Below are 41,309 nucleotides of genomic sequence, written 5' to 3'. Positions count from 1 at the left end.
CCCCGCACGGCGACCCCACGCCCCCCCCGCACACGGCCCCGCCCCCCCTCCACCCCCCCGGCGCCAACGTCACCCTCAAGAATCCGTGTAGACCCGCCGGCCGGCGTCGCGCCGCCCGCCACTCCCATCACGTCTAGGGGAGGCTCATAGCGCGAAGAGTGCGAAAACCTCTTTCCTGAGGGCCGCAAACCGGCCTTCAGGAAACGGGTTTTCTCCCGTTTCTGGCCCACCGCCAATTGGTGGTGGGTGAAAAGACAAGAAGCCGCCGACAGGCGGCGGGCAACAAGACAGGGCCGCCAAGGTGGCCCGAGATGCAAGGCGAGCCGCGGCGAGGCTCGTCCCGAGAATTGAGCTAAGGAGCGACGATGGCCCAGACCCAGACTTTCAATGGCCGCAGACGCGTACGCAAGTTTTTCGGAAAGATCCCGGAAGTTGCGGAGATGCCGAACCTGATCGAGGTTCAGAAGGCATCCTATGACCAGTTCCTGATGGTGGAGGAGCCCAAGGGCGGGCGTCCTGACGAGGGGCTGCAGGCAGTTTTCAAGTCGGTCTTCCCGATTTCCGATTTTTCCGGCTCCTCGATGCTGGAATTCGTGAAGTACGAGTTCGAGGGACCGAAATTCGACGTTGACGAATGCCGTCAGCGCGACCTGACCTACGCGGCGCCGCTCAAGGTGACGCTGCGCCTCATCGTGTTCGATATCGACGAGGATACCGGCGCGAAGTCGATCAAGGACATCAAGGAGCAGGACGTTTACATGGGCGACATGCCGCTCATGACCTTGAACGGCACCTTCATCGTCAACGGCACCGAGCGCGTCATCGTCTCGCAGATGCACCGTTCGCCGGGCGTCTTCTTCGACCATGACAAGGGCAAGTCGCACTCGTCCGGCAAGCTTCTGTTTGCCGCGCGCGTTATTCCCTATCGCGGCTCATGGCTCGACATCGAGTTCGATAGCAAGGACGTCGTGCACGCCCGTATCGACCGCCGCCGCAAGATTCCGGTCACGTCGCTGCTGATGGCGCTCGGCATGGACGGCGAAGAGATCCTGTCGACCTTCTACAACAAGATCACCTACAAGCGCGCCGGCGACCATTGGCGTATCCCGTTCAACGTCGAGCGTTTCCGCGGCCTCAAGGCCGTTGGTGACCTGGTTGACGCCGACACCGGCGAGGTCGTCGTCGAGGCCGGCAAGAAGATCACTGCCCGCCAGGCCAGGGCGCTTGGCGAAAAGGGTCTCAAGGCGATCAAGGCGACCGACGAGGATCTGCTCGGCAACTATCTCGCCGAGGATATCGTCAACTATGCGACCGGTGAGATATTCCTCGAAGCCGGCGACGAGATCGACGAAAAGACGCTGAAAGTGCTGCTCGGCACCGGCGAGGACGAGATCAAGGTTCTCGACATCGACCATGTCAACGTCGGCGCCTATATCCGCAACACGCTCAACGTCGACAAGAACGAGAGCCGCCAGGACGCACTGTTCGACATCTATCGTGTCATGCGCCCGGGCGAGCCGCCGACGCTCGAGACCGCCGAAGCCATGTTCAACTCGCTGTTCTTCGACAGCGAGCGCTACGACTTGTCGGCCGTCGGCCGCGTCAAGATGAACATGCGCCTCGAGCTCAAGGCCGAGGACACCGTGCGCGTGCTGCGCAAAGAGGACATCCTGGCCGTGGTCAAGACGCTGGTCGAACTGCGCGACGGCAAGGGCGAGATCGACGACATCGACAATCTCGGCAATCGCCGCGTGCGCTCGGTCGGCGAGCTGATGGAGAACCAGTACCGCGTCGGGCTGCTGCGCATGGAGCGCGCGATCAAGGAACGCATGTCCTCGATCGAGATCGACACGGTGATGCCGCAGGACCTGATCAACGCCAAGCCGGCGGCTGCCGCCGTGCGCGAGTTCTTCGGTTCCTCGCAGCTGTCGCAGTTCATGGATCAGACCAACCCGCTGTCGGAGATCACCCACAAGCGCCGTCTTTCGGCGCTTGGACCGGGCGGTCTGACCCGCGAGCGTGCCGGTTTCGAAGTGCGCGACGTGCATCCGACGCATTACGGTCGCATCTGCCCGATCGAGACGCCGGAAGGCCCGAATATCGGCCTGATCAACTCGCTGGCGACCTTCGCGCGGGTCAACAAATACGGCTTCATCGAGAGCCCGTACCGCAAGATCGTCAATGGCAAGCTGACCAATGAGGTCGTTTACCTGTCGGCTATGGAAGAGGCCAAGCACCACGTCGCGCAGGCCAATGCCGAGCTCGACAAGAATGGTCATTTCGTCGACGAATTCGTCATTTGCCGCAACGCCGGCGAAGTGATGATGGCGCCGCGCGAAAACGTCGATCTGATGGACGTATCGCCGAAGCAGATGGTGTCGGTGGCCGCGGCCCTGATCCCGTTCCTCGAGAACGACGACGCCAACCGTGCGCTGATGGGCTCGAATATGCAGCGTCAGGCCGTGCCGCTGGTGCGCGCCGAAGCGCCGTTCGTCGGCACTGGCATGGAGCCGATCGTCGCCCGTGACTCGGGCGCCGCCATCGGCGCCCGCCGCGGCGGCATCGTCGACCAGGTGGACGCGACGCGTATCGTCATCCGCGCCACGGAAGATCTCGATCCCGGCAAGTCCGGCGTCGATATCTACCGGCTGATGAAGTTCCAGCGTTCGAACCAGAACACCTGCATCAACCAGCGTCCGCTGGTGCGCATGGGCGACCGGGTCAACAAGGGCGACATCATTGCCGACGGCCCGTCGACCGAGCTCGGCGATCTGGCCCTCGGCCGGAACGTGCTGGTCGCGTTCATGCCGTGGAACGGCTACAACTACGAGGATTCCATCCTTCTGTCCGAGCGCATCGTCGCCGACGACGTCTTCACCTCGATCCACATCGAGGAGTTCGAAGTCATGGCCCGCGACACCAAGCTCGGGCCGGAGGAGATCACGCGCGATATCCCGAACGTCTCGGAAGAAGCGCTGAAGAACCTCGATGAGGCCGGCATCGTCTACATCGGTGCGGAAGTGCAGCCGGGCGACATCCTGGTCGGCAAGATCACGCCGAAGGGCGAAAGCCCGATGACGCCGGAAGAAAAGCTGCTGCGCGCCATCTTCGGTGAAAAGGCCTCGGACGTGCGCGACACCTCGATGCGCATGCCTCCGGGAACCTTCGGGACCGTCGTCGAAGTGCGTGTCTTCAACCGCCACGGCGTCGAGAAGGACGAGCGCGCCATGGCGATCGAGCGCGAGGAGATCGAACGCCTCGCCAAGGACCGCGACGACGAGCAGGCGATCCTCGACCGCAACGTCTATTCGCGCCTTTCCGACGTTCTTGTCGGCAAGGAAGCGATTGCCGGGCCGAAGGGCTTCAAGAAGGGCTCGAAGCTGTCGAAGGACACGCTGGACGAGTATCCGCGTTCGCAGTGGTGGCAGTTTGCCGTGGAGAACGAAAAGCTCCAGAGCGAGCTGGAAGCCCTGCGTGGCCAGTACGACGATTCCAAGAAGGCGCTCGAGCAGCGCTTCATGGACAAGGTCGAGAAGGTGCAGCGCGGCGACGAAATGCCTCCGGGCGTCATGAAGATGGTCAAGGTCTTCGTGGCCGTGAAGCGCAAGATGCAGCCCGGCGACAAGATGGCCGGCCGGCACGGCAACAAGGGTGTCGTGTCGCGGATCGTTCCGGTCGAGGACATGCCTTTCCTCGAGGACGGCAGGCATGCCGATATCGTGCTCAACCCGCTGGGTGTGCCGTCGCGCATGAATGTCGGCCAGATCCTGGAAACGCATCTGGGCTGGGCTTGCGCCGGAATGGGCAAGAAGATTGGCGATCTGATCGACGCGTACAAGACTGCGGGCGACATCAAGCCGCTGCGCAAGACGCTCGAGAGCTTCATGCCGGCCAACGACCGCAACGAGCCGATCCGCGAATATGACGACGAGAGCATCATTCGCCTCAGCGAGCAGATGCGCCGCGGCGTCTCCATCGCGACACCGGTGTTCGACGGCGCGCACGAGGCCGACATTAACATCATGCTGGAGCAGGCGGGCCTGCACACCAGCGGTCAGTCGCAGCTCTATGACGGACGCACCGGCGAGCCGTTCGATCGCAAAGTGACGATGGGCTATATATATATGCTCAAGCTTCACCACCTTGTGGACGACAAGATCCACGCGCGTTCGATCGGGCCGTACTCGCTCGTTACCCAGCAGCCGCTGGGCGGCAAGGCGCAGTTCGGTGGCCAGCGCTTCGGCGAGATGGAGGTCTGGGCGCTCGAAGCATACGGCGCCGCCTACACGCTGCAGGAGATGCTGACGGTGAAGTCGGACGACGTCGCCGGCCGCACCAAGGTCTACGAGGCGATCGTCAGAGGCGACGACACCTTCGAAGCCGGCATCCCCGAGAGCTTCAACGTTCTCGTCAAGGAAATGCGGTCTCTCGGCCTCAATGTCGAGCTGGAGAACACCAAACTCGACGACAACCCGATCCGGCTGCCCGACGCGGCCGAATAAGCAAGACGCTCGGTCGCGGGAGAGGGCTCTCGCGACCGGGGCGCACCCAAATTCTTCGGCCGATGGCCGATCAAGTCGGCGGGCGTTTGGCCCGCGCTAGATGCAAGGGGTTTCGAGGACCCCGAAAAGGAGAACGGCATGAACCAAGAGGTCATGAATCTCTTCAATCCCCAGGCGCCCGCGCAGGTGTTCGATTCCATCAGGATCTCGCTTGCCAGCCCTGAGAAGATTCTGTCCTGGTCGTTCGGCGAGATCAAGAAGCCGGAGACCATCAACTACCGCACCTTCAAGCCGGAGCGTGACGGTCTGTTCTGCGCGCGCATTTTTGGTCCGATCAAGGACTATGAGTGCCTGTGCGGCAAGTACAAGCGCATGAAGTACAAGGGCGTCATCTGCGAGAAGTGCGGCGTCGAAGTCACGCTGTCGCGCGTCCGCCGCGAGCGCATGGGCCATATCGAACTGGCGGCACCGGTCGCCCATATCTGGTTCCTGAAGTCGCTGCCGTCGCGCATCGGCACGCTGCTCGACATGACGCTGAAGGACATTGAGCGGGTCCTCTACTTCGAGAACTACATCGTCACCGAACCCGGCCTCACCGCGCTGAAGGAGCACCAGCTGCTCAGCGAGGAAGAGTACATGATGGCCGTCGACGAGTATGGCGAGGACTCGTTCACCGCCATGATCGGCGCCGAGGCGATCCACGACCTTCTGGCCGGCATGGACCTCGAGAAGATCGCCGGCGATCTGCGTTCGGAACTGGCTTCGACCACCTCCGAGCTCAACCAGAAGAAGTACCTGAAGCGGCTCAAGGTCGTCGAGAACTTCATGGAATCCGGCAACCGTCCGGAATGGATGATCATGAAGGTGGTTCCGGTGATTCCGCCGGACCTGCGTCCGCTTGTCCCGCTGGACGGCGGCCGTTTCGCCACCTCCGACCTGAACGACCTTTATCGCCGCGTCATCAACCGCAACAACCGCTTGAAGCGGCTGATCGAGCTGCGCGCGCCCGGCATCATCGTGCGCAATGAAAAGCGCATGCTGCAGGAAGCCGTCGATGCACTGTTCGACAACGGCCGTCGCGGCCGCGTCATCACCGGCGCCAACAAGCGTCCGCTGAAGTCGCTGTCCGACATGCTGAAGGGCAAGCAGGGCCGGTTCCGCCAGAACCTGCTCGGCAAGCGCGTCGACTATTCCGGCCGCTCGGTCATCGTCACCGGTCCGGAGCTCAAGCTGCACCAGTGCGGCCTGCCGAAGAAGATGGCGCTCGAACTTTTCAAGCCCTTCATCTACGCCCGTCTCGACGCCAAGGGTTACTCCTCGACCGTCAAGCAAGCGAAGAAGTTGGTCGAGAAGGAGCGTCCGGAGGTCTGGGATATCCTCGACGAGGTCATCCGCGAGCATCCGGTGCTGTTGAACCGCGCGCCGACGCTGCACCGCCTCGGCATCCAGGCGTTCGAGCCGATCCTGATCGAAGGCAAGGCGATCCAGCTTCACCCGCTGGTCTGCACGGCCTTCAATGCCGACTTCGACGGCGACCAGATGGCGGTCCACGTGCCGCTGTCGCTGGAAGCGCAGCTCGAAGCCCGCGTGCTGATGATGTCGACCAACAACATCCTGCACCCGGCTTCCGGTGCGCCGATCATCGTGCCGTCGCAGGACATGGTTCTCGGTCTCTACTATCTCTCGATCGTCAACCAGAACGAGCCGGGCGAGGGCATGGTGTTTGCCGACATGGGCGAGCTCCAGCACGCGCTCGAGACCAAGGCGGTGACGCTGCATGCCAAGATCAAGGGGCGCTTCCGTACGGTCGACGCCGACGGCAAGGTCGTGTCGAAGATCTACGACACTACGCCTGGCCGCATGATCATCGGCGAACTTCTGCCGAAGAACCACAATGTGCCGTACGAGACCGCCAACCAGGAGATGACCAAGAAGAACATCTCCAAGATGATCGACACCGTCTACCGCCATTGCGGTCAGAAGGAGACGGTCATTTTCTGCGATCGCATCATGGCTCTCGGCTTCAGCCACGCCTGCCGTGCCGGCATTTCGTTCGGCAAGGACGACATGCTGATTCCGGACGCCAAGATCAAGCTGGTGTCCGACACCGAGGCTTTGGCCAAGGAGTACGAGCAGCAGTACAATGACGGCCTGATCACCCAGGGCGAGAAGTACAACAAGGTCGTCGACGCCTGGGCCAAGTGCTCGGAAAAGGTCGCCGACGAAATGATGGCCCGCATCAAGGCTGTCGAGTTCGAGGACAACGGCCGTCAGAAGCCGATGAACTCGATCTACATGATGTCGCACTCCGGTGCGCGCGGTTCGCCCACCCAGATGCGCCAGCTCGCCGGCATGCGCGGTCTGATGGCCAAGCCTAGCGGTGAAATCATCGAGACGCCGATCATCTCGAACTTCAAGGAAGGCCTCACCGTGCTCGAGTACTTCAACTCGACCCACGGCGCCCGCAAGGGTCTGGCCGACACCGCCTTGAAGACGGCGAACTCGGGTTATCTGACGCGTCGTCTCGTCGACGTGGCACAGGACTGCATCGTCAACTCGCTCGACTGCGGCACCGACAAGGGCCTCACCATGCAGCCGATCGTCGATGCCGGTCAGGTCGTCGCCTCGGTTGGCCAGCGCGTTCTCGGCCGCACCTCGCTCGACGACATCACCCACCCGGTCACCGGCGAGGTTCTGGTCAAGGCCGGAACGCTGATGGACGAGCGTGACGTGGAACTGATCGAAAAGGCCGGCGTGCAATCGGTCCGCATCCGTTCGGCGCTGACCTGCGAGGTCAGGGTCGGCGTCTGCGCGGTCTGCTACGGACGCGATCTGGCCCGCGGCACGCCCGTCAACCAGGGCGAGGCTGTCGGCGTCATCGCGGCGCAGTCGATCGGCGAGCCGGGCACCCAGCTCACCATGCGCACCTTCCACATGGGCGGCACGGCGCAGGTGGTGGATTCCTCGTTCCTTGAAGCCTCGTACGAGGGCAAGGTCGAGATCCGCAACCGCAACGTGGTGCGCAACTCCGACGGCCAGCTGATGGTCATGGGCCGCAATATGGCGGTGCTGATCCTCGACGAGGCCGGCAAGGAACGCGCCACGCACCGCGTCACCTACGGTTCGCGCATCTTCGTCGACGATGGCGACAAGGTGAAGCGCGGCCAGCGTATCGCCGAGTGGGATCCTTATACCCGCCCGGTCCTCACCGAAATCGAGGGCAAGGTCGCGTTCGAGGATCTGGTCGACGGCATTTCCGTTCAGGAAACCGCCGACGAATCGACCGGCATCACCAAGCGCGAGGTCATCGACTGGCGTTCGACGCCACGCGGCAACGACCTCAAGCCGGCGATCGCCGTCCTGGATGCCAAGGGTAAGGTCGGCAAGCTGTCGAAGGGTGGCGACGCCCGCTTCCTGCTCTCGGTCGAGGCCATTCTTTCGGTCGAGCCGGGCGCACAGGTTCGCCCCGGCGACGTGCTGGCGCGTATTCCGATGGAAAGCGCCAAGACCAAGGACATCACCGGCGGTCTGCCGCGTGTTGCCGAGCTGTTCGAGGCACGCCGTCCGAAGGATCACGCCATCATCGCCGAGATCGATGGCACGATCCGCTTCGGCCGCGACTACAAGAACAAGCGCCGTATCATCATCGAACCGCATGACTCGACGCTTGAGCCGGTCGAATACCTGATCCCGAAGGGCAAGCCGTTCCATCTCCAGGACGGCGACGTCATCGAGAAGGGCGACTACATCCTCGACGGCAATCCGGCGCCGCACGACATCCTGGCGATCAAGGGCGTGGAGGCGCTTGCCTCCTACCTCGTCAACGAAATCCAGGAGGTCTACCGACTGCAGGGCGTGTCGATCAACGACAAGCACATCGAGGTGATCGTTCGCCAGATGCTGCAGAAGGTCGAGATCACCACGCAGGGCGATTCGACCTACATTCCGGGCGACCACGTCGACGTGATCGAACTGGAAGAGGTCAACGAGCGCCTGGTCGAGGAAGGCAAGAAGCCGGCAGAAGGCCAGCCGGTGTTGCTCGGCATCACCAAGGCCTCGCTGCAGACGCCGTCCTTCATCTCGGCCGCCTCCTTCCAGGAGACGACGAGGGTGCTGACCGAAGCTGCGGTTGCCGGCAAGACCGACATGCTGCAGGGGCTGAAGGAAAACGTCATCGTCGGCCGGCTGATCCCGGCCGGCACCGGCGGCACGATGAGCCAGATCCGGCGCATCGCCACCTCGCGCGACGAACTGATCATCGACGAGCGCCGCAAGGCGTCCGGCGTCGAGGTCGCCGAGCCGATGCTGACCGACATGGCTTCCGCCGCGCAGTAAGCGCACAAGAAAGAGAAGATAGAAAAGGGGCCAAGTGGCCCCTTTTCGCATTTTGGTTCTCTAATCGGATCGGAGAAGAAAACGATGAGCATGAAGACCTGGGCTTCTGTCGACGACTACATTGTCGAGGCTTTTTTCGATGCGGATCCCGCCCTCGATGCCGTTCTGGCGGCCAACCATGACCACGGCCTGCCGGCGATCGATGTTTCGCCGGCACAAGGCAAGCTGCTGTCACTTCTTGCGCGAATGCAGGGAGCCAAGAAGGTACTCGAAATCGGCACGTTGGGCGGCTACTCGACAATCTGGATGGCGCGAGCGTTGCCCGTGGACGGCAAGGTCGTGACACTCGAGCTTGACCCGCACCACGCCAGTGTCGCGCGGTCGAACTTTGAACGCGCAGGGGTGTCGGACCGGTAGAACTGCGGGTCGGACCGGCGCTTCAATCGCTTGCGGCGTTAGGCGCCGAGAATGCCGGGTCGTTCGACTTCATCTTCATCGACGCCGACAAGCCGAACAACCCGCACTATCTGTCGTGGGCCATGCGTCTTTCGAGGCCGGGGACCGTCATCGTCTGCGACAATGTCATCCGTGACGGCGCGGTGGTGAATGAAGATGGTCGTGACGCCAATGTCGAAGGGGCACGCGCGGCGTTCTCGTTCATCGGCAGCCACAAGCGTCTGGAAGGCACCGCGATCCAGATTGTTGGCGCCAAAGGCTATGACGGCTTTGCTATAGCGATCGTCAATTGAACTTGCGCGGTGAGTGGCCGGACATGCGATCCGGCCGACGCCCGCTGATCAATCGAAAAAAGCTTGCACCACATTGCGCTTGCCCAGCATGAAGGCGTCGGCGACGTGCTGAAGGGGCGCGAGATCGACGTCGGAGGTACCCGCGCGCACGATCTCGGCAAAGCGCCTGTAAAGCATCGGGTATTCCGCTTCCGGCTCCTCGTGAACGACGCGGCCGTCGACGGCGAGCTTCGAGCCGCCGCCGGAAAGCACCATTTTACCCCGGTCCGTCTCGGCCAGGATGTCCCAGCTCTGCGGGCCGGTCTGAAGCCAATCGAGTTCCATCGTCACTGGCAATCCGTCCGAGGTGCGGAAGGTGACATGGGCCGCGACCGGGGATGCACGGTTCTCCGGAAAATCGAGCTCTGCCGAACTGATGAACATTGGCGGCAGGATGTGGGTGGCGATCGACAGTGCGTTAATGCCCGGATCGAAGACGCCGAAGCCGCCCGGTGCCCAGATCCATTCCTGATTCGGATGCCAGCGGCGGACATCTTCCTTCCAGATGATAGCGGCCGATCTGATTTTGGTTGAACCGAGGAAAGCGCGAGCGGCCTCGACAGCCGGCGCATAGCGTGAATGCCAACTGGCGAACAGGCAGACGCCGTTCGCTGCCGCCAGCGCTTTCAGGTCCTCGACCTCGCTGACGGTCGCGCCCGGCGGCTTTTCCAGGAAGACATGCTTTTTCGCCACCAGCGCCGTGCGTGCGGCGTCATAACGGAACTGCGGCGGCATGCAAAGCGACACCGCCTCGAGCTCCGGCACCGAGTCGAGCATCGCCTCAATCGTCGGGAAATTCGGGATGTCTTCGACTTTGCCGTGGCGGCTCGCTGCGGCGACCAGGCGATAATCCTGGTCCTTCGCCAAGGCCGGCAGGTGCTGGTCGCGGACGATCTTTCCCACGCCCACGATGCCGAGCTTGATGGGATTAGAGGACATGGGAGCTCCGCAGGTTGAGTGTGCTTGGTTTTACCAGAGGTCGCTTCTTAGCAGAGAACTTGTGTCGGGCAAGTCGCCGGGCTTTTGTCGCCGGCCGTGAGATCGACCGCGATTCAGATCTCTTCAGATCGGCACATCGAAGGTCACGATTGACACTTCGCCTTCGAGCGCGCCCTGATAGGCGGACAGATGCGGCTCCTCGTCGGGCACGCCGTCCAGGTCACCGATCTGGTCGAGCTCGGCCTCGGCGTAACCTTCCGCGGCAAGTGATTCGAGAGCGCGGCGCACCGCCGAATCGTCGTCCGGGGCGACCAGCATCACATGCACGCCTTCCGGCTTGCCGCCTTTGCGCTTCCACACCCGGCCGGTAATAATGGTGACCGGGCGCTCCTCATTGTCATTCACGGGTTCGTACCTCCGGGCGAGGGGTTTTGGGCTGTTCATGCCGCCTTTTCGCACGAAGCACGGCGTGGAAACAGCCGCAAGCCGGTCACTTTCTGCCTTCCTCTTGAAAAACGGCGCAAGAAAATTACATGCGTTTTTCGCATGGCTGCCAAACCTCGGGTTCAGCGCAATATTTGCCGCTCCGGGGTTGACGGACAGTGGTCACACGAGTAGAAGCCGCCCAGTCAGAACCGATGTGAGGCTCTCGCTTCCGAAGCGACACGCTTTGGAGTTTGCCTCAAACAGGGTTCGTTTTACGAGCGAAAAGACATTTCCGGCGTGCATGAAGCGGCTTCCGCTTCCTCTGCCATTTGTTCGGGCAAGACCGCGAGGCGCGGTTTGTGGCCCGAATTTGCGTATGGAAAGACGCTTTGAGCGGCCCTGACCGGGCAAGACACGGAATTGAGAGACAAGAGGGTTTAATGCCTACCGTCAACCAGCTGATCCGCAAGCCGCGCATTGCGCCGGTGAAGCGCAACAAGGTCCCGGCCATGCAGCAGAACCCGCAGAAGCGGGGCGTCTGCACGCGCGTCTACACCACGACGCCGAAGAAGCCGAACTCGGCGCTGCGCAAGGTGGCCAAGATCCGTCTGACCAATGGTTTTGAAGTGATCGGTTACATCCCCGGCGAAGGCCACAACCTTCAGGAACACTCGGTGGTGATGATCCGCGGCGGCCGCGTTAAGGATCTTCCGGGCGTCCGTTACCACATCATCCGCGGCGTGCTCGACACGCAAGGCGTGAAGAACCGCAAGCAGCGCCGTTCGAAATACGGCGCCAAGCGTCCGAAGTGACCGAAGCGTAGCCAAGGTCGTTCCGGACGGCGTCAAGCGACGATCCGGGATCCAGGCCACCGCGTAGAATTGAGGCAGAGAAAAAATGTCCCGTCGTCACAGTGCAGAAAAGCGTGAGATCAATCCGGACCCGAAGTTCGGCGACCTGATCGTCACCAAGTTCATGAATGCCGTCATGTATGATGGCAAGAAGTCGGTTGCCGAGACCATCGTCTACGGCGCGCTCGACCAGGTTCAGTCCAAGACCAAGCAGGAGCCGGTCACCGTCTTCCATCAGGCGCTCGACAATGTCGCGCCGCATGTGGAAGTGCGTTCGCGCCGCGTCGGCGGTGCCACCTACCAGGTTCCGGTCGACGTGCGCCCCGAGCGCCGGCAGGCATTGGCCATCCGCTGGCTGATCGCTGCCGCCCGCAACCGCAACGAGACCACCATGGTCGACCGCCTCTCCGGCGAGCTGATGGACGCGGCCAACAACCGCGGCACCGCCGTCAAGAAGCGTGAAGACACCCACAAGATGGCAGAAGCCAACCGCGCTTTCGCGCACTACCGCTGGTAAAGCGCGAACGAGACTGAAGAGGCACCTCCCATGGCCCGCGAATATAAAATCGAAGACTACCGCAATTTCGGTATCATGGCGCATATCGACGCCGGCAAGACGACGACCACCGAGCGCGTCCTCTATTACACGGGCAAGTCGCACAAGATCGGCGAAGTCCACGACGGCGCTGCGACCATGGATTGGATGGAGCAGGAGCAGGAGCGCGGCATCACCATCACGTCGGCCGCCACCACGACCTTCTGGAAGGGTCGCGACGGCAAGATGTATCGCTTCAACATCATCGACACCCCCGGCCACGTCGACTTCACCATCGAGGTCGAGCGTTCGCTGCGCGTGCTCGACGGCGCCATCGCGCTGCTCGATGCCAATGCCGGTGTCGAGCCGCAGACGGAGACCGTCTGGCGCCAGGCCGACAAGTATCGCGTGCCGCGCATGATCTTCTGCAACAAGATGGACAAGATCGGCGCCGACTTTTACCGCTCGGTCGAGATGATCGGTTCGCGCCTCGGTGCGCATGCCGTCGTCATGCAGCTGCCGATCGGCGCCGAGACCGAGTTCAAGGGTGTCGTCGACCTCGTCGAGATGAACGCGCTGGTCTGGCGCGACGAGACGCTGGGCGCTGCCTGGGACATCGTCGAGATCCCTGCCGACCTCAAGGCTCGTGCCGAAGAATACCGCGAGAAGATGATTGAGGCCGCCGTCGAAATGGACGAAACGGCGCTCGAGAATTACCTCGAAGGCAAGATGCCGAGCAACGACGAGATCCGTGCGCTCATCCGCAAGGGCACGATCGCGGTGAAGTTCTATCCGATGTTCTGCGGCTCGGCCTTCAAGAATAAGGGCGTGCAGCCGCTGCTCGACGCCGTCGTCGAATATCTGCCGTCGCCGGCCGATGTCCCTGCCATCAAGGGCGTCGACGCCAAGACCGACGCCGAGATCGAGCGTCATGCCGACGACAACGAGCCGCTGTCGATGCTCGCCTTCAAGATCATGAACGACCCGTTCGTCGGTTCGCTCACCTTTGCCCGCATCTATTCGGGCAAGCTCACCAAGGGCATCTCGGTCGACAACACCGTGAAGGGCAAGAAAGAGCGCATCGGCCGCATGTTGCAGATGCATGCGAATTCGCGCGCCGACGTCGAAGAGGCGTTTGCCGGCGACATCGTCGCCCTCGCTGGTCTCAAGGACACCACCACCGGCGACACGCTCAGTGATCCGCTGCATCCGGTCATCCTCGAGCGCATGGAATTCCCCGATCCGGTTATCCAGATCGCCATCGAGCCGAAGACCAAGAACGACCAGGAAAAGATGGGTCTCGCCCTTCACCGCCTGGCCGCCGAGGATCCGTCCTTCCGCGTCAAGACCGACGAGGAAAGCGGCCAGACGATCATCTCCGGCATGGGCGAACTTCACCTCGACATCATCGTCGACCGCATGCGTCGCGAGTTCAAGGTCGAGGCCAATGTCGGCGCACCGCAGGTGGCCTACCGCGAGACGATCACCCGCAAGCACGAGCAGGACTACACGCACAAGAAGCAGACCGGCGGTACCGGCCAGTTCGCCCGCGTCAAGATCCTGTTCGAGCCGAATCCGGAAAGCAGCGAATTCGAGTTCGAAACCAAGATCGTTGGCGGCGCTGTGCCGAAGGAATACATTCCCGGTGTCGAAAAGGGCATCAACAGCGTCATGACCTCGGGCCCGTTCGCCGGCTTCCCGATGATCGGCGTCAAGGCGACGCTGATCGATGGCGCCTACCACGACGTGGACTCGTCGGTTCTGGCCTTCGAAATCGCCGGCCGCGCCTGCTTCCGTGAAGCAGCGCCCAAGCTTGGCGTGCAGTTGCTCGAGCCGATCATGAAGGTCGAGGTGGTGACGCCGGAAGATTACGTCGGCAGCGTTATCGGCGACCTGAACGGCCGTCGTGGCCAGATCCAGGGCCAGGAGGCCCGCGGTGTCGCGGTGGTCATCAACGCGATGGTGCCGCTCGCCAACATGTTCAAATACGTGGACAACCTTCGCTCGATGAGCCAGGGCCGCGCGGCCTACACGATGCAGTTCGACCATTACGAGCCGGTCCCGACCGCGGTCGCGCAGGAAGTCCAGAAGAAATACGCGTAACTCGAAACGAGTTGCACCAGTAACTTAATTCAAGGCCCGCACGGGCTGGCAGGAATGGAGAGATCACATGGCAAAAGGTAAATTCGAGCGCACTAAGCCTCATGTGAACATTGGCACGATTGGTCACGTCGACCATGGCAAGACGTCGCTGACGGCGGCGATCACCAAGTATTTTGGCGAATACAAGCGCTATGACCAGATCGATGCGGCGCCCGAAGAGAAGGCGCGCGGCATCACCATTTCGACGGCGCATGTCGAATACGAGACCGCCAACCGCCACTATGCCCATGTCGATTGCCCCGGCCACGCCGACTATGTGAAGAACATGATCACCGGTGCCGCGCAGATGGACGGCGCGATCCTGGTGGTGTCGGCCGCCGACGGCCCGATGCCGCAGACCCGCGAGCACATCCTTTTGGCCCGCCAGGTCGGCGTGCCCTCGATCGTGGTGTTTTTGAACAAGGTCGACCAGGTCGACGACGCCGAGCTGCTCGAGCTGGTCGAGCTCGAGGTGCGCGAGCTTTTGACCAAGAACGAGTTCCCCGGCGACGACATTCCGATCGTCAAGGGTTCGGCGCTTGCCGCCCTTGAAGATAGCGACAAGAAGATCGGCGAGGACGCCATCCGCGAACTGATGGCTGCGGTCGATGCCTATATACCGACGCCGGTTCGTCCGCTCGACAAGCCGTTCCTGATGCCGATCGAGGACGTGTTCTCGATCTCGGGCCGTGGCACGGTGGTGACCGGCCGCGTCGAGCGCGGCGTCGTCAAGGTCGGCGAGGAGCTGGAGATCGTCGGCATCCGTCCGACCACCAAGACGACCTGCACGGGCGTCGAGATGTTCCGCAAGCTGCTCGACCAGGGTCAGGCCGGCGACAACATCGGCGCGCTGCTGCGCGGTGTCGACCGTGAAGGCGTCGAGCGCGGCCAGGTCCTGGCCAAGCCCGGCACCGTCAAGCCGCACAAGAAGTTCGTTGCCGAAGCCTACATCCTGACCAAGGACGAAGGCGGCCGCCATACGCCGTTCTTCACCAACTACCGTCCGCAGTTCTATTTCCGCACGACGGACGTGACCGGCATCGTGTCGCTGCCGGAAGGCACCGAGATGGTGATGCCGGGCGACAACATCACCGTCGATGTCGAGCTGATCGTGCCGATCGCCATGGAAGAGAAGCTGCGCTTCGCCATCCGTGAAGGCGGCCGCACCGTCGGTGCCGGCATCGTCGTCACCATCAAAGAGTAATTTGGACTTAAACCGATCTGTCGCGGGCGCTGCCCGCGCCGCGCCAGAACAAGGAAGTGACGCATGAACGGACAGAATATCCGCATCCGCCTGAAGGCGTTTGATCACCGGGTGCTCGACGCCTCGACACGGGAAATCGTGTCGACCGCCAAGCGCACCGGCGCCAACGTCCGCGGCCCAATTCCGCTGCCGACGCGGATCGAAAAGTTCACGGTCAACCGGTCGCCTCATGTCGACAAGAAGAGCCGCGAGCAGTTCGAGATGCGCACGCACAAGCGTCTGCTCGACATCGTCGACCCGACCCCGCAGACGGTCGATGCTTTGATGAAGCTCGACCTGGCCGCCGGTGTCGACGTCGAGATCAAGCTCTAAGGAACCAGAGGTCAGCGGGGCGACCCGGAACTCTGAAGGAACAAGAGGCGTGGAGGGGCGACAGCCCCGACAGGGAACTCTAAAGGAATTGAACCGATGCGTTCAGGTGTGATTGCAAAGAAGGTGGGAATGACCCGCATCTACAACGATGCCGGGGAACATGTTCCCGTCACTGTTCTCCAGATGGAGAACTGCCAGGTCGTGGCGCAGCGCACGCAGGAGAAGAACGGCTATACCGCCGTCCAACTCGGCGTTGGCCTTGCCAAGGTGAAGAACACGTCGAAGGCGATGCGCGGCCATTTCGCGACCGCTTCCGTCGAGCCTAAGGCCAAGGTTGCCGAGTTCCGCGTCTCCGCCGACAACATGATCGATGTCGGCGCCGAGATCACCGTCGAGCATTTCGTCGTCGGCCAGAAGGTCGATGTGACGGGAACCACGATCGGCAAGGGTTTCCAGGGCGTCATCAAGCGGCACCACATGGGTGGCGGCCGCGCGACGCACGGCAACTCGGTGTCGCACCGTACACACGGTTCGACCGGCCAGCGCCAGGATCCGGGCAAGGTGTTCAAGGGCAAGCATATGGCCGGCCACATGGGTGACACCCGCGTCACCACGCAGAATGTCGAGGTCGTCTCGACCGACGCCGATCGTGGCCTGATCCTGATCCGCGGTGCGGTCCCGGGTTCGAAGGGTGCATGGATCCTGGTCCGCGATGCGGCCAAGGTGGCGCTTCCGGCCAATGCGCCGAAGCCCGCCGCGATCCGCGCCGTTGCAACCGATGGTGCCGCCAAGAACGAGGCCCCGGCCACAGAGGGAGCGGAATAATGGACCTCAAGATTACAACGCTTGGCGGCAAGGACGCCGGTAAGCTGAAGCTCTCCGAAGAGATTTTCGGCCTTGATCCGCGCGAGGACATCCTGCAGCGCGTCGTGCGCTGGCAGCTCGCCAAGAAGCAGCAGGGCACGCACAAGGCCAAGGGCCGCGCGGAAATCGCCCGCACCGGCGCCAAGATGTACAAGCAGAAGGGTACCGGCCGCGCCCGTCACCATTCGGCTCGCGCTCCGCAGTTCCGCGGCGGCGGCAAGGCCCACGGCCCGGTCGTGCGCAGCCACGAGCACGATCTGCCGAAGAAGGTGCGTGCGCTCGGTCTCAAGCATGCGCTTTCGGCCAAGGCCAAAAGCGCGTCGATCATCATCATTGACGAGCTGAAGCTGACCGAGGCCAAGACCAAGGCACTGATCGCGAATTTCGCGACGCTGGGCCTGAGCAACGCCCTGGTGATCGGCGGCGCCGAGCTTGACAAGAATTTCAAGCTGGCGGCGACCAACATCCCGAACATCGACGTGCTGCCCATCCAGGGCATCAACGTCTACGACATTCTGCGCCGCGGCACGCTGGTCCTTTCCAAGGCCGCCGTCGAGGCTCTCGAGGAGCGCTTCAAATGACCGACCTTCGTCACTACGACGTGATCGTCTCGCCGGCGATCACCGAAAAGTCGACCATGGCTTCCGAGCAGAACCAGGTCGTCTTCAATGTTGCCAAGAAGGCGTCGAAGCCGGAAATCAAGGCCGCCGTCGAAGCGCTGTTCGGCGTCAAGGTGATGGCTGTGAACACGCTTGTCCGCAAGGGCAAGATCAAGCGCTTCCGCGGCACGATCGGCCGCCAGAGCGACGTCAAGAAGGCGGTTGTGACGCTGGCCGACGGCCAGTCGATCGACGTCGCGACGGGTCTCTGAGCAAGGTCGCGAGGACAGAACAATGACACTGAAAAAATTCAACCCGGTAACGCCGAGCACCCGTCAGCTGGTCATCGTCGACCGCTCGGGCCTCTACAAGGGCAAGCCCGTCAAGGGCCTGACCGAAGGCCTGACCAAGTCGGGCGGCCGCAACAATTACGGCCGCATCACGGCCCGCTTCATCGGCGGCGGTCACAAGCGCACCTACCGCATCATCGACTTCAAGCGCCGCAAGTTCGACGTCGTCGGTACGGTTGAGCGTATCGAGTACGATCCGAACCGCACCGCCTTCATTGCGCTGATCAAGTACGACGATGGCGAGCTGTCCTACATCATCGCCCCGCAGCGTCTGGCTCCCGGCGACAAGATCGTGGCCGGTGAATCGGTCGACGTGAAGCCGGGCAACGCGATGCCGCTGGCCTCTATGCCGGTCGGCACGATCGTCCATAATATCGAGCTGAAGCCCGGCAAGGGCGCTCAGGTCGCCCGTTCGGCCGGTGGTTATGGCCAGCTCGTCGGCCGCGACCAGGGCATGGCGATCCTGCGCCTCAATTCGGGCGAGCAGCGTGTCGTCCACGGCTCCTGCATGGCCACTGTCGGCGCCGTGTCCAACCCGGACCACGGCAACATCAATGACGGCAAGGCTGGCCGCACCGTGTGGCGTGGCAAACGTCCGCACAATCGCGGTGTGACCATGAACCCGGTCGACCATCCGCATGGCGGCGGCGAAGGCCGCACCTCGGGTGGCCGCCATCCGGTTTCGCCCTGGGGCAAGCCGACCAAGGGCAAGAAGACGCGGTCCAACAAGGCGACCGACAAGTTCATCCTGCGCTCGCGCCATCAGCGCAAGAGCTAAGAAGAGGTAACGCCAAGTGACTCGTTCGATTTGGAAAGGCCCCTTCATCGACGGCTACCTTCTGAAGAAGGTGGACAAGGTTCGTGAAGGTGGTCGCAATGAGGTGATCAAGATGTGGAGCCGCCGCTCCACCATCCTGCCGCAGTTCGTCGGCTTCACCTTCGGTGTCTACAACGGCCAGAAACACGTTCCCGTCTCGGTGAACGAGGACATGGTCGGTCACAAGTTCGGTGAATTCGCTCCGACCCGGACCTATTACGGTCACGGCGCGGATAAGAAGGCGAAGAGGAAATAATCATGGGCAAGGCCAAAGCTCCGCGCAGGCTTGCTGACAACGAAGCGCGCGCCGTGTTGCGCACGATCCGTATCAGCCCGCAGAAGCTGAACCTGGTTGCCGCGCTGATCCGCGGCAAGAAGGTCGCGACAGCGCTTTCCGACCTCGAATTCTCGGCCAAGCGGATTTCCGGCACGGTCAAGAAGACGCTGGAATCGGCGATCGCCAACGCGGAAAACAACCACGACCTCGACGTCGATGCGCTGATCGTGGCGGAAGCCTATGTCGGCAAGTCGATTGTCATGAAGCGGTTCCATGCCCGTGGCCGTGGTCGCGCCAGCCGTATCGAGAAGCCGTTCTCGCACCTCACGATCGTCGTTCGTGAAGTCGAAGAAAAAGGGGAGGCCGCATAATGGGCCAGAAAGTCAATCCGATCGGTCTGCGTCTCGGCATCAACCGCACCTGGGATTCGCGGTGGTTCGCGAACACCGGCGAGTACGGCAAGCTGCTGCACGAGGACATCAAGATCCGCAAATATCTTGAGAAGGAACTCAAGCAGGCTGCGATCTCGAAGGTCGTGATCGAGCGTCCGCACAAGAAGTGCCGCGTCACCATCCATGCGGCGCGTCCGGGCCTGATCATCGGCAAGAAGGGCGCCGACATCGAGAAGCTTCGCAAGAAGCTGATGGAGATGACCAAGTCCGAGACGCATCTGAACATCGTCGAAGTGCGCAAGCCGGAGATCGACGCGACCCTGGTCGCCCAGTCGATCGCCCAGCAGCTCGAGCGCCGCATCGCGTTCCGCCGCGCCATGAAGCGCGCCGTCCAGTCGGCGATGCGCCTGGGTGCCGAAGGCATCCGCATCAACTGCGCTGGCCGTCTCGGCGGCGCCGAGATCGCGCGCATGGAGTGGTATCGCGAAGGCCGCGTGCCGCTGCATACGTTGCGCGCCGACGTCGACTACGGCACGGCCGAGGCGAATACGGCCTACGGCATCTGTGGCGTCAAGGTCTGGGTGTTCAAGGGCGAAATCCTTGAGCACGACCCGATGGCATCGGAGCGCCGCGCCACCGAGGGCGATCATGCGCATGGCGGTGGTGGTGAGCGCGAGCGCGGTCGCCGTCGCGAAAACGCGTAAGACAGTCAGGAATTTGGAGTTAGAACGATGCTGCAGCCAAAGCGCACAAAGTTCCGCAAGCAGTTCAAGGGCCGCATCCACGGTACCGCCAAGGGCGGCACCAACCTGGATTTCGGTGGTTTCGGGCTGAAGGCGCTTGAGCCGAACCGCGTCACCGCGCGTGAGATCGAGGCGGCCCGCCGCGCGATCACCCGCGAGATGAAGCGCGCCGGCCGGGTGTGGATCCGTATCTTCCCGGACGTGCCGGTTACGTCGAAGCCGACTGAAGTCCGTATGGGTAAGGGCAAGGGCGCGGTCGACTATTGGGCGGCACGCGTCAAGCCGGGTCGCATCATGTTCGAGATCGACGGCGTCAACGAGGAAACCGCCCGTGAGGCGCTGCGTCTCGGCGCGGCCAAGCTCTCGGTCAGGACGCGCTTCGTACAGCGCATCGCAGAATAAGGACGGGCTGATCATGAAAGCCGAAGACATCCGGACCAAGACGCAGGACCAGCTGACCGACGACCTGGCCAGCCTGAAGAAGGAGCAGTTAAACCTGCGCTTCCAGAAGGCCACCGGCCAGCTTGAGAAGACCGCGCGCGTGAGGCAGGTCCGCAAGGACATTGCGCGTATCAAGACCATCGCTGCGGAAAAGTCCGCGGCCAAGAAGGCTTAAGGACGAAAACCATGCCAAAGCGCATTCTGCAGGGCACCGTCGTCAGCGACAAGAACGAGAAGACGGTTGTCGTCAAGGTCGAACGGCGCTTCACGCATCCCGTGATGAAGAAGACCGTGCGCATGACCAAGAAGTACAAGGCGCACGACGAGAACAACGCCCACAAGGTCGGTGATCAGGTGTTCATCCAGGAATCGAAGCCGATTTCCAAGGACAAGCGCTGGGTCGTGGTGTCTTCGGACCAGGCCTGATCGGGGCTAACGAAACGAATTTTGGACAGACCGGGGAGGGGTGAGAAACCCGTCCCGTTAGAAAAGAAGAAGGCGGCCAGTCATGATTCAGATGCAAACAAACCTCGACGTCGCGGATAATTCCGGCGCCCGTCGTGTCATGTGCATCAAGGTGCTGGGCGGCTCGAAGCGGAAATACGCTTCCGTGGGCGACATCATCGTGGTGTCGATCAAGGAAGCCATCCCGCGCGGCCGCGTCAAGAAGGGCGATGTGATGAAGGCGGTCGTGGTTCGCACGGCCAAGGACATCCGCCGCCCGGACGGCAGCGTGATCCGTTTCGACAAGAACGCAGCCGTTCTCGTCGACAACAAGAAAGAGCCGATCGGCACGCGTATCTTCGGACCGGTTCCGCGCGAACTCCGCGCCAAGAACCACATGAAGATCATCTCGCTCGCGCCTGAAGTGCTGTAAGGAGCCGGACCAATGCAAAAGATTAGAAAAGGCGACAAGGTCGTCGTGCTGGCCGGCAAGGACAAGGGCCGTTCGGGCGAAGTCCTTTCGGTGCAGCCGAAGGACGACACCGCGCTGGTGCGCGGCGTCAACCTGATCCGTCGTCATCAGAAGCAGTCCCAGTCCCAAGAGGGCGGGATCATCACCAAGGAAGCGCCGATCCAGCTGTCGAACATCGCGCTGGCCGACCCCAAGGATGGCAAGCCGACCCGCGTCGGCTTCATCTTCCAGAAGGACGGCAAGAAGGTGCGCGTCGCCAAGCGCTCGGGAGAAGTCATCAATGGCTAAGGCTCAAACCAAGCAGGCAACTGCCCAGAACACGCCGCGCCTCAAGCAGGTCTACAACGAGACCATTCGCAAGGCGCTGCAGGAGCAGTTCGGCTACGAGAACGAGATGCAGGTTCCGCGCATCGACAAGATCGTGTTGAACATGGGCGTCGGCGAGGCGACCGGCGATTCGAAGAAGCCTTCGATCGCGGCGGAGGACCTTGCAATGATCGCCGGCCAGAAGGCCGTTGTCACCCGCGCCCGCAACTCGATCGCCGGCTTCAAGGTCCGCGAGAAGATGCCGATCGGCGCCAAGGTCACGCTGCGCAAGGAACGCATGTACGAGTTCCTCGACCGCCTCGTGAACATCGCACTGCCGCGCGTCCGCGACTTCCGCGGGCTCAACCCGAAGAGCTTCGATGGCCGTGGCAACTATGCCATGGGCATCAAGGAACACATCGTGTTCCCGGAGATCAACTACGACAAGGTTGATCAGATCTGGGGCATGGACGTCATCGTTTGTACGACTGCGAAGACGGACGACGAAGCCAGGGCATTGCTCAAGGCCTTCAACTTCCCCTTCCGCCAGTAACGGCAGCGAGAAAAGGAAAAATCTGAAATGGCAAAGACCAGCTCAGTCGAGAAGAACAACAGGCGCCGCAAGCTTGCGGACCAGTTCGCTGCCAAGCGCAAGGTGCTCAAGGCGATCATCATGGATCAGTCCAAGCCGATGGAAGAGCGCTTCCGCGCTCAGCTGAAGCTTTCGGCGCTGCCGCGCAACTCGGCCAAGACCCGCATCCGCAACCGCTGCGAAGTCACCGGACGTCCGCGTGCCTATTATCGCAAGCTCAAAGTATCGCGTATCGCGCTTCGTGATCTCGGCAATAACGGCCAGATCCCGGGCCTGGTCAAGTCGAGCTGGTAAGGAGGACATAAGATGTCATTGAGCGATCCTCTCGGCGATATGCTGACCCGCATCCGCAACGCGTATGGCCGTAAGAAGTCGAGCGTTTCGACGCCGGCTTCGCGCCTGCGCACCCGTGTCCTCGACGTGCTGAAGGCCGAAGGCTATATCCGCGACTACAGCCAGACCGACTTCGACAACGGCAAGTCCGAAATCGAGATCGAGCTGAAGTATTTCGACGGTGCGCCGGTGGTGCGCGAAATCGCCCGGGTCTCGAAGCCCGGCCGCCGCGTCTACGTTTCGGCCAAGTCGATACCACACGTCGCCAACGGCCTCGGCATCGCCATTCTTTCGACGCCGAAGGGTGTGATGGCCGACCACGAAGCGCGCGAACAGAATGTCGGCGGGGAAATCCTCTGCCAGATCTTCTGATCTGGTATGTGACCCGTTGGAATCCGGCTTTCGGGATCAAGTCCCGAAAACCGAGACCTGAAACAAGAGAAGTGACGAGGACAACAGAATGTCTCGTATTGGAAAGAAACCCGTTTCGCTGCCGCAGGGCGTGACCGCGACCGTCAACGGCCAGACCGTGACGGCGAAGGGTCCGAAGGGCGAGCTGAAGTTCGTGGTGAACGACGAAGTGCTGGTCAAGATGGAAGGCAGCGAGATCGCTGTCCAGCCGCGCGACCAGACCAAGACCGCCCGTTCCAAATGGGGCATGTCGCGCACGCAGATCGTCAACATCCTGCAGGGCGTCAAGGACGGCTTCGAAAAGAAGCTCGAGATCACCGGCGTCGGCTATCGCGCCGCGATGCAAGGCAAGAACCTGCAGCTGGCGCTCGGCTTCAGCCACGACGTTGTCTACGAGACGCCGCAGGGCGTGACGATTTCGGTGCCGAAGCCGACGGAAATCACCGTGACCGGCATCGACAAGCAGCAGGTCGGCCAGGTTGCCGCCGAGATCCGCGAGTACCGCAGCCCCGAGCCCTACAAGGGCAAGGGCGTTCGCTATGCTGGCGAGAAGATCGTCCGCAAGGAAGGCAAGAAGAAGTAATTTTAACGCCGCGGGGAGCGGTCGCGGGAGGCTCGTCCTACCGCATATGGTTGCCCCCGTTTTTTGAAGGCAAGGAACTGATATCATGGGCTCGAAAGAATCCACCCAACGCCGCGCTCAGCGCGTCCGCCGCCAGATCAAAAAGGTTGCCGGCGATCGTCCGCGTTTGTCGGTCCATCGCACGTCGAAGAACATCTATGTCCAGGTGATCGACGACGCCAAGGGCCACACCATCGCGGCTGCTTCGACGCTTGAGAAGGAGCTCAAGGGCTCGCTCAAGACCGGCGCCGACACCGCGGCCGCAGCTGCCATCGGCAAGCTGATCGCCGAGCGTGCCTCGAAGGCCGGCGTCAAGGAAGTCGTCTTCGACCGCGGCGCCTACATCTACCACGGCCGCGTCAAGGCGCTTGCCGAGGCTGCACGTGAAGGTGGTCTGAGCTTCTAAAAACGAAATTCGCCCCGGCGACCCACAGAGGCCGCCGGATATCATCATCAACCGTGCTTCCGGAAAAAAACAAGGAACAGGATATGGCACAGGAACGTAGGGATGGCGGCCGTGGCCGTGATCGCGAAGAGCGCGACGACGGCATGGTCGACAAGCTCGTCCACATCAACCGTGTCGCCAAGGTCGTCAAGGGCGGCCGGCGCTTCGGCTTTGCAGCACTCGTTGTCGTCGGCGACCAGAAGGGCCGCGTCGGCTTCGGCCACGGCAAGGCGCGCGAAGTGCCGGAGGCGATCCGCAAGGCGACCGAATCGGCCAAGCGCGACATGATCTTCGTGCCGTTGCGCTCGGGCCGCACGCTGCACCATGACGTCGAGGGACGCTGGGGCGCGGGACGGGTCCTGCTGCGCGCCGCCAAGCAAGGTACCGGCATCATCGCCGGCGGCCCGATGCGCGCCGTATTCGAGACGCTCGGCATGCATGACGTGGTCGCCAAGTCGATGGGTTCTTCCAACCCCTACAACATGGTTCGCGCCACTTTCGACGCGCTGAAGAGCCAGATGCATCCGAAGGATGTGGCTGCCGCGCGCGGCATCAAGTATTCGACCCTTCAGGCCCGCCGCGGCACCGCCGTTGCGGCTGAAGAATAGTCGACGCTGACCAGGGATCTGACCATGGCCAAGAAAGCAACCAAGACCATCACCGTCGAGCAGATCGGTTCGCCGATCCGCCGGCCGAAGGAGCAGCGCGCAACGCTGGTCGGCCTCGGCCTCAACAAGATGCACAAGCAGCGCACGCTGGAGGATACGCCCTCGGTGCGCGGCATGATCGCTGCCGTCCAGCATCTCGTCCGCGTCGTGGACGAGGGCTGAGCCAGAGCGCAGGAGAATCCAGATGAAACTCAATGATCTGCGTGACAAGGACGGCGCGACGCACTCCAAGAAGCGTCTCGGCCGTGGCATCGGTTCCGGTTCGGGCAAGACCGCCGGTCGCGGCGTTAAGGGCCAGAAGGCGCGCTCCGGTGTCGCCGTCAACGGCTTCGAGGGTGGCCAGATGCCGCTCTACCGGCGTCTGCCGAAGCGCGGCTTCAACAATATCTTCGCCAAGAGCTTCACTGTCGTGTCGCTGGCCCGCATCCAGGCGGCGCTCGATGCCAAGAAGCTTGACGCTAAGACAGTTGTGACGGCCGAGGCGCTGGTTGCGGCCGGCGTCATCCGTCGCGTCAAGGACGGCGTGCGCATCCTTTCGGACGGCGACATCAAGGCCAAGCTTGCCTTCGACGTGGCCGGAGCCTCCAAGGCCGCGATCGAGAAGATCGAAAAGGCCGGCGGCTCGGTGAAACTGCCTGAGCAGGCAGCCGCCGAGTAACGGCAATTTGAAGCACGTTCGGCAAAGGCGGAATTCGGTTTTGCCTGCGGTCGTGCTTTGATCCGACAGATGTGGCGGCCGCATCAACGCGGCCGCTTGCATGTTTGCAGTCCGGAGCTTATCTCGTGAGCTTCGGTGACACGCGCCGCCTGAGCTGCGGGCATCGAGCGTGACCAAGCGGAGAATCAGGCATGGCTTCGGCTGCTGAACAACTAGCCTCGAATCTGAATTTTTCGGCCTTCGCCAAAGCCGAGGATTTGAAGAAGCGCATCTGGTTCACCATCGGCGCGCTGCTCGTCTACCGTCTTGGCACCTACATCCCGCTGCCCGGCATCAATCCCGACGCTTTCGCCCAGGCCTTCTCGTCGCAGAGCAAGGGCGTGCTCGGCATGTTCAACATGTTCGCCGGCGGCGCCGTGCAGCGCATGGCGATCTTTGCCCTTGGCATTATGCCCTATATCTCCGCTTCCATCATTATGCAGCTGATGACCTCGGTCATTCCATCGCTGGAAGCGCTGAAGAAGGAAGGCGAGCAGGGCCGCAAGATCATCAACCAGTACACGCGCTACGGCACAGTGCTTCTGGCGCTTGTCCAGGCGTACGGGATTTCGGTCGGGCTTGAGGGCGGCAACGGCATCGTCAACGATCCCGGCATGTTCTTCCGCATCTCTACCGTCGTCACGCTGGTCGGCGGCACCATGTTCCTGATGTGGCTTGGCGAGCAGATCACCGCCCGCGGCATCGGCAACGGCATTTCGCTGATCATCTTCTCCGGCATCGTCGCCGGCCTGCCGCGCGCCATCTCCGGCACGCTGGAGCTTGGCCGCACCGGCGCCTTGTCGACCGGCCTGATCCTGGCGATCATCGTGCTCGCCATCATCGTCATCGCGCTGATCGTCTTCTTCGAGCGCGCCCAGCGCCGCCTGCTGATCCAGTATCCCAAGCGCCAGGTTGGCAATCGCATGTTCCAGGGCGATACCTCGCATCTGCCGCTGAAGCTCAACACGTCCGGCGTCATTCCGCCGATCTTCGCCTCGTCGCTGCTGCTACTGCCTGCGACCGTCGCCGGCTTCTCGCAGACCACCAATATGCCTGCATGGGCTAGCACCATCCTGGCGGCGCTCGGCCACGGCCAACCGCTCTATATGGCCTTCTACGCGGCGATGATCGTGTTCTTCGCCTTCTTCTATACGGCGATCGTCTTCAATCCGAAGGACACCGCCGACCAGCTCAAGAAGCATTCGGGCTTCATCCCGGGCTATCGTCCGGGCGAGCGCACTGCGGACTATATCGACTATGTGCTCACCCGCATCACCGTCGTCGGCGCCATTTATCTGGTGCTGGTGTGTCTGTTGCCCGAGTTCCTGATTTCAGCGACTGGCGTACCGTTCTACCTTGGTGGCACTTCGCTCCTGATCGTGGTCAGTGTAACGCTCGATACGGTGGCGCAGATTCAGGGTCACCTGATCGCGCACCAGTATGAGGGCCTGATCAAGAAGTCGAAGTTGCGCGGGGGGAAAAAGGCCAGATGAGGTTGATATTGCTTGGACCGCCGGGGGCGGGCAAGGGGACACAAGCACTGAGACTGGTAGAACGACACGGCATCCCACAGCTTTCCACGGGGGACATGCTGCGTGCTGCTGTTCAGGCCGGCACCGAAGTCGGCAAGCGCGCCAAGGCGGTGATGGACGCTGGCGAACTGGTGTCCGACGCTATCGTCAATGCCATCGTGGCCGAGCGCATCGATCAAGCTGATTGCGCAAACGGTTTCATCCTTGACGGGTATCCCCGAACTCTGGTGCAAGCGGACGCCGTTGAGGAAATGCTGTCGGATCGCGGACTGGAGCTAGACGCGGTCATCGAATTTGTCGTCGACGACAAGGCGCTGGTTGGCCGAATCGTCAAGCGCGCCGAAGAAGCCAAGGCCGCAGGCCTGCCGGTGCGCAAGGACGACAGTCCAGCGGTGTTCGAAGAACGCTTGAGGGAATATTACAAGAAAACCTCGCCGCTGATCGGCTACTACTATGCCAAGGGCAAACTCAAGGGCGTCGATGGCATGGCCGACATCGATGCGGTGACGCAGCAGATCGAGGCGGTGCTCAGGGCGACGACCCGGCAGGTTGGCCGAGCGGCCGGCTAGAGAATCGAACGATTGCGCTTGACTGGAGCGGCCCGCTGGGGTATGGCGGCCCGTCTTCCTATCAGGCATGAGGCTTGCTTGTCCGCAAGGGCAAGGCAGGCCGCTTTGAACTGGAAACTCCCGCAAGGGCCGGCCTCCACCGGACGCGGGGCAACTTGAAGCGCCGGCTCGCCCGGCCTACATGGAGAAGAGAAGAACATGGCTCGTATAGCCGGCGTCAACATTCCGACCAACAAGCGCGTCGTCATCGCGCTTCAATACATTCACGGCATTGGCAAGAAGTTCGCCCAGGAGATCGTCGACAAGGTCGGCATCCCGGCCGAGCGTCGCGTCAACCAGCTGACCGACGCGGAAGTGCTGCAGATCCGCGAGACCATCGACCGCGACTATCAGGTCGAGGGCGATCTGCGCCGCGAAGTGTCAATGAACATCAAGCGACTCATGGACCTCGGCTGCTACCGCGGTCTGCGTCACCGCCGCTCGCTGCCGGTTCGTGGTCAGCGCACACATACCAATGCGCGCACCCGCAAGGGGCCGGCCAAGTCGATTGCCGGAAAGAAGAAGTAATTTAGGGCAGTAAGGAGTAGGGCAGTAAGGCACTAGGAACGGCAGACATACTGCCCTACTGCCATATTCCCCTACTGCCTTCTCCCTGGTGGAGCCGCTGGCATTACGGCGGTGTAGAGATCAACTGAAAGGACCATCATGGCCAAGGAAGCCACTCGTGTTCGCCGTCGCGAACGCAAGAACATCTCGTCGGGCGTTGCCCACGTTAATTCGACCTTCAACAACACGATGATCACCATTACCGACGCGCAGGGTAACTCGATTGCCTGGTCGTCGGCTGGAGCCCAGGGCTTCAAGGGATCGCGCAAGTCGACCCCGTTCGCTGCCCAGATGGCCGCCGAAGATGTTGCCAAGAAGGCCCAGGAACACGGCATGCGTATGCTGGAGGTCGAGGTCTGTGGACCCGGCTCCGGTCGTGAATCGGCGCTGCGCGCGCTGCAGGCCGCCGGCTTCACCATCACCTCGATCCGTGATGTGACGCCGATCCCGCATAATGGTTGCCGCCCGCGCAAGAAGCGCCGCGTTTAAAGAATTTACCGAACGCCGCGCGAGCGCCTCAAGGGCGCTCCTCCACGGTATTCCAGGTCGCCCGCCACGATTGGATGGTGGCGGGACAACGGAAGGAAAGCACTATGATCCAGAAAAATTGGCAAGAACTGATAAAGCCGAACAAGATCGAGTTCTCGTCGAAGAAGAAGACGCTGACCACGCTCGTCGCCGAGCCGCTCGAGCGCGGCTTCGGCCTCACCCTCGGCAACGCGCTGCGCCGCGTGCTTCTATCTTCGCTGCGTGGCGCGGCTGTGACCGCCGTGCAGATCGACGGCGTTCTGCATGAATTCTCGTCCATCGCCGGCGTGCGCGAGGACGTGACCGACATCGTCTTGAACATCAAGGAAATCGCCATCCGTATGGAAGGCGACGGCCCCAAGCGCATGGTCGTACGCAAGCAGGGACCGGGTGCGGTTCTCGCCGGCGACATCCAGACCGTTGGCGACGTCGAGATACTCAATCCCGACCACGTCATCTGCACGCTGGACGAGGGCGCTGAAATCCGCATGGAATTCACCGTCGACACCGGCAAGGGCTATGTGCCGGCCGACCGCAACCGCGCCGAGGACGCGCCGATCGGGCTGATCCCCGTCGACAGCCTGTATTCGCCGGTCAAAAAGGTCTCCTACAAGGTCGAGAACACCCGCGAGGGCCAGGTTCTCGACTATGACAAGCTGACCATGACCATCGAGACCGATGGTTCGATCTCGGGCGAGGACGCAGTGGCCTTCGCCGCTCGCATCCTGCAGGACCAGCTCGGCCTGTTCGTCAATTTCGACGAGCCGCAGAAGGAAGTCGCCGCCGAACAGGTTACCGAGCTTGCCTTCAACCCGGCGCTGCTCAAGAAGGTCGACGAGCTCGAGCTTTCGGTGCGTTCGGCCAACTGCCTGAAGAACGACAACATCGTCTATATCGGCGACCTGATCCAGAAGACCGAAGCCGAGATGCTGCGCACCCCGAACTTCGGCCGCAAGTCGCTGAACGAGATCAAGGAGGTCTTGGCGGCGATGGGCCTGCATCTCGGCATGGAAGTGCCGGACTGGCCGCCGGAAAACATCGAAGACCTCGCCAAGCGTTACGAAGATCAATATTAAGCATGATCCCGAACCGAAGGTCAGCGCAGCAAAAAGTTGCAGACTTTTCGGACAAGATCATGCGGCTAACCAACTGGGGCTCAGGCCTCTTGAAACCGCAATGAAGGAGAAGAGCCATGCGCCACGGATTTAAAGGCCGCCGGTTCGCCCGCAGCATAAGCCATCGCAAGTCGATGTTTGCCAACCTTGCCGTGTCGCTTATCGAGCACGAGCAGATCCTCACCACGCTGCCGAAGGCGAAGGATTTGCGTCCGATCGTCGAGAAGCTGGTGACGCTCGGCAAGCGCGGCGACCTGCACGCCCGCCGCCAGGTTATTGCCCAGATCGGCAATGAAGGCGTCGTCAAGCGCCTGTTCGATACCATCGCGCCACGTTATGCCACCCGCAACGGCGGCTATCTGCGCATCATGAAGGCCGGCTTCCGCCACGGTGATAACGCGGCAATGGCGGTCATCGAGTTCGTCGACCGCGACACCTCGGCCAAGGGCGCCGGCGACCGTGCCCGCATCGAGGCCGAAGGCACCGACGAGGAAGCCGCAGCCGCATAAGGCTCGGCTTTCCTGAGAAGTTCAAAAGGGGCCTTCGGGCCCCTTTTTCTGTTTCCGAAGGTACCGGGCAGGGCTAGCAGGGGTTTTGTCACCGGTTTTTGCGGCGACTACCAAAATAATCGGATTTCAGCGGCTTAGCCTTTCATTTTGCACAATCGTCAGGACAATGGCGCCCGACTTGGAGGATTCGGAATGCGCGTTAAACGGCTGTCCATTGTTCTGATCTGCGCCTTGATGGCGTTGGCCGTCGTGCCTGCGGCCAGGCACGCGCTGGCGGAGGAGACCAAGCCAGATCCTGGTCTGTCCGACGTGCTGACCGATCTGTTGCATGGCGTCGAAGGCGAAAACGCCACCTCCGGCCCCGACAAGCGCGTGCCCTTCGGCCGCGAGGAGGTGCAGCTGTCCTTTGCGCCGCTGGTCAAGCAGACGGCGCCGGCTGTAGTCAATGTCTACGCCTCGCAGACCGCCAAGGTGGCGTCACCCTTCGACGGCGATCCGTTTTTCGAGGAGTTCTTCGGCCGCTCGCAGCCGCGCGCGCAGTCGTCGCTCGGTTCGGGGGTACTGGTCGATCCGACCGGCGTCGTGGTCACCAATTTCCATGTCGTCAAGGACGCCGACCAGGTCAAGGTCGCGACCGCCGACGGGCGCGAATTCGACAGTAAGGTGCTGCTCAAGGATGAGACGCTCGACCTCGCCGTGCTCAAGATTTCTTCTGACAAGCCGTTCCCGGTGATCGCCATCGGCGATTCCGACGCGCTCGAGGTCGGCGACCTGGTGTTGGCGATCGGCAATCCGTTCGGGGTCGGCCAGACCACCACCAGCGGCATCATTTCGGCGGTGGCGCGCAGCCATATCGGCATCTCCGATTCCAGCTTCTTCATCCAGACCGATGCCGCCATCAACCCCGGCAATTCCGGTGGCGCGCTGGTCAACATGGGAGGGCAGCTGATCGGCATCAACACCGCGATCTATAGCCGTAGCGGCGGCTCGATCGGCATCGGCTTTGCCATCCCTTCGAACATGGTCCGCGCCTTCGCCGATGCGGCCAAGGCCGGGCTCGACTTCTTCGAGCGGCCGTATGCCGGTGCCGAGTTCGAGGCGGTGACGCCGCAGATTGCGGAATCGCTCGGCATGGACAAACCGACCGGTGCGCTGGTTTCTTCGGTCGAAGAGGCGGGACCCGCGGCCAAGGCAGGGCTCAAGCCTGGCGACGTAGTGCTGTCGCTCAACGGCAAGCCGGTCGAGAGCGTCGGGGCGCTGGACTACCGGATGGCGACGCTGTCGATTGGTACGAATGCCAGCTTCGGCGTTCTGAGCAAGGGTCAGCAAGCGACGATGGACATCGCTCTGGAACGACCGCCCGAAGGCGCCAAAGCTGCGGAACTCACATTGCGCGGCCGCAGCCCCTTTTCCGGCGCCAAGGTTGCTGAACTGTCGCCACGGCTTGCCCAACGGCTCGGTCTGCGCACCGATGTCAAAGGCGTAACCGTGGTCGACATCAACCGCGATTCGCCCGCTGCCGATTTTGGATTCCAGCCGGGCGACATCGTGCGTGAGGTCAATGGCCTGACGATCGACAAGGCGGCGACCCTGGAACAGGTAGCCCAGCAGGATACGCGCTGGTGGCGCTTTACCGTCGAGCGCGGCGGGCAGATACTGCGCCAGGTGTTGCGTTACTGAGCCCGACCGTCAGCATGATCGGGCTCCAGGCAAGAAGAAGTTGCATGGCCGATCTGTTCAGTGTCGATGAACCGGAAAAGACGCCGCCCGGCAGGCCGCTGGCCGACCGTTTGCGCCCAAAGAACCTCGGCGAGGTCGTCGGCCAGGAGCATCTGACCGGACCCGACGGCGCGCTGACGCGGCTGATCGGCTCCGGCTCGCTCGGCTCGATGATCTTCTGGGGCCCGCCCGGCACCGGCAAGACCACGGTCGCACGGCTGCTTGCCGGCGAGACAAGCCTCGCCTTCGAACAGATCTCGGCCGTGTTTTCCGGCGTTGCCGACCTGAAGAAAGTGTTCGAGGCAGCGAAGCTGCGCCGCTCGAACGGCCGCCAGACGCTGCTGTTCGTCGACGAGATCCACCGTTTCAACCGCGCCCAGCAGGACAGTTTTCTGCCCGTGATGGAAGACGGCACCGTCGTGCTGGTCGGCGCCACCACCGAGAACCCGTCCTTCGAGCTTAACGCCGCGCTTTTGTCGCGCGCGCGCGTGCTGGTCTTTCACTCGCTCGGCGAAGACAGCATCGCCAAGTTGCTGGCGCGGGCCGAGGAGGCAGAGGGCAGGGCGCTGCCGCTCGATGAAGACGCGCGTGCGATGCTCATCCGCATGAGCGACGGCGACGGCCGCGCGGCGCTGACGCTCGCCGAAGAGGTCTGGCGCGCAGCGAAATCAAAGGAGGTGTTCGGCGCCGAAGCTCTGCAGCGCATCGTCCAGCGCCGCGCGCCGATCTACGACAAAGGCCAGGACGGCCATTACAATTTGATCTCCGCGTTGCACAAATCGGTGCGCGGCTCCGACCCCGACGCGGCACTCTACTATCTGGCCCGCATGTTCGACGCCGGCGAAGATCCGCTTTATCTCGGGCGCCGGTTGGTGCGCATGGCGATGGAGGATATCGGGCTGGCCGACCCGCAGGCGCTCGTCGTCGCTAACGCCGCCAAGGACGCCTACGACTATCTGGGCTCGCCCGAGGGCGAACTGGCCTTCGCCGAGGCGACCGTCTATCTCGCCACCGCGCCGAAATCCAATGCAGTCTATACCGCGTTCAAGGCCGCCACACAGGCGGCGAAGGAATTCGGTTCGCTGCTGCCGCCCAAGCACATTCTCAATGCGCCGACCAAGCTGATGAAACAGGAAGATTACGGCGCCGGCTATCGCTACGACCACGACGAACCCGACGCTTTTTCCGGCCAGGACTATTTTCCGGAGAAGATGGGAAGGCAGACATTCTACGACCCGCCCGAGCGCGGCTTCGAGCGCGATATCAGGAAGCGGCTGGACTATTGGGCGAAGCTGCGCAGCGAGCGGGAAAAATAGCTGCCAGTCGCACAGTGGCGTGATCGCCGTTGTCTGGCGTGACAAAAAACCCTATCAAGATGCGCCTTCGGCCGGCGGACAGGCCAGAAACGTACCGACGATATTCAGAACGGAATCGCGCCTGGCGCGTGGAAAAATGACGAAAAAATCTCGCAAGACCCTTCGGAAGTTCGCCATAGCGATCCCGCTGCTGGCGCTCGGCTTTTATTTCATTCCCATCCTGATGACAATTTTCATTGTCCTCGGTCTGATCGACGTGTTGCGCAACGACAACAAGAACTGGGCCCTGTTCAGTGGTTATTTCCTCGGCAACGGCATCTTCACCTGGCTGCTTTCGCCCTTCAATCTGCTGGTCGATCTGCTGTGCTACAGAAACCGGGGTGTCTGGAAACTGGACCAGTTTCCTCCGGACTATCAACGCGAGGTCAACGAGGTCCTGGACGTATTCAAGGAGCGCAAGGACGAGATCATCGCCGATATCGACGCCAATTTCGGCAGCGGCCGGCGCGGCATGTATGTCTATCAGTGGTATGGCAAGCACAAAATAGACAACGTTGCCGAATTCAACAAGGATTTCAAATATATCAAGACGATTGCCGTTTCTGTTTTCAGCGGCAGGGAATCGACTTCCTGGCACTTTGGCCCGCTCCGGCTCAGCCTGCGCATTCTCTACAACCTCATCCCGGTGAAATCGGAAGTGTTCGTCGAGTGCGGCAACGCCAAGAACTACTGGCACGAGAACCCGCTGTTCATCTTCGATGACACACTGCTGCATCGCTCGGTCAACCAGTATGACGGGCGCCGCTACTGTGTGTTCATGGACATCATTCGCCCGTCGCCGTTTCCCGGTCTGATCTCGACACTCCTGGCCATCGTTTCGGTCAGCGTCGAGCGCATCAATGCCATGTTCTACAAGAACTGGAAGATGATCGCCTCCAGCAAGCCGAAGAAGGCCGGAGCCGCCTGACACCGTGGTGTGACCGGCGTGAGGAAGCACGATGTATCATCTTTTGCTTGTCTGCCTTGGTGGCGCGATCGGCGCAATGGCCCGCTTCTTCTTGTCCGGCTTCGTCGCCCGCCGGGTTGGCGAGACCTTTCCCTGGGGCACGATGGTGGTCAACGTCTCGGGAGCGTTTGCAATCGGTGTCGTTGCGCATGCGGTGACGCGCGACGGCATGCCCGCCATCTGGGCCTTTGCCGTCACCGGCGGCCTCGGTTGCTACACTACGGTCTCTTCCTTCAGCCTGCAGACGCTGGCACTGGCGCGCGAGGGCGAATGGCTGCGCGCCGGCGGAAATGTGCTGCTTTCGGTTTTCCTGAGCCTCGGCGGCGTGACGCTGGGCTTTGCCGCGGGAAGTCTTCTGATTGGCAGCGGGGCGCCGTGAGCGGCCCGCGGAAGCTCCGCCACAACGGGACGGACACTGCCGCGGCCGGGCATGGCGGACGCCTCATTGGTTGGCGCAGAACCTCCGAAGCGGTTCGGCTCTATGCGACCGTGGCCGCAGGCAGCATGATCGGCGGTGTGCTGCGGGCGCTTGCCTCATCGACGAGCACTGCCCTGTGGGGCGCTGGATTTCCCTTCGGCACACTCCTCGTCAACATTGTCGGCTCATTCCTCATCGGCTTCTACACGACATTGACGGGACCGGATGGTCGTGTCTTCGCCGGTCCGCTGCAGCGCCAGTTCTTCATGGCCGGCTTCTGTGGCGGCCTGACGACCTTCTCGGCCTTCAGCCTTGAAACGCTCACCCTCGCGCAAGGCGGGAGGTTTCTGGCGGCTGGACTCAATATCGCGATCTCCGTGGTGGCCTGGCTTGCCGCCGTCTGGCTCGGCCACATCTTTGCAGTTCGCCTCAACCGGCTGAGAGGGTCCAGGCAATGAAGATACCAACACAGGCACAATTGCTGCGCATATTTATCGGCGAAAACGACAAGGCAGATGGCCGTCCGCTGTATGAGGTTATCGTGCTGAGGACCCGCGAAATGCAGATCGCCGGCGCGACAGTCCTGCGCGGCGCGATGGGGTTCGGCCATTCCAGCCGGCTTCACACCACGAAGATCCTCCGCCTATCGGAGGATCTGCCCCTCGTCATCGAGATCGTCGATGACGAGGAAAAATTGGCCGCTTTCCTGCCCGTTCTTGAAACAATCATGACAAGTGGTTTGATTACGCTGGAGAAAGTTCAGGTTCTGCAATATGGAACCGACAACGAATAACCGAGTGAGATTGCGGGTGCCGGCGAATGCCGTTGCATGCCTGCAAAACGGCGATTGGAATCATGGCAGGCGTTGAACAGATCACAGTGGACGCCGGTGAGGCGGGCATGCGGCTCGACCGCTGGTTCAAGAGCCATTTCCCCGGTCTCGGTTTTGGTCATCTGCAGAAGCTGCTGCGTTCCGGCCAGATCCGCGTCGACGGCGGCAGGGTGAAGGCCGATACCCGCGTCGAAGCCGGCCAAACGGTGCGTGTGCCGCCGCTCGAAGTCGACAAGAAAGGCGAAAGCCCGCTGACCGGCCATTCGATACGCAACCAGGGCGACGCCGATGTCCTGGCCAAGATGCTGATCCATGAGGACCCGAAGGTCTTCGTCTTCAACAAGCCGGCCGGCCTGGCGGTGCAAGGCGGCTCCGGGGTCACCCGCAATGTCGACGACATGCTGGAAGCCTGGCGCAACCAGAAGGGCGAGAAGCCACGTCTGGTGCACCGGCTCGACCGCGACACGTCGGGTGTTCTGGTTGTCGCCCGTACAAGGCTCGCCGCCATGAAGCTCGCCGAAGCGTTCCGGGCGCGTGAGACGAAGAAAACCTACTGGGCGCTGGTCAAGGGTGTGCCGCCGAAGCGCGAGGACAAGATCTCGACCTGGTTGATCAAGGAACCGACGCCCGACGGCGATCGCGTGCGCATCGCCAAGCATGGCGAAAAGGGCGCCGACCACGCCGTGTCCTACTACCGTGTCATCGAGCAGGCTGCACAGACGATGACCTGGCTGGAGATGGAGCCGTATACCGGCCGCACCCACCAGCTTCGTGTCCATGCCGCGCATATCGGCTGCCCGATCATCGGTGACCCCAAATATTTCGAGGCCGACACCAATTGGGATTTTCCCGGCGGCATGCAGAACCGTCTGCATCTGCACGCCCGCCGCATCGTCATCCCGCATCCCGACAAGGGGTTTGTCGACGTCACCGCGCCGATGCCGCCGCACATGCGCCAGAGCTGGAACCTGATCGGCTTCGACGACGCAAGCGCGGAGGATTAAATGAGCGAGGGCGTAAACCATGGATGAAGCGTCGCTCGTTCGTCAGTTGGTGAACTGGTTGCCATTCATCCTGATTCTCGTCGTCTGGTTCGCTTATGTACGCCGCGTTGCAACCCGGCAGGGGTCGATGGCCGAAATCGGCCGTGAGAACACCGAAGCGGTAAGGCAGAATACCGAAGTGCTGAAGGCGCTGCTCGCGAAGCTGGAAAGCCAGTCCAAGCAATGACCGCAGCAACCGCAATGGACCGCCGCAGTTCCGTTGACGCTGCCGCCGCCGCCATCATGGTTGGGCTGACTTTTTCCTGGGGGCTGAACTACGTCGCCGCCAAGATCTCCTATGCCGGCTACGATCCCGTTTTCCTGTCGATCGACCGCTCGGTGATCGGCGGCCTGTGTGTTTTCGGCTGGTGCCGCTGGCGCGGCATCGCGCTGTTCACGCCCGACAAGACCCTCGTCGCCGGCATTCTGGCAGGCGCGCTTTTCGGTCTCGAGTTCCTGTTTCTGTATGTCGGGCTCGAACACACCACCGTCGTGCGCAACACCTTGCTGGTCAACACCATGCCGTTCTGGATGCTGGTCGGCGGCCATTTCCTGCTGGGTGAAAGCATCACGGCACGCAAGCTCGTTGGTCTTCTGCTCGCTTTCACCGGACTGGTCGCGGTGTTTTCCGACAAACTGAGCGCCAATGGCGGCGCAACATTGAGCGGCGATTTGCTCAGTCTCGGCGCCGGCATTCTGTGGGCCGTGACCAATATCGTCATCAAGCGGTCGAAGCTGGTGACGGCCAGCGCCGAAAAGCTGCTGCTCTATCAGCTGGCCGGGGCCGCCGTCGTCGGGATTTTGGTGATGCCTTTGCCGGCCCGCCAGTCCGCAGCTTTGCCGTTCTGCCGACCTTGGCTCTGCTGTTCCAGGCCGTCTACGTCGTCGCGTTCACCTATGTTCTGTGGTTCTGGCTGCTCCGGCGCTACCCTGCATCTGGACTGTCGAGCTTCACCTTCCTGTCGCCGGTGTTCGGTGTGCTCTGCGGCGCCGTCTTCTTGAACGAGCCGTTGACCGTTCGTATCTTCGTGGCACTCGGCCCCATCGCCGCCGGTCTTATCATCGTCAACCGGCCGGCCCGAAAACAAGTCCCCGGATGAGCATGCGCGACATATTGAACGACCTCGAAGCGGGAAAGCAGCTCTCCGATCCGGACCCGGTGCGTCGCGCCCAGATCCAGATGAAGACGCAACTGCCGAAGCGCTTCTACAAGACCGTCGCAGTCGCGCCGGTCGAAGATGGTTTTGCCGTCCATCTCGATGGCAAGCCCGTCCGCACGCCGGCCAAGGCGCTGCTGGCGCTGCCGACTGAAAAGGCGGCTGCTCTCGTTGCCGAGGAATTCGCCGCACAGGAGGAGACCATCGACCCGGTGACGATGCCGGTGATGCGTCTGGTCAATACGGCAATCGATGGCGTCGCCAGTGATCCCCAGGCGGTGCTGGAGGACGTCCTGCGCTTCGCCTCATCCGATCTGCTCTGCTACCGCGCCGATGCGCCCCAAGGACTAGTCGACCGGCAGAACGAGCATTGGGACCCGGTCATCGACTGGGTGCGCAGCGCACTCGGCGCCCGGTTCCATCTCGCCGAAGGCGTGATCCATGTCGAACAGCCCCGCGAGAGTATCGCGCTGCTCGGCCAGCATCTTGCCCAACGTGCCGATCCGCTGCGCCTTGCCGCCATCCACGTCATGACCTCGCTGACCGGATCGGCGCTGCTGGCGCTCGCCGTCGACTTCGGCGAGCTCGACGGCGAGGCGGCCTGGGCTGCCGGTCATGTCGACGAGGACTGGCAGGCTGAGCAATGGGGCCATGATGCAGAGGCGCTCGCGCGCCGCGCTGCCCGCAAGCGCGACATGATGGCCGCAGTCAAGCTGCTCGAAGCTCTCAAAGGCTGACGGCACCGCCCGCTATTTCGCACTGCACATTAGACCAAAGTCATAATCCCAAAGGCGGTCTGCCTCTGGGCACTGCTTTCTGTCATTTTTTGCACCGGTGGCTGCACTGAGTCTGCGTTGCGAGGAAACGCGGACGATGACGCGCAGCATCGAGGGCTGACGGAATCACACGGGAGGATACGCTCATGGCAATGGCATCGACCGCCGGCAAAACAAGCCGCGGCATGACACGCGAGGAGAAGAAGGTCATCTTCGCTTCTTCGCTCGGCACCGTTTTCGAATGGTACGATTTTTATCTCTACGGCTCGCTGGCCGCCTTCATCGGCGCCACCTTCTTCTCGTCGGCGCCGGAAGCGACACGCAACATCTTCGCCCTGCTCGCCTTCGCGGCCGGTTTCCTGGTGCGCCCGTTTGGCGCCCTGCTGTTCGGCCGCATCGGTGATCTCGTCGGCCGTAAATATACCTTCCTCGTCACCATGACGATCATGGGCCTGTCGACCTTCCTGGTCGGCCTTCTGCCCGGATATGCGAGCTGGGGCATCGCCGCGCCGGTGATCCTGATCATCCTGCGCATGCTGCAGGGCCTGGCGCTCGGCGGCGAATATGGTGGCGCCGCGACCTATGTCGCCGAACATGCGCCCGACGACCGCCGCGGCTACTACACGTCATGGATCCAGACGACGGCGACGCTCGGCCTGTTCCTGTCGCTGATCGTCATCCTGATCGTGCAGGCCTCGATGAGCAAGGAAACTTATGCCGCCTGGGGTTGGCGCGTTCCTTTCCTGGTCTCCTTCCTGCTGCTCGGCATCTCGCTCTGGATCCGGCTGTCGCTCTCCGAATCGCCGACCTTCCAGCGCATGAAGGACGAAGGCAAAGGCTCCAAGGCACCATTGACGGAAGCCTTCGGCCAGTGGAAGAACGCAAAAATCGCGCTGCTGGCGCTACTCGGCCTTACCGCCGGTCAGGCCGTGGTCTGGTACAACGGCCAGTTCTATGCGCTGTTCTTCCTGCAGAACGTGCTCAAGGTCGAGGCGCAATCGGTCAACATCATGATCGCCATTGCGCTGGCGATCGGCTCGATCTTCTTCGTCGTGTTCGGCTGGCTTTCCGACAAGATCGGCCGCAAGCCGATCATCATGGCCGGCCTTGCACTGGCAATCGTCTGCACCTTCCCATTGTTCAGGGCGCTGACCTGGGCAGCCAATCCGGCGCTCGCCACCGCGCAGCAGAACACACGCGCGACGGTGACCGCGGCACCGGGGGACTGCAAGTTCCAGTTCAATCCGGTGGGCACTGCAAAGTTCACGACCTCGTGCGATATCGCCACCTCGTTCCTGACCAAGAACTCGGTGCCGTACGACGTGGTATCGACTGCGGCGCCCGGTACAGCCGCGTCGGTCAAAATCGGCAACGAGACGGTTGAGTCTTATGACGCCACTGCCGCCGGCGATCAGGCCAAGGCCAAGGATGCCGCTTTCGCCAAGGCGGTCTACACGGCACTTCGGGATGGCGGCTACCCGCTGAAGCGGGCAGCCGCCAAGGTGCCGGACCAGAAGCTCGAGGCCTTCATTGCGGCCAATCCTGAGCTGAAGCTCGATGCCGCGGCAATCCGCGCCGGCGACAAGGCTACCGTTCCGACTGACCAGGCGATCAAGGACAAGCTGCTGACTGCCGACGAGGCTGCGGGAGCCCCCGAGGTTACCGTCTATACCGTACCCGGCGGCGGTCCCTTCGCCATGTTTGCCGACCCTGCAGCGGTCAACTGGCCGATGACGATCGCCATCCTGTTCATCCTCGTGGTCTTCGTCACGATGGTCTACGGGCCGATCGCCGCGATCCTGGTCGAGATGTTCCCGACCCGCATCCGTTACACCGGCATGTCGCTGCCCTATCACATCGGCAATGGCTGGTTCGGCGGGCTGCTGCCGGCGACGGTGTTCGCGCTCAGCGCCTACAAGGGCGATATCTACTACGGTCTCTGGTATCCCGTGGTGATCGCGGCGATGTCGCTGATCATCGGCATGATCTTCATCAGGGACACGCTCGGAACGGACCTGCACACCAAGCAGTAGCCTGTACCGGTCCATAGCAAAGCCCGGCGCGAGCGATCGCGCCGGGCTTTTTCAATTTATCGAGTGCAGGGCTTAGCTCTTCCGATCCTGTTTCGCTTCCTCGATCGCTGCCTCATGATACCAGGCACTTCCGAAATCCGTTCGGTTGCGCAAAGAAGCAAGTTCTGCCGCGAACTTAGCCTTTCCGCTTAAATTTGAGGCAGAGGCGCGCGCTGCCACCGGGAACATCAGGATTTTGGCCGACTGACGAGTGGAAGTGATTTCCATTGTCGGTTTCCTTTCTTCGACAGAACCTTGCCGATTCAACCTTTCCCCAACATAGGTTCAGCAACCGAATTAGGCAACATGATTACGAAAAGATCAGTACTTGCATATTATTTGTGCAAAATGTGCTTGTGGATGATCCGAGCGCAGCATGACAGCGGACCAGCGATTTTGGGTGGATACAACCCCACTTTTGCCGCATCCGTCGCCGGCGAGAATGGCACACGAATTGCATTTTACTAGTCCGGCAGGTCGGCTGCTGGATAGGCCGGCTCGCCCCGGCGCCATCCAGGGTTCGGTGATCAAGCAACGAGAGGCT

The 41,309-nt window shown here is 62.0% G+C and carries 46 protein-coding genes and 2 pseudogenes; 45 read left to right on the top strand and 3 right to left on the bottom strand.

Annotation, left to right across the window (positions count from 1 at the left end; all coding sequences use genetic code 11):
• The first annotated feature begins 365 nt into the window (after positions 1-365).
• The 3 genes and pseudogenes from rpoB (at position 366) to NKJ12_RS17190 (ending at position 9,586) form a co-directional block, all read left to right on the top strand.
• Entirely contained in the window at positions 366-4,502 is a 4,137-nt protein-coding gene (gene rpoB / locus NKJ12_RS17200) for a DNA-directed RNA polymerase subunit beta (protein WP_352704055.1), read from the top strand.
• A 138-nt stretch (positions 4,503-4,640) separates the two neighbouring features.
• Positions 4,641-8,837, top strand: coding sequence for a DNA-directed RNA polymerase subunit beta' (gene rpoC / locus NKJ12_RS17195; protein ID WP_352704053.1), 4,197 nt, complete (start codon positions 4,641-4,643; stop codon positions 8,835-8,837).
• A gap of 84 nt (positions 8,838-8,921) precedes the next feature.
• Positions 8,922-9,586, top strand: a pseudogene (locus tag NKJ12_RS17190) (O-methyltransferase).
• A gap of 48 nt (positions 9,587-9,634) precedes the next feature.
• Here the strand turns inward: NKJ12_RS17190 and NKJ12_RS17185 are convergent.
• Complete coding sequence (locus NKJ12_RS17185) at positions 9,635-10,564, bottom strand: Gfo/Idh/MocA family protein (protein ID WP_352509899.1); 930 nt, start codon at positions 10,562-10,564, stop codon at positions 9,635-9,637.
• Between the two features lie 123 nt (positions 10,565-10,687).
• Positions 10,688-10,969: a transcriptional regulator gene (locus tag NKJ12_RS17180; RefSeq protein ID WP_254817147.1), complete on the bottom strand. Its 282-nt coding sequence runs from the start codon at positions 10,967-10,969 to the stop codon at positions 10,688-10,690.
• A 461-nt stretch (positions 10,970-11,430) separates the two neighbouring features.
• Here NKJ12_RS17180 and rpsL point away from each other — a divergent pair, with 461 nt between their 5' ends.
• The 42 genes and pseudogenes from rpsL to NKJ12_RS16970 all read left to right on the top strand — a co-directional run bounded on the left by rpsL (position 11,431) and on the right by NKJ12_RS16970 (position 40,726).
• Positions 11,431-11,802, top strand: coding sequence for a 30S ribosomal protein S12 (gene rpsL / locus NKJ12_RS17175; RefSeq protein WP_006333356.1), 372 nt, complete (start codon positions 11,431-11,433; stop codon positions 11,800-11,802).
• Between the two features lie 85 nt (positions 11,803-11,887).
• A complete protein-coding gene (rpsG, locus tag NKJ12_RS17170) occupies positions 11,888-12,358 on the top strand; it encodes a 30S ribosomal protein S7 (protein WP_008875664.1) in 471 nt (156 codons plus the stop codon).
• 30 nt (positions 12,359-12,388) lie between these two features.
• Positions 12,389-14,479 carry an elongation factor G gene (gene fusA / locus NKJ12_RS17165; RefSeq protein WP_254817148.1) on the top strand — a complete coding sequence of 697 codons (2,091 nt, stop codon included), beginning with the start codon at positions 12,389-12,391 and terminating at the stop codon, positions 14,477-14,479.
• 67 nt (positions 14,480-14,546) lie between these two features.
• Positions 14,547-15,722, top strand: a complete 1,176-nt coding sequence (tuf, locus tag NKJ12_RS17160) for an elongation factor Tu (RefSeq protein ID WP_254817137.1) — start codon at positions 14,547-14,549, stop codon at positions 15,720-15,722.
• Positions 15,723-15,785: 63 nt separating this feature from the next.
• Complete coding sequence (rpsJ, locus tag NKJ12_RS17155; protein WP_006205468.1) at positions 15,786-16,094, top strand: 30S ribosomal protein S10; 309 nt, start codon at positions 15,786-15,788, stop codon at positions 16,092-16,094.
• A 96-nt stretch (positions 16,095-16,190) separates the two neighbouring features.
• A complete protein-coding gene (gene rplC, locus NKJ12_RS17150) occupies positions 16,191-16,919 on the top strand; it encodes a 50S ribosomal protein L3 (RefSeq protein WP_023717519.1) in 729 nt (242 codons plus the stop codon).
• Entirely contained in the window at positions 16,919-17,539 is a 621-nt protein-coding gene (gene rplD / locus NKJ12_RS17145) for a 50S ribosomal protein L4 (RefSeq protein ID WP_023675140.1), read from the top strand. The genes rplC and rplD overlap by 1 nt, the downstream gene beginning before the upstream one ends.
• On the top strand, positions 17,536-17,829 hold the full coding sequence (locus NKJ12_RS17140; RefSeq protein ID WP_006205465.1) for a 50S ribosomal protein L23: 294 nt from the start codon (positions 17,536-17,538) through the stop codon (positions 17,827-17,829). Before rplD ends, NKJ12_RS17140 begins: the two co-directional genes overlap by 4 nt.
• A 22-nt stretch (positions 17,830-17,851) precedes the next feature.
• A complete protein-coding gene (rplB, locus tag NKJ12_RS17135; protein WP_352704050.1) occupies positions 17,852-18,685 on the top strand; it encodes a 50S ribosomal protein L2 in 834 nt (277 codons plus the stop codon).
• A gap of 16 nt (positions 18,686-18,701) precedes the next feature.
• Positions 18,702-18,980, top strand: a complete 279-nt coding sequence (gene rpsS, locus NKJ12_RS17130) for a 30S ribosomal protein S19 (RefSeq protein ID WP_006205463.1) — start codon at positions 18,702-18,704, stop codon at positions 18,978-18,980.
• Between the two features lie 2 nt (positions 18,981-18,982).
• Positions 18,983-19,372: a 50S ribosomal protein L22 gene (rplV, locus tag NKJ12_RS17125; protein WP_006205462.1), complete on the top strand. Its 390-nt coding sequence runs from the start codon at positions 18,983-18,985 to the stop codon at positions 19,370-19,372.
• Positions 19,372-20,097: a 30S ribosomal protein S3 gene (rpsC, locus tag NKJ12_RS17120; RefSeq protein WP_023675137.1), complete on the top strand. Its 726-nt coding sequence runs from the start codon at positions 19,372-19,374 to the stop codon at positions 20,095-20,097. Before rplV ends, rpsC begins: the two co-directional genes overlap by 1 nt.
• Positions 20,098-20,124: 27 nt before the next feature.
• Entirely contained in the window at positions 20,125-20,538 is a 414-nt protein-coding gene (gene rplP, locus NKJ12_RS17115) for a 50S ribosomal protein L16 (RefSeq protein ID WP_006205460.1), read from the top strand.
• Positions 20,539-20,551: 13 nt separating this feature from the next.
• Entirely contained in the window at positions 20,552-20,752 is a 201-nt protein-coding gene (gene rpmC / locus NKJ12_RS17110) for a 50S ribosomal protein L29 (RefSeq protein ID WP_352704048.1), read from the top strand.
• Positions 20,753-20,763: 11 nt separating this feature from the next.
• Entirely contained in the window at positions 20,764-21,003 is a 240-nt protein-coding gene (gene rpsQ, locus NKJ12_RS17105) for a 30S ribosomal protein S17 (RefSeq protein WP_023675136.1), read from the top strand.
• A gap of 82 nt (positions 21,004-21,085) precedes the next feature.
• Positions 21,086-21,454, top strand: a complete 369-nt coding sequence (rplN, locus tag NKJ12_RS17100) for a 50S ribosomal protein L14 (protein ID WP_006205457.1) — start codon at positions 21,086-21,088, stop codon at positions 21,452-21,454.
• Between the two features lie 12 nt (positions 21,455-21,466).
• Positions 21,467-21,781, top strand: coding sequence for a 50S ribosomal protein L24 (gene rplX / locus NKJ12_RS17095; protein WP_254817150.1), 315 nt, complete (start codon positions 21,467-21,469; stop codon positions 21,779-21,781).
• Positions 21,774-22,352: a 50S ribosomal protein L5 gene (rplE, locus tag NKJ12_RS17090; protein WP_008875670.1), complete on the top strand. Its 579-nt coding sequence runs from the start codon at positions 21,774-21,776 to the stop codon at positions 22,350-22,352. Before rplX ends, rplE begins: the two co-directional genes overlap by 8 nt.
• Positions 22,353-22,379: 27 nt before the next feature.
• Positions 22,380-22,685 carry a 30S ribosomal protein S14 gene (rpsN, locus tag NKJ12_RS17085; RefSeq protein WP_023675134.1) on the top strand — a complete coding sequence of 102 codons (306 nt, stop codon included), beginning with the start codon at positions 22,380-22,382 and terminating at the stop codon, positions 22,683-22,685.
• A gap of 12 nt (positions 22,686-22,697) precedes the next feature.
• A complete protein-coding gene (gene rpsH / locus NKJ12_RS17080; RefSeq protein ID WP_006205453.1) occupies positions 22,698-23,096 on the top strand; it encodes a 30S ribosomal protein S8 in 399 nt (132 codons plus the stop codon).
• Positions 23,097-23,184: 88 nt separating this feature from the next.
• The gene (rplF, locus tag NKJ12_RS17075; protein WP_023675133.1) at positions 23,185-23,718 is read left to right on the top strand and encodes a 50S ribosomal protein L6; all 534 of its coding nucleotides are present in this window, start codon (positions 23,185-23,187) and stop codon (positions 23,716-23,718) included.
• An 85-nt stretch (positions 23,719-23,803) separates the two neighbouring features.
• The gene (gene rplR, locus NKJ12_RS17070) at positions 23,804-24,163 is read left to right on the top strand and encodes a 50S ribosomal protein L18 (RefSeq protein ID WP_023675132.1); all 360 of its coding nucleotides are present in this window, start codon (positions 23,804-23,806) and stop codon (positions 24,161-24,163) included.
• 83 nt (positions 24,164-24,246) lie between these two features.
• Complete coding sequence (gene rpsE, locus NKJ12_RS17065) at positions 24,247-24,810, top strand: 30S ribosomal protein S5 (protein WP_006333394.1); 564 nt, start codon at positions 24,247-24,249, stop codon at positions 24,808-24,810.
• A 24-nt stretch (positions 24,811-24,834) separates the two neighbouring features.
• Complete coding sequence (gene rpmD / locus NKJ12_RS17060) at positions 24,835-25,032, top strand: 50S ribosomal protein L30 (RefSeq protein ID WP_006205449.1); 198 nt, start codon at positions 24,835-24,837, stop codon at positions 25,030-25,032.
• A 22-nt stretch (positions 25,033-25,054) separates the two neighbouring features.
• Positions 25,055-25,528 (top strand): 50S ribosomal protein L15, encoded by a 474-nt coding sequence (rplO, locus tag NKJ12_RS17055; RefSeq protein ID WP_023675131.1) that lies wholly within the window; start codon positions 25,055-25,057, stop codon positions 25,526-25,528.
• Positions 25,529-25,719: 191 nt separating this feature from the next.
• Positions 25,720-27,060 carry a preprotein translocase subunit SecY gene (gene secY, locus NKJ12_RS17050; RefSeq protein WP_023675130.1) on the top strand — a complete coding sequence of 447 codons (1,341 nt, stop codon included), beginning with the start codon at positions 25,720-25,722 and terminating at the stop codon, positions 27,058-27,060.
• Positions 27,057-27,668, top strand: coding sequence for an adenylate kinase (locus NKJ12_RS17045; RefSeq protein ID WP_352507450.1), 612 nt, complete (start codon positions 27,057-27,059; stop codon positions 27,666-27,668). Before secY ends, NKJ12_RS17045 begins: the two co-directional genes overlap by 4 nt.
• A gap of 198 nt (positions 27,669-27,866) precedes the next feature.
• Positions 27,867-28,235, top strand: coding sequence for a 30S ribosomal protein S13 (gene rpsM / locus NKJ12_RS17040; RefSeq protein WP_006205445.1), 369 nt, complete (start codon positions 27,867-27,869; stop codon positions 28,233-28,235).
• A gap of 138 nt (positions 28,236-28,373) precedes the next feature.
• Positions 28,374-28,763 carry a 30S ribosomal protein S11 gene (gene rpsK, locus NKJ12_RS17035; protein WP_023799279.1) on the top strand — a complete coding sequence of 130 codons (390 nt, stop codon included), beginning with the start codon at positions 28,374-28,376 and terminating at the stop codon, positions 28,761-28,763.
• A 104-nt stretch (positions 28,764-28,867) separates the two neighbouring features.
• On the top strand, positions 28,868-29,878 hold the full coding sequence (locus tag NKJ12_RS17030; protein WP_023675128.1) for a DNA-directed RNA polymerase subunit alpha: 1,011 nt from the start codon (positions 28,868-28,870) through the stop codon (positions 29,876-29,878).
• Between the two features lie 116 nt (positions 29,879-29,994).
• A complete protein-coding gene (rplQ, locus tag NKJ12_RS17025) occupies positions 29,995-30,426 on the top strand; it encodes a 50S ribosomal protein L17 (protein WP_023799277.1) in 432 nt (143 codons plus the stop codon).
• 192 nt (positions 30,427-30,618) lie between these two features.
• Positions 30,619-32,106, top strand: coding sequence for a DegQ family serine endoprotease (locus NKJ12_RS17020; protein ID WP_352507449.1), 1,488 nt, complete (start codon positions 30,619-30,621; stop codon positions 32,104-32,106).
• 44 nt (positions 32,107-32,150) lie between these two features.
• The gene (locus NKJ12_RS17015) at positions 32,151-33,461 is read left to right on the top strand and encodes a replication-associated recombination protein A (protein ID WP_023675125.1); all 1,311 of its coding nucleotides are present in this window, start codon (positions 32,151-32,153) and stop codon (positions 33,459-33,461) included.
• A gap of 136 nt (positions 33,462-33,597) precedes the next feature.
• The gene (locus tag NKJ12_RS17010) at positions 33,598-34,428 is read left to right on the top strand and encodes an aspartyl/asparaginyl beta-hydroxylase domain-containing protein (RefSeq protein ID WP_352507448.1); all 831 of its coding nucleotides are present in this window, start codon (positions 33,598-33,600) and stop codon (positions 34,426-34,428) included.
• A gap of 31 nt (positions 34,429-34,459) precedes the next feature.
• Positions 34,460-34,846, top strand: coding sequence for a fluoride efflux transporter CrcB (gene crcB / locus NKJ12_RS17005; RefSeq protein ID WP_352507447.1), 387 nt, complete (start codon positions 34,460-34,462; stop codon positions 34,844-34,846).
• Positions 34,847-34,956: 110 nt separating this feature from the next.
• A complete protein-coding gene (gene crcB, locus NKJ12_RS17000) occupies positions 34,957-35,343 on the top strand; it encodes a fluoride efflux transporter CrcB (RefSeq protein WP_502896091.1) in 387 nt (128 codons plus the stop codon).
• A complete protein-coding gene (locus tag NKJ12_RS16995; protein WP_352704046.1) occupies positions 35,340-35,678 on the top strand; it encodes a DUF190 domain-containing protein in 339 nt (112 codons plus the stop codon). Before crcB (NKJ12_RS17000) ends, NKJ12_RS16995 begins: the two co-directional genes overlap by 4 nt.
• A 62-nt stretch (positions 35,679-35,740) precedes the next feature.
• Entirely contained in the window at positions 35,741-36,721 is a 981-nt protein-coding gene (locus tag NKJ12_RS16990) for an RluA family pseudouridine synthase (RefSeq protein WP_352507446.1), read from the top strand.
• 19 nt (positions 36,722-36,740) lie between these two features.
• The gene (locus NKJ12_RS16985; RefSeq protein WP_352704044.1) at positions 36,741-36,947 is read left to right on the top strand and encodes a hypothetical protein; all 207 of its coding nucleotides are present in this window, start codon (positions 36,741-36,743) and stop codon (positions 36,945-36,947) included.
• A pseudogene (locus tag NKJ12_RS16980) lies at positions 36,944-37,860 on the top strand (DMT family transporter). Before NKJ12_RS16985 ends, NKJ12_RS16980 begins: the two are co-directional and overlap by 4 nt.
• Positions 37,861-37,862: 2 nt before the next feature.
• Positions 37,863-38,654: an ATP12 family chaperone protein gene (locus NKJ12_RS16975; protein ID WP_352645827.1), complete on the top strand. Its 792-nt coding sequence runs from the start codon at positions 37,863-37,865 to the stop codon at positions 38,652-38,654.
• A 185-nt stretch (positions 38,655-38,839) separates the two neighbouring features.
• Positions 38,840-40,726, top strand: a complete 1,887-nt coding sequence (locus NKJ12_RS16970) for an MFS transporter (protein WP_352704040.1) — start codon at positions 38,840-38,842, stop codon at positions 40,724-40,726.
• A gap of 72 nt (positions 40,727-40,798) precedes the next feature.
• On the opposite strand, the gene NKJ12_RS16965 is transcribed toward NKJ12_RS16970, so the two are convergent.
• Positions 40,799-40,993, bottom strand: coding sequence for a DUF2735 domain-containing protein (locus tag NKJ12_RS16965; RefSeq protein ID WP_292660390.1), 195 nt, complete (start codon positions 40,991-40,993; stop codon positions 40,799-40,801).
• Positions 40,994-41,309: the final 316 nt, after the last annotated feature.

This window comes from Mesorhizobium sp. M0195 (assembly GCF_040322115.1).
In the GTDB taxonomy this organism is placed as follows: domain Bacteria; phylum Pseudomonadota; class Alphaproteobacteria; order Rhizobiales; family Rhizobiaceae; genus Mesorhizobium.
Note: the sequence above shows the minus strand (reverse complement) of the source record. Positions and strands in the feature narration are given on the sequence as shown.

What these genes read in the sequence shown, in the direction of transcription:
- NKJ12_RS16970 (WP_352704040.1), top strand. Translation starts at nt 38,840, where the DNA reads ATGGCAATGGCATCGACCGCCGGCAAAACAAGCCGCGGCATGACACGC.
- rpsL (WP_006333356.1), top strand. Translation starts at nt 11,431, where the DNA reads ATGCCTACCGTCAACCAGCTGATCCGCAAGCCGCGCATTGCGCCGGTG.
- rplV (WP_006205462.1), top strand. Translation starts at nt 18,983, where the DNA reads ATGGGCAAGGCCAAAGCTCCGCGCAGGCTTGCTGACAACGAAGCGCGC.
- rplR (WP_023675132.1), top strand. Translation starts at nt 23,804, where the DNA reads ATGGGCTCGAAAGAATCCACCCAACGCCGCGCTCAGCGCGTCCGCCGC.
- NKJ12_RS16965 (WP_292660390.1), bottom strand. Translation starts at nt 40,993, where the DNA reads ATGGAAATCACTTCCACTCGTCAGTCGGCCAAAATCCTGATGTTCCCG.
- rplN (WP_006205457.1), top strand. Translation starts at nt 21,086, where the DNA reads ATGATTCAGATGCAAACAAACCTCGACGTCGCGGATAATTCCGGCGCC.
- rplQ (WP_023799277.1), top strand. Translation starts at nt 29,995, where the DNA reads ATGCGCCACGGATTTAAAGGCCGCCGGTTCGCCCGCAGCATAAGCCAT.
- rplB (WP_352704050.1), top strand. Translation starts at nt 17,852, where the DNA reads ATGACACTGAAAAAATTCAACCCGGTAACGCCGAGCACCCGTCAGCTG.
- rpoB (WP_352704055.1), top strand. Translation starts at nt 366, where the DNA reads ATGGCCCAGACCCAGACTTTCAATGGCCGCAGACGCGTACGCAAGTTT.
- rplF (WP_023675133.1), top strand. Translation starts at nt 23,185, where the DNA reads ATGTCTCGTATTGGAAAGAAACCCGTTTCGCTGCCGCAGGGCGTGACC.
- fusA (WP_254817148.1), top strand. Translation starts at nt 12,389, where the DNA reads ATGGCCCGCGAATATAAAATCGAAGACTACCGCAATTTCGGTATCATG.
- rpmC (WP_352704048.1), top strand. Translation starts at nt 20,552, where the DNA reads ATGAAAGCCGAAGACATCCGGACCAAGACGCAGGACCAGCTGACCGAC.
- secY (WP_023675130.1), top strand. Translation starts at nt 25,720, where the DNA reads ATGGCTTCGGCTGCTGAACAACTAGCCTCGAATCTGAATTTTTCGGCC.
- NKJ12_RS16985 (WP_352704044.1), top strand. Translation starts at nt 36,741, where the DNA reads ATGGATGAAGCGTCGCTCGTTCGTCAGTTGGTGAACTGGTTGCCATTC.
- rplE (WP_008875670.1), top strand. Translation starts at nt 21,774, where the DNA reads ATGGCTAAGGCTCAAACCAAGCAGGCAACTGCCCAGAACACGCCGCGC.
- NKJ12_RS17015 (WP_023675125.1), top strand. Translation starts at nt 32,151, where the DNA reads ATGGCCGATCTGTTCAGTGTCGATGAACCGGAAAAGACGCCGCCCGGC.
- rpmD (WP_006205449.1), top strand. Translation starts at nt 24,835, where the DNA reads ATGGCCAAGAAAGCAACCAAGACCATCACCGTCGAGCAGATCGGTTCG.
- rplP (WP_006205460.1), top strand. Translation starts at nt 20,125, where the DNA reads ATGCTGCAGCCAAAGCGCACAAAGTTCCGCAAGCAGTTCAAGGGCCGC.
- rpsH (WP_006205453.1), top strand. Translation starts at nt 22,698, where the DNA reads ATGTCATTGAGCGATCCTCTCGGCGATATGCTGACCCGCATCCGCAAC.
- crcB (WP_352507447.1), top strand. Translation starts at nt 34,460, where the DNA reads ATGTATCATCTTTTGCTTGTCTGCCTTGGTGGCGCGATCGGCGCAATG.
- rpsG (WP_008875664.1), top strand. Translation starts at nt 11,888, where the DNA reads ATGTCCCGTCGTCACAGTGCAGAAAAGCGTGAGATCAATCCGGACCCG.
- rpsK (WP_023799279.1), top strand. Translation starts at nt 28,374, where the DNA reads ATGGCCAAGGAAGCCACTCGTGTTCGCCGTCGCGAACGCAAGAACATC.
- NKJ12_RS17045 (WP_352507450.1), top strand. Translation starts at nt 27,057, where the DNA reads ATGAGGTTGATATTGCTTGGACCGCCGGGGGCGGGCAAGGGGACACAA.
- rpsJ (WP_006205468.1), top strand. Translation starts at nt 15,786, where the DNA reads ATGAACGGACAGAATATCCGCATCCGCCTGAAGGCGTTTGATCACCGG.
- NKJ12_RS16995 (WP_352704046.1), top strand. Translation starts at nt 35,340, where the DNA reads ATGAAGATACCAACACAGGCACAATTGCTGCGCATATTTATCGGCGAA.
- NKJ12_RS16975 (WP_352645827.1), top strand. Translation starts at nt 37,863, where the DNA reads ATGCGCGACATATTGAACGACCTCGAAGCGGGAAAGCAGCTCTCCGAT.
- rpsC (WP_023675137.1), top strand. Translation starts at nt 19,372, where the DNA reads ATGGGCCAGAAAGTCAATCCGATCGGTCTGCGTCTCGGCATCAACCGC.
- NKJ12_RS17010 (WP_352507448.1), top strand. Translation starts at nt 33,598, where the DNA reads ATGACGAAAAAATCTCGCAAGACCCTTCGGAAGTTCGCCATAGCGATC.
- NKJ12_RS17185 (WP_352509899.1), bottom strand. Translation starts at nt 10,564, where the DNA reads ATGTCCTCTAATCCCATCAAGCTCGGCATCGTGGGCGTGGGAAAGATC.
- rplC (WP_023717519.1), top strand. Translation starts at nt 16,191, where the DNA reads ATGCGTTCAGGTGTGATTGCAAAGAAGGTGGGAATGACCCGCATCTAC.
- rpsE (WP_006333394.1), top strand. Translation starts at nt 24,247, where the DNA reads ATGGCACAGGAACGTAGGGATGGCGGCCGTGGCCGTGATCGCGAAGAG.
- NKJ12_RS17020 (WP_352507449.1), top strand. Translation starts at nt 30,619, where the DNA reads ATGCGCGTTAAACGGCTGTCCATTGTTCTGATCTGCGCCTTGATGGCG.
- NKJ12_RS17140 (WP_006205465.1), top strand. Translation starts at nt 17,536, where the DNA reads ATGACCGACCTTCGTCACTACGACGTGATCGTCTCGCCGGCGATCACC.
- rplD (WP_023675140.1), top strand. Translation starts at nt 16,919, where the DNA reads ATGGACCTCAAGATTACAACGCTTGGCGGCAAGGACGCCGGTAAGCTG.
- NKJ12_RS17030 (WP_023675128.1), top strand. Translation starts at nt 28,868, where the DNA reads ATGATCCAGAAAAATTGGCAAGAACTGATAAAGCCGAACAAGATCGAG.
- rplO (WP_023675131.1), top strand. Translation starts at nt 25,055, where the DNA reads ATGAAACTCAATGATCTGCGTGACAAGGACGGCGCGACGCACTCCAAG.
- rpsN (WP_023675134.1), top strand. Translation starts at nt 22,380, where the DNA reads ATGGCAAAGACCAGCTCAGTCGAGAAGAACAACAGGCGCCGCAAGCTT.
- tuf (WP_254817137.1), top strand. Translation starts at nt 14,547, where the DNA reads ATGGCAAAAGGTAAATTCGAGCGCACTAAGCCTCATGTGAACATTGGC.
- NKJ12_RS16990 (WP_352507446.1), top strand. Translation starts at nt 35,741, where the DNA reads ATGGCAGGCGTTGAACAGATCACAGTGGACGCCGGTGAGGCGGGCATG.
- rpsQ (WP_023675136.1), top strand. Translation starts at nt 20,764, where the DNA reads ATGCCAAAGCGCATTCTGCAGGGCACCGTCGTCAGCGACAAGAACGAG.
- rplX (WP_254817150.1), top strand. Translation starts at nt 21,467, where the DNA reads ATGCAAAAGATTAGAAAAGGCGACAAGGTCGTCGTGCTGGCCGGCAAG.
- rpoC (WP_352704053.1), top strand. Translation starts at nt 4,641, where the DNA reads ATGAACCAAGAGGTCATGAATCTCTTCAATCCCCAGGCGCCCGCGCAG.
- rpsM (WP_006205445.1), top strand. Translation starts at nt 27,867, where the DNA reads ATGGCTCGTATAGCCGGCGTCAACATTCCGACCAACAAGCGCGTCGTC.